At 46.1% G+C, this 55,703-nt stretch carries 61 protein-coding genes and 1 pseudogene (1 of these 62 running past the window's edge); 21 read left to right on the top strand and 41 right to left on the bottom strand.

All coding sequences use genetic code 11. The features are described from left to right. Both L1D23_RS08225 and L1D23_RS08230 read left to right on the top strand, forming a co-directional pair. A partial coding sequence (locus tag L1D23_RS08225) for an AI-2E family transporter (RefSeq protein ID WP_239865443.1) occupies window positions 1-188 on the top strand: 188 nt, incomplete at its 5' end. A gap of 61 nt (window positions 189-249) precedes the next feature. After that, on the top strand, window positions 250-831 hold the full coding sequence (locus L1D23_RS08230; protein ID WP_239865444.1) for a VTT domain-containing protein: 582 nt from the start codon (window positions 250-252) through the stop codon (window positions 829-831). 302 nt (window positions 832-1,133) lie between these two features. Here L1D23_RS08230 and L1D23_RS08235 read toward each other — a convergent pair whose 3' ends face one another. From L1D23_RS08235 to L1D23_RS08270, 8 genes and pseudogenes are all read right to left on the bottom strand, one after another. Beyond that, window positions 1,134-1,796 (bottom strand): recombinase family protein, encoded by a 663-nt coding sequence (locus tag L1D23_RS08235; RefSeq protein ID WP_239865445.1) that lies wholly within the window; start codon window positions 1,794-1,796, stop codon window positions 1,134-1,136. 39 nt (window positions 1,797-1,835) lie between these two features. After that, a complete protein-coding gene (gene bcp / locus L1D23_RS08240; RefSeq protein WP_239865447.1) occupies window positions 1,836-2,300 on the bottom strand; it encodes a thioredoxin-dependent thiol peroxidase in 465 nt (154 codons plus the stop codon). Window positions 2,301-2,466: 166 nt separating this feature from the next. Beyond that, window positions 2,467-2,970: a bacterioferritin comigratory protein gene (locus L1D23_RS08245; protein ID WP_239865449.1), complete on the bottom strand. Its 504-nt coding sequence runs from the start codon at window positions 2,968-2,970 to the stop codon at window positions 2,467-2,469. Further along, window positions 2,970-5,165, bottom strand: coding sequence for a site-specific integrase (locus L1D23_RS08250; RefSeq protein WP_239865450.1), 2,196 nt, complete (start codon window positions 5,163-5,165; stop codon window positions 2,970-2,972). The genes L1D23_RS08245 and L1D23_RS08250 overlap by 1 nt, the downstream gene beginning before the upstream one ends. Before the next feature lie 14 nt (window positions 5,166-5,179). Further along, on the bottom strand, window positions 5,180-7,525 hold the full coding sequence (locus L1D23_RS08255) for a hypothetical protein (RefSeq protein ID WP_239865451.1): 2,346 nt from the start codon (window positions 7,523-7,525) through the stop codon (window positions 5,180-5,182). Further along, window positions 7,525-8,928, bottom strand: a complete 1,404-nt coding sequence (locus tag L1D23_RS08260) for a site-specific integrase (protein ID WP_239865452.1) — start codon at window positions 8,926-8,928, stop codon at window positions 7,525-7,527. Before L1D23_RS08260 ends, L1D23_RS08255 begins: the two co-directional genes overlap by 1 nt. Before the next feature lie 90 nt (window positions 8,929-9,018). Then, window positions 9,019-9,351: pseudogene (gene bcp, locus L1D23_RS08265) on the bottom strand (thioredoxin-dependent thiol peroxidase); the annotation flags it as partial. A 12-nt stretch (window positions 9,352-9,363) separates the two neighbouring features. After that, on the bottom strand, window positions 9,364-9,906 hold the full coding sequence (locus L1D23_RS08270; protein WP_239865453.1) for a glycine cleavage system protein R: 543 nt from the start codon (window positions 9,904-9,906) through the stop codon (window positions 9,364-9,366). A gap of 300 nt (window positions 9,907-10,206) precedes the next feature. On the opposite strand from L1D23_RS08270, the gene dapA reads away from it, so the two are divergent. Next, complete coding sequence (gene dapA, locus L1D23_RS08275) at window positions 10,207-11,085, top strand: 4-hydroxy-tetrahydrodipicolinate synthase (protein ID WP_239865454.1); 879 nt, start codon at window positions 10,207-10,209, stop codon at window positions 11,083-11,085. Between the two features lie 55 nt (window positions 11,086-11,140). Further along, entirely contained in the window at window positions 11,141-12,166 is a 1,026-nt protein-coding gene (gene bamC, locus L1D23_RS08280; RefSeq protein ID WP_239865455.1) for an outer membrane protein assembly factor BamC, read from the top strand. Between the two features lie 79 nt (window positions 12,167-12,245). Here bamC and L1D23_RS08285 read toward each other — a convergent pair whose 3' ends face one another. Both L1D23_RS08285 and rnt read right to left on the bottom strand, forming a co-directional pair. Beyond that, window positions 12,246-13,571, bottom strand: a complete 1,326-nt coding sequence (locus tag L1D23_RS08285; RefSeq protein ID WP_239865456.1) for a Na+/H+ antiporter family protein — start codon at window positions 13,569-13,571, stop codon at window positions 12,246-12,248. Window positions 13,572-13,599: 28 nt separating this feature from the next. Then, window positions 13,600-14,259, bottom strand: a complete 660-nt coding sequence (rnt, locus tag L1D23_RS08290) for a ribonuclease T (protein WP_239865457.1) — start codon at window positions 14,257-14,259, stop codon at window positions 13,600-13,602. Window positions 14,260-14,464: 205 nt separating this feature from the next. Here rnt and L1D23_RS08295 point away from each other — a divergent pair, with 205 nt between their 5' ends. Continuing rightward, window positions 14,465-15,346, top strand: coding sequence for an OmpA family protein (locus tag L1D23_RS08295; RefSeq protein ID WP_239865459.1), 882 nt, complete (start codon window positions 14,465-14,467; stop codon window positions 15,344-15,346). Here L1D23_RS08295 and L1D23_RS08300 read toward each other — a convergent pair. From L1D23_RS08300 to flgA, 13 genes are all read right to left on the bottom strand, one after another. Continuing rightward, window positions 15,343-15,780 carry a DUF2753 domain-containing protein gene (locus tag L1D23_RS08300; RefSeq protein WP_239865461.1) on the bottom strand — a complete coding sequence of 146 codons (438 nt, stop codon included), beginning with the start codon at window positions 15,778-15,780 and terminating at the stop codon, window positions 15,343-15,345. The two genes, L1D23_RS08295 and L1D23_RS08300, sit on opposite strands and share 4 nt — an antisense overlap. Window positions 15,781-15,897: 117 nt before the next feature. After that, entirely contained in the window at window positions 15,898-16,314 is a 417-nt protein-coding gene (gene gloA, locus L1D23_RS08305; RefSeq protein ID WP_239838114.1) for a lactoylglutathione lyase, read from the bottom strand. A gap of 12 nt (window positions 16,315-16,326) precedes the next feature. After that, window positions 16,327-16,968: an endonuclease III gene (gene nth, locus L1D23_RS08310; protein ID WP_239865463.1), complete on the bottom strand. Its 642-nt coding sequence runs from the start codon at window positions 16,966-16,968 to the stop codon at window positions 16,327-16,329. A 33-nt stretch (window positions 16,969-17,001) separates the two neighbouring features. Then, window positions 17,002-17,694 (bottom strand): electron transport complex subunit E, encoded by a 693-nt coding sequence (locus L1D23_RS08315; protein WP_239838116.1) that lies wholly within the window; start codon window positions 17,692-17,694, stop codon window positions 17,002-17,004. Then, window positions 17,687-18,322, bottom strand: coding sequence for an electron transport complex subunit RsxG (rsxG, locus tag L1D23_RS08320; RefSeq protein WP_239865465.1), 636 nt, complete (start codon window positions 18,320-18,322; stop codon window positions 17,687-17,689). Before rsxG ends, L1D23_RS08315 begins: the two co-directional genes overlap by 8 nt. An 8-nt stretch (window positions 18,323-18,330) precedes the next feature. Further along, on the bottom strand, window positions 18,331-19,377 hold the full coding sequence (gene rsxD, locus L1D23_RS08325; RefSeq protein WP_239865469.1) for an electron transport complex subunit RsxD: 1,047 nt from the start codon (window positions 19,375-19,377) through the stop codon (window positions 18,331-18,333). Continuing rightward, window positions 19,377-22,049, bottom strand: coding sequence for an electron transport complex subunit RsxC (gene rsxC / locus L1D23_RS08330; protein ID WP_239865470.1), 2,673 nt, complete (start codon window positions 22,047-22,049; stop codon window positions 19,377-19,379). Before rsxC ends, rsxD begins: the two co-directional genes overlap by 1 nt. A gap of 8 nt (window positions 22,050-22,057) precedes the next feature. After that, the gene (gene rsxB / locus L1D23_RS08335) at window positions 22,058-22,642 is read right to left on the bottom strand and encodes an electron transport complex subunit RsxB (protein WP_239865472.1); all 585 of its coding nucleotides are present in this window, start codon (window positions 22,640-22,642) and stop codon (window positions 22,058-22,060) included. After that, the gene (gene rsxA, locus L1D23_RS08340) at window positions 22,642-23,223 is read right to left on the bottom strand and encodes an electron transport complex subunit RsxA (protein ID WP_006963066.1); all 582 of its coding nucleotides are present in this window, start codon (window positions 23,221-23,223) and stop codon (window positions 22,642-22,644) included. Before rsxA ends, rsxB begins: the two co-directional genes overlap by 1 nt. Window positions 23,224-23,491: 268 nt before the next feature. Continuing rightward, on the bottom strand, window positions 23,492-24,184 hold the full coding sequence (locus L1D23_RS08345) for a lytic transglycosylase domain-containing protein (RefSeq protein WP_239865474.1): 693 nt from the start codon (window positions 24,182-24,184) through the stop codon (window positions 23,492-23,494). Then, window positions 24,181-24,624 (bottom strand): flagellar protein FlgN, encoded by a 444-nt coding sequence (locus L1D23_RS08350; RefSeq protein ID WP_239865476.1) that lies wholly within the window; start codon window positions 24,622-24,624, stop codon window positions 24,181-24,183. Before L1D23_RS08350 ends, L1D23_RS08345 begins: the two co-directional genes overlap by 4 nt. A gap of 18 nt (window positions 24,625-24,642) precedes the next feature. After that, entirely contained in the window at window positions 24,643-24,924 is a 282-nt protein-coding gene (gene flgM / locus L1D23_RS08355; RefSeq protein ID WP_239865489.1) for a flagellar biosynthesis anti-sigma factor FlgM, read from the bottom strand. Window positions 24,925-25,074: 150 nt separating this feature from the next. Beyond that, window positions 25,075-25,872: a flagellar basal body P-ring formation chaperone FlgA gene (gene flgA, locus L1D23_RS08360; protein WP_239865490.1), complete on the bottom strand. Its 798-nt coding sequence runs from the start codon at window positions 25,870-25,872 to the stop codon at window positions 25,075-25,077. A gap of 78 nt (window positions 25,873-25,950) precedes the next feature. On the opposite strand from flgA, the gene flgB reads away from it, so the two are divergent. The 12 genes from flgB (at window position 25,951) to L1D23_RS08420 (ending at window position 36,004) form a co-directional block, all read left to right on the top strand. Beyond that, window positions 25,951-26,313 (top strand): flagellar basal body rod protein FlgB, encoded by a 363-nt coding sequence (flgB, locus tag L1D23_RS08365; protein WP_239865492.1) that lies wholly within the window; start codon window positions 25,951-25,953, stop codon window positions 26,311-26,313. Between the two features lie 2 nt (window positions 26,314-26,315). Further along, window positions 26,316-26,750 carry a flagellar basal body rod protein FlgC gene (gene flgC / locus L1D23_RS08370; protein WP_239838126.1) on the top strand — a complete coding sequence of 145 codons (435 nt, stop codon included), beginning with the start codon at window positions 26,316-26,318 and terminating at the stop codon, window positions 26,748-26,750. Next, complete coding sequence (flgD, locus tag L1D23_RS08375; protein ID WP_239865494.1) at window positions 26,750-27,430, top strand: flagellar hook assembly protein FlgD; 681 nt, start codon at window positions 26,750-26,752, stop codon at window positions 27,428-27,430. The genes flgC and flgD overlap by 1 nt, the downstream gene beginning before the upstream one ends. Before the next feature lie 26 nt (window positions 27,431-27,456). Continuing rightward, complete coding sequence (gene flgE, locus L1D23_RS08380; protein ID WP_239865496.1) at window positions 27,457-28,653, top strand: flagellar hook protein FlgE; 1,197 nt, start codon at window positions 27,457-27,459, stop codon at window positions 28,651-28,653. A gap of 11 nt (window positions 28,654-28,664) precedes the next feature. Continuing rightward, a complete protein-coding gene (locus tag L1D23_RS08385) occupies window positions 28,665-29,396 on the top strand; it encodes a flagellar basal body rod protein FlgF (protein WP_239865498.1) in 732 nt (243 codons plus the stop codon). 21 nt (window positions 29,397-29,417) lie between these two features. Next, window positions 29,418-30,203 (top strand): flagellar basal-body rod protein FlgG, encoded by a 786-nt coding sequence (gene flgG / locus L1D23_RS08390; RefSeq protein ID WP_239838130.1) that lies wholly within the window; start codon window positions 29,418-29,420, stop codon window positions 30,201-30,203. Between the two features lie 25 nt (window positions 30,204-30,228). Beyond that, window positions 30,229-30,900 (top strand): flagellar basal body L-ring protein FlgH, encoded by a 672-nt coding sequence (gene flgH, locus L1D23_RS08395; protein WP_239838131.1) that lies wholly within the window; start codon window positions 30,229-30,231, stop codon window positions 30,898-30,900. 104 nt (window positions 30,901-31,004) lie between these two features. Further along, the gene (locus L1D23_RS08400) at window positions 31,005-32,102 is read left to right on the top strand and encodes a flagellar basal body P-ring protein FlgI (RefSeq protein ID WP_275666164.1); all 1,098 of its coding nucleotides are present in this window, start codon (window positions 31,005-31,007) and stop codon (window positions 32,100-32,102) included. A 9-nt stretch (window positions 32,103-32,111) separates the two neighbouring features. Further along, window positions 32,112-32,657, top strand: coding sequence for a rod-binding protein (locus L1D23_RS08405; RefSeq protein WP_239865500.1), 546 nt, complete (start codon window positions 32,112-32,114; stop codon window positions 32,655-32,657). Then, the gene (flgK, locus tag L1D23_RS08410; protein ID WP_239865508.1) at window positions 32,658-34,031 is read left to right on the top strand and encodes a flagellar hook-associated protein FlgK; all 1,374 of its coding nucleotides are present in this window, start codon (window positions 32,658-32,660) and stop codon (window positions 34,029-34,031) included. It abuts the gene before it with no gap. Window positions 34,032-34,046: 15 nt separating this feature from the next. Then, window positions 34,047-34,943, top strand: a complete 897-nt coding sequence (gene flgL / locus L1D23_RS08415) for a flagellar hook-associated protein FlgL (RefSeq protein ID WP_239865509.1) — start codon at window positions 34,047-34,049, stop codon at window positions 34,941-34,943. Window positions 34,944-34,960: 17 nt separating this feature from the next. Next, window positions 34,961-36,004 carry a flagellin gene (locus L1D23_RS08420; protein WP_239865510.1) on the top strand — a complete coding sequence of 348 codons (1,044 nt, stop codon included), beginning with the start codon at window positions 34,961-34,963 and terminating at the stop codon, window positions 36,002-36,004. 94 nt (window positions 36,005-36,098) lie between these two features. Here the strand turns inward: L1D23_RS08420 and L1D23_RS08425 are convergent, their stop codons facing one another. The 18 genes from L1D23_RS08425 to L1D23_RS08510 all read right to left on the bottom strand — a co-directional run bounded on the left by L1D23_RS08425 (window position 36,099) and on the right by L1D23_RS08510 (window position 51,013). After that, complete coding sequence (locus L1D23_RS08425; protein ID WP_239838136.1) at window positions 36,099-36,386, bottom strand: hypothetical protein; 288 nt, start codon at window positions 36,384-36,386, stop codon at window positions 36,099-36,101. A 48-nt stretch (window positions 36,387-36,434) separates the two neighbouring features. Then, window positions 36,435-37,427 carry a flagellar motor protein MotB gene (locus L1D23_RS08430; RefSeq protein ID WP_239838137.1) on the bottom strand — a complete coding sequence of 331 codons (993 nt, stop codon included), beginning with the start codon at window positions 37,425-37,427 and terminating at the stop codon, window positions 36,435-36,437. Beyond that, on the bottom strand, window positions 37,427-38,284 hold the full coding sequence (motA, locus tag L1D23_RS08435; protein ID WP_239865511.1) for a flagellar motor stator protein MotA: 858 nt from the start codon (window positions 38,282-38,284) through the stop codon (window positions 37,427-37,429). Before motA ends, L1D23_RS08430 begins: the two co-directional genes overlap by 1 nt. Window positions 38,285-38,293: 9 nt before the next feature. After that, on the bottom strand, window positions 38,294-39,022 hold the full coding sequence (locus L1D23_RS08440) for a FliA/WhiG family RNA polymerase sigma factor (RefSeq protein WP_239865512.1): 729 nt from the start codon (window positions 39,020-39,022) through the stop codon (window positions 38,294-38,296). 12 nt (window positions 39,023-39,034) lie between these two features. Next, window positions 39,035-39,532, bottom strand: a complete 498-nt coding sequence (locus L1D23_RS08445) for a flagellar basal body-associated FliL family protein (RefSeq protein ID WP_239865518.1) — start codon at window positions 39,530-39,532, stop codon at window positions 39,035-39,037. Window positions 39,533-39,546: 14 nt separating this feature from the next. Beyond that, on the bottom strand, window positions 39,547-40,545 hold the full coding sequence (locus L1D23_RS08450) for a flagellar hook-length control protein FliK (RefSeq protein WP_239865523.1): 999 nt from the start codon (window positions 40,543-40,545) through the stop codon (window positions 39,547-39,549). 2 nt (window positions 40,546-40,547) lie between these two features. Then, window positions 40,548-40,862, bottom strand: a complete 315-nt coding sequence (locus L1D23_RS08455; protein WP_239838142.1) for a LafD — start codon at window positions 40,860-40,862, stop codon at window positions 40,548-40,550. Further along, window positions 40,846-41,232 (bottom strand): flagellar export chaperone FliS, encoded by a 387-nt coding sequence (gene fliS / locus L1D23_RS08460; protein WP_239838143.1) that lies wholly within the window; start codon window positions 41,230-41,232, stop codon window positions 40,846-40,848. The genes L1D23_RS08455 and fliS overlap by 17 nt, the downstream gene beginning before the upstream one ends. A 21-nt stretch (window positions 41,233-41,253) precedes the next feature. After that, on the bottom strand, window positions 41,254-42,591 hold the full coding sequence (fliD, locus tag L1D23_RS08465; RefSeq protein WP_239865526.1) for a flagellar filament capping protein FliD: 1,338 nt from the start codon (window positions 42,589-42,591) through the stop codon (window positions 41,254-41,256). A 343-nt stretch (window positions 42,592-42,934) separates the two neighbouring features. Next, window positions 42,935-43,762, bottom strand: a complete 828-nt coding sequence (gene lafA, locus L1D23_RS08470) for a lateral flagellin LafA (RefSeq protein ID WP_239838145.1) — start codon at window positions 43,760-43,762, stop codon at window positions 42,935-42,937. Window positions 43,763-43,954: 192 nt separating this feature from the next. Further along, window positions 43,955-44,761, bottom strand: coding sequence for a diguanylate phosphodiesterase (locus L1D23_RS08475; RefSeq protein WP_239865530.1), 807 nt, complete (start codon window positions 44,759-44,761; stop codon window positions 43,955-43,957). After that, on the bottom strand, window positions 44,754-46,844 hold the full coding sequence (gene flhA / locus L1D23_RS08480; protein ID WP_239865531.1) for a flagellar biosynthesis protein FlhA: 2,091 nt from the start codon (window positions 46,842-46,844) through the stop codon (window positions 44,754-44,756). Before flhA ends, L1D23_RS08475 begins: the two co-directional genes overlap by 8 nt. A 30-nt stretch (window positions 46,845-46,874) precedes the next feature. Then, window positions 46,875-48,002 carry a flagellar biosynthesis protein FlhB gene (flhB, locus tag L1D23_RS08485; RefSeq protein ID WP_239865533.1) on the bottom strand — a complete coding sequence of 376 codons (1,128 nt, stop codon included), beginning with the start codon at window positions 48,000-48,002 and terminating at the stop codon, window positions 46,875-46,877. Then, window positions 47,999-48,775 (bottom strand): flagellar biosynthetic protein FliR, encoded by a 777-nt coding sequence (gene fliR, locus L1D23_RS08490; RefSeq protein ID WP_239865535.1) that lies wholly within the window; start codon window positions 48,773-48,775, stop codon window positions 47,999-48,001. The genes flhB and fliR overlap by 4 nt, the downstream gene beginning before the upstream one ends. Further along, window positions 48,775-49,044, bottom strand: coding sequence for a flagellar biosynthesis protein FliQ (fliQ, locus tag L1D23_RS08495; protein ID WP_006963035.1), 270 nt, complete (start codon window positions 49,042-49,044; stop codon window positions 48,775-48,777). The genes fliR and fliQ overlap by 1 nt, the downstream gene beginning before the upstream one ends. A gap of 12 nt (window positions 49,045-49,056) precedes the next feature. Beyond that, entirely contained in the window at window positions 49,057-49,815 is a 759-nt protein-coding gene (fliP, locus tag L1D23_RS08500; protein ID WP_239838150.1) for a flagellar type III secretion system pore protein FliP, read from the bottom strand. Window positions 49,816-49,829: 14 nt separating this feature from the next. Then, complete coding sequence (fliN, locus tag L1D23_RS08505; RefSeq protein ID WP_239865537.1) at window positions 49,830-50,198, bottom strand: flagellar motor switch protein FliN; 369 nt, start codon at window positions 50,196-50,198, stop codon at window positions 49,830-49,832. Then, window positions 50,198-51,013, bottom strand: coding sequence for a FliM/FliN family flagellar motor C-terminal domain-containing protein (locus tag L1D23_RS08510; RefSeq protein ID WP_239865539.1), 816 nt, complete (start codon window positions 51,011-51,013; stop codon window positions 50,198-50,200). Before L1D23_RS08510 ends, fliN begins: the two co-directional genes overlap by 1 nt. Before the next feature lie 413 nt (window positions 51,014-51,426). Here L1D23_RS08510 and L1D23_RS08515 point away from each other — a divergent pair, with 413 nt between their 5' ends. The 4 genes in view from L1D23_RS08515 to fliF are tightly spaced (at most 12 nt apart) and all read left to right on the top strand, a layout consistent with a single transcriptional unit that may run on beyond the window. Next, window positions 51,427-52,335 (top strand): OmpA family protein, encoded by a 909-nt coding sequence (locus L1D23_RS08515; protein ID WP_239865541.1) that lies wholly within the window; start codon window positions 51,427-51,429, stop codon window positions 52,333-52,335. A gap of 2 nt (window positions 52,336-52,337) precedes the next feature. Next, window positions 52,338-53,669 carry a sigma-54 dependent transcriptional regulator gene (locus tag L1D23_RS08520; protein ID WP_239865543.1) on the top strand — a complete coding sequence of 444 codons (1,332 nt, stop codon included), beginning with the start codon at window positions 52,338-52,340 and terminating at the stop codon, window positions 53,667-53,669. A 12-nt stretch (window positions 53,670-53,681) separates the two neighbouring features. Continuing rightward, the gene (gene fliE / locus L1D23_RS08525) at window positions 53,682-54,038 is read left to right on the top strand and encodes a flagellar hook-basal body complex protein FliE (protein ID WP_239838155.1); all 357 of its coding nucleotides are present in this window, start codon (window positions 53,682-53,684) and stop codon (window positions 54,036-54,038) included. A 3-nt stretch (window positions 54,039-54,041) separates the two neighbouring features. Continuing rightward, on the top strand, window positions 54,042-55,703 hold the 5' portion of the coding sequence (fliF, locus tag L1D23_RS08530; RefSeq protein WP_239865545.1) for a flagellar basal-body MS-ring/collar protein FliF. 87 nt of this gene lie beyond the right edge of the window; the window shows 1,662 of its 1,749 coding nt (coding positions 1-1,662); the start codon lies at window positions 54,042-54,044; the stop codon falls past the right edge of the window.

Raw genomic sequence — 55,703 nt, forward strand, 5'->3', positions numbered from 1 at the left:
AGAGTCAATTGGCGACACCGACTCTACTTGGTAAAAGATTTAGTTTAAACCCCCTAATTTTGTTTGTGTGGTTAGTCTTTTGGGGATGGTTATGGGGAGCGATGGGAATGCTGATGGGAGGGCCGCTGCTGGTACTTATCAATGTTATTCTAAGTAAAGTGATTCGTCCTCAAATTACGATTTGTTGACAACGAAGTGGTCGTTAGTTTTTAAGTCTTAAACCGTACCGCTTTTAAGGATGAAGATTTCATGGTTAAAAACCTAAAACGAAAAACTAAAGATTTGATTGAGTCTAAAAATATTTTGGGCGGTGTTTTCACTGCCTCTTTTCTTGAATCTACGATTGTACCTATTCCATTAGAGGCATTGCTTATTCCGCTGTTGCAGAAACGACGCGATAAGCTCTGGCAAGTCGCACTTATGGCAACTATGGGTTGTATAACCGGCGCCTTGCTTGGATATGCGCTTGGTTACTACACTTTTGAACTACTACGTGATTGGATAGTTACTCATTGGATAACAGAAGAGAAATTAGATACTGTCATGCTACGGATGAAAACCGAGGGTTTCTGGTTTGTCATGACCTTGGGCGTCGCACCCATCCCATTCCAAATTGCTATGTTGGCAGCCGGAGCTACTCAATTTTCGCTCCTTTTATTTCTACTCGCTACAGGTCTCTCTCGTGCCATTAGGTACTTTGGTATCGCGTTGGTAGTATATATTGCTGGGGACAAAGCAGAAAAATTGATTAAAAAGTATAAACTTGCAACATTGGGCCTGATAACGTCGGTGTTGCTAGCTGCGTGGTATATTAGTACGAGTGCTGGATAGTTTACTCATCTTCATTGGAGGTGTGATTACTCACATAAATTTTCTTTTGTAAGCTTTTCGAGTATCTATCATTTTGATTAACTAGATCAATAGTTAGCAATATGGATGAAAAGCATTGCTTGTGTATGAACACTAGTAACGTGCCTCAAAAACCCAAACTTCAGACACTCTAACAATTGGAACGCAAGTTTATCGGCTCAGTGAGAAAAATTTGATCACGTTGACATGTTATGAATGAGTAAAAGATCTAACAAACAAAGGGGCAAAAACGAGTTAACGAAAAGTGAGGGGCGTCAGGCAAACTAGGCTTGATATGGGAACATGTCCACCTGAAATTCAGCTTTTTTGTTATGAAGCCCACGGGCTTCCAACCAAGAGTAGAATCGACTTCGAGAAATCGATACACCACGTTCGTTTAGTTGTCTAAGAATTTTAGCTTTGGTGGTCTTGGTATCGAGGAGGTTGAATATGAACGCTGTATGCTCATCAAGTTTGGATTTAACCTTCTTTCCCTTCTGGCGGCCAGATGATAGCCCTTTGGCCTTGCGTTTGGCATGGCCTGCTTTAGCTCGCTCAGAGCGTTTCTGAGCCTCTACTGCGCTGGCAAAGGATTGCCCAATAACGGTAAAAATGATTTCAGCGTTATCAACGTTTTCTGAACTTATGATTGTGTCGTTGTATGCCAAATGTAGCTCACCATATGAGGCGATCTGACCTATGGCACCTACTAACTCCATAACCTTGTGGCGACCCAGACGAGTTATATCCGATACAATGATGCTTTGTTGAGAGGTGATGAGAGAAAATAACTTCCGCTCACTCAGTTCTGTCTTGGTGGCAGACACATGTTCTTCGATCCAATCTGATATTTGGATGCTATGTTTAGCGGCGTATGCCTTGATAGCTTCTCTTTGAGATTCGCCATCGGCTTTCTGTGAATCTGATACTCGAATATAACCAATCATGCCTGCCCCCAAGTTGAAGAGTTAATTGTTCATGGACTGTTATTTGTTGTTTAGGTAGTCCAATACAACTTCATGGTGATCTTTGGTCTTAAACTTGTTAAACACATGCTCAAGTTTGCCAGACTCATCAATCAGGAAGCTTGTTCTTACAACGCCCATATTTTCGCGGCCCATAAATTTCTTGAGTTGCCAAACATTGTACTTTTCACAAACTGTGTGATCTTCATCGGCTAGCAAAGTGAAGTTAAGCTCTTGCTTGTTGATAAAGTTAGTTAATTTTTGCGGTGTGTCTGGGCTGATACCAAGAACAATAACATTGTGGGCGTCTAACTCAGCTTTAGTATCTCGTAACCCTTTAGCCTGAACCGTGCAGCCTGGTGTTGAAGCGCGTGGGTAAAAATAGAGCAGTACCTTTTTTCCCTGAAACTCAGATAGCGTCACTGGGTTATTGTTTTGGTCATTTAGGGTAAAATCTGGTGCGATTTGTCCAACTTCGATTGCCATTGGTTTTGTCCTTACTTTCTCAATTAATGGTATTTGGCGTAGCGTTATTCGCTACGTCCTTTTTAGTGCATTTTTATTACGTTAGGGTGTACGTTTTTATCGTTAATCTAGTGTCCTGTCTAGTGATTACACTAAACAGGACTTTTTTTGGTTGCAGCGCTAAACGCTACTTTGGTTTTCTAAATTGGGGTGCAATAACATTGTCTAAACGAGACGATACGATTTTATCCATCGCTTTTTCTCGCTGACTTTCATGTAACATCTCCATTAGTTCTTGAACGACCTTAATATGAGAGGCTGCTTGAACAGCTAATGCCTCTTTATGGCTTTGAGCTTCGTCGTAATACTCTTTTTTCTTCTTATTTGCCTGTGCTCTTTCTCCTTTGAGTGCCTTTATTTCTTTTTGAAGCACTTCAATAGGGGAGTCAGCGGTTTCATCCTGAGCAACTTGTACTTCTAATGATTTACTTTTTATCATTAAAACGACGTCGTTATGCCTTCTGAGTGCGCCAGCGGAAAGGCCCGCTTCTTTTTCAACATTGCTATTGTTGATTTTGAGCTTGCCCTTTCGCGCTTTATTGCGCAGCTCTCTCGATGTCAACTTCGCTACATCACCATCCAGCAGCCTTTCCAATGCTTTGATTAGCTTATTTTTGGTTATCTGTGACATTATGAAATCACTCCGTATGGGATAAGTAAGTTCTTAACTTCATCAGGGAAAATGACAGGCTCATAGTCGATACCTAAATCACCCATAATGCGTTCAGCTGCTTGAACTTTTATGTAAGATTCAGAGGCGGTTTGAGGGGTGAGTTCGTTGTTTTCAATATCATAAAGCATGTGAATTTCGGCTTCTTTACGCTTTGCTTCAGCAAATACGGCATCAACGATGTAATCATTCTTGCAGTCTACACATTCTATTAGGTTAACGAGCGTTCTTAAACCACAGGTGGTCGAAGTACAGTATATCCCTGGCGCAACAGCATGAATGTGTCGGTTTTGAGTTCGAATTTGCTTTTTCCAATAGTTTAGAGATAACATCTCATTATCTACTTTATCCTTGAATAAATTTCGGTCTGTTTTCATCATGTTTTTAGCAAACTCTTTGCCTTTTCCTCCGGCAACTCGCTCCTTGTTCGCCAATTTCTGATAGATATTCAAGTAGATGCGGGCTTTCTGGTCGATTCTTTCCTCATCAATTTCGTGTGCTAGCGTCTTTTTCTTTTGTCTGATTTTTTGGAATTTACTGGCGTTTTTAGCGTAGTGCCGCGTCATTGCCATAGAGACATGACTAAACTGCTGTTTGAGTTGAGGAAAACTGCAAAGCTCGTATCCAATTAAGTAGTAAGCAAAAGAACGGCGAAGTTGATGCCCTGAAAATTCATATTTTTTACCCACTTCAAGCGATAAGTTGGGGTCTGATGTTTTTAGGTCAACAATGTCTTCATTGGTAAGTGCAAGCTCTTCACCCATCGCATCTTCAAACCAAGCTTGAGAATGTACTCCTAGTTGCACTTTGGTTACTTCACTGAAACCCTCTTTTATTTTATGGAAAAACGATTGTGAGCTAGGATGTCGCTTTCTGAGTGGCATGTGCAGTGCTTGAAGCGCCTCATACGCTTTCATGCCGATTTCGGTTGTGACAAACTCATCTTGTTTTGATTGAGAGCCTTTGGCTGTCTTTGATAGGTTGGCGTGGATAACGTGTATCTTCTGGCGGTCTATTGTTTCAGTTGTGCAGCCCTCAGCGGTGTTTAGGGCATACATCTCATCGGCTCTCATTCCTGTTCGAGCCATTAACCCCCATAGGCAGCCACCATTAAGCATTTTAAAAAGCGATTGAGCCTCTATTAGATTGGTGATTGTCCACTGTCCAATCGTTAGGTTACGTTCTTTGTGGAACTTATCAATGCGATCGCTCCTTATTTCTGGTTTATGATGGCGTATGAGAGCCAGTGTCTCTTCTTCACTTGGAGAGTGAAGGGCGGCAAAGGCTTCTTGAAAATCCAGGGTGCGCTTTTTGCTTTCTTTATTAGTCTTCCCTAAATACCATTGAATGTTACCGTTTTTAGTTCGGGCTTCATTACTGACCAGATACTTCGCATATCCTTCATACGCCTTATCAAAGTAGGTGGCGATGTATTCTGCCAGTTGCTCTAGTTCAGCACGAAGAGCATAAGCTTCACCAATCAGTTCTTCCGACTTTTGAAGACCCAGATAGTAGAGCCTTTGAGGGATGACGGTATGCTGCTGCGCTTCTTTAATTACTAAACCAAAATCAGAGGCGTTAAGCTTTTTGGTTAAGCTAACCTCAAACGGTAAACCTTTCGCCTCTTTGTAAAGGCGATTTAACCCGTTGTAAATACACCCTCTTTCAAAATCGATATCGGTAAAGCCGGTTAGAGCCCACGTTTCGAGTCGGTCAAAGTCCAAAGCAGACAGCGTATTAAACCCTTCATTTAACAGTGGGGCGATGACTTTTTTTAGGTCATTTAATGCATCCCAAAGAGTGCCAAACGAGTGGTTTTGAGGTGATAGCCACATCATTTTAAGTAAAAGGGTTTTAAGCTGATTTTTTAGGTTGCGCTCAATGACTTTACCATCGAGCGTAAAATCAATGGTAAAAGGTTTCTTTGCTCTCGGTTCAAAATAAGGCTGTAGCTTTTTCCAAGCGTCATCATCGCAAATTTTGCCTAATGATTCACCCGTAACACTAAAGCCTATGTCAAGGCTTTCGAGCTCATCCCAATCGCCACGCTCAATAGCTGGCTTTAATACCTCCATTAGGTAATTTGCATGAGCGCCGATATGTTCTTGTGCTTTAAGAAGCTTGTTTTGATGTTCTAGGTCAGAGAGTTTTATCATGTTAGCCTCCGTAACTATAGGGATAAAAGCGCGTGGTCGATGGAAACTCTTGGGTGACGACCTTGGGTATTAAACCGCTTCATAGCCTCATCGAATACATCATCACTCGCCCCATCTAGCGTATACTCATACTGTTCAATTTTTTCATGAATATCCCCTTTCGAATCAGGGTACATATCAAGGATTTCCTTAAGAACATCGATGTATGACATGAGCTTATAAATAGCCTCAATGTCATCTACCGCTTTGGCCGATTGGCACTTGTGACACATATCAAATTCGGCGCAAGGTAAGTTGATGCCTAGTGCATAGTTCGTTTCACGTTGTGTGTTCTTACCATCACTAATGACTTGCTGCCCATTACAAGTTAGCCCGTTGGGGTTAGTTTTAATATTGCCTTCTTCGCGCTTTTTATTTGCCTCATCGTGTGACAACATCGGAATACCACGCCTTTTCGCTACAATGTCTTTTGCTTGCTCTAAGCTCGTATCATCATCGAGGTTTTCAATGACCTCTACACTCTGAGAGATGATGACCTTATTCAGTGATGAAAGCCCGTTCAGATAACTTCTGTCTAACGTTTCCTTCGCGTTTTGGAGTAAGCTTTGAGCCGCTTGAATCCCACCCTCAGCATAGGCTTGGTTACTGGTCATTTCTCGCCAGCGACTCGATTGAAGAGAGAGGTAGTAATGGTTTGGTTCAACAGACCAAGTCCGCATTAGCTCTGCTGAAATAGGGCTGATGCCCTCCCAATCTTTAGGGACGAACTTGCTACTTCTAGTTAAAAGCAGTCGTTCATATTTCTTGGGCTGCTTGTCTGCGTTCTCAGTTGCATATTGCTCAATATTTTTGATTAAAGCCAAATCAGAGGCAGGTACTTTAAAGAAACCACTCATGCCACATCTATAGTTAAAAGAAACGGTAATATTGCCATCACTATTTTTTTCAGAGTAGGTGAGTGGAAGTAAAATACCTTTGAGTGGTAGGTCTGTGTAGCAAGATAAAATACAATAAGCACTATTGGTCACCCCTTGTACTGCCTTACTCTTGCTGGTTGCCCGTACTTCTTTATAAGCAACGCGGCGACCCAGATGATTAACGACTTTCTTTAACGTGATGGTTTGTTGGTTTCGATGGGCGTAAAACAGCTCTTTAAACCAAGGTAGGCTGCCAGCCCGATACGGAGATATCAGGTGTAGTTGGTTAACCAGCTGTTTATTTAGGTTTTTCAAATTAAAGGAATCATTCACGGCGGCATGATTATCGAGGGCAAAAATTAATACAGAGCCATCTTCACTGTTGCCGTACAGCTTAGACAGTCGCTCTAGTAACTTAATAAACTTCACCCCACCACGCTTATCAACGTCAAATTGCTCACCCACCAATAGGGCATCGACTGCTTTGTTCGCTCTAGGCTTATGGCTTGAGACTTTTACCACTTGTAGGCTCTTATCTCGATCTTCTGTATGAACCTTAATTGGGTGAGCAATATCTCGAATGTTGGAGTCATTGAGTGAAGTGAAAAAGCACAACAGATGATAGGCAGCACCCATTGTGAGATTAAAGGCTGCGCCACTATTAACAGCGGAGCCACTGTTACTTATATGTGTATTTCGCGCTTCCAATGATGTCGGGATTTGAATCACTTCCTCATGCTCACCAAGGGCAAGAATAAGAGGAAGCGTTTCTGGTAAGGGTATATTGTTTTCTTTGGCAGCAATAAGCTGTGGCGCAAGAGTGAAGAATAACGCCTCTAACCGTGTCACAAGAAGCTTTTCTTCCTCATCTGAGTACCCCTTATATGGCGTATTTTCTCCTGTAAACCCCCTATGAAGTACAGCCCACTCGGAAATAGGCAAGCCACACCAATCGAGCGCATTACGAAGTAATGTAAGTATTGTTGAAACCGTCGATTCTTTAATGCCTAACTCATCACCATGGGTGTACTCCCAAAGGCGTTTTGAAGGATGATACATCTTGATACGATGCCTTAACTCGCCATCGTTGCCTGCATACTTTAAGTACCCACTTTCCGTAAATGGGTCAACATTTACCGCATCACAAAAAGCAAGATAGGCGCTTAAATTTTCGTAGCATTTGGGGACAGTTTTTGCTGCGTTACCATTACTGACATATTGGTTGGCTTTCTCGCAAAAGCGTCTGATAAATACGGTTCGGCTGTCTACTTTTTCATTTTCTTTGTTACACCCTAAGTGCAATAAATGAGAAACATCGAACTGCTTTGGTTGACTTAATCTCGAATCTTTATAAGGAATCGTCAGATTTAAAGGAATGACATTTTTACTGTTGCGCACATGCTTAATGGCTTCGGACTGTCTTGCGATTTTACTTTTCGCCATTACGACCAACCTCCGTTTATTTTGCGGTTTTTGGCCTTGGCCATGCTGATCTGGTCGTCCAGCTTATTCATGTACTTAATGTATTTTTCAGTGGTTGACGTGCTTTCATGCCCCATTAATAGAGCCAATTCATCCATAAGATAGTCATAGCCAACATCACGCTCTTTTGACTCCTTCCAAAGCCAATGAGTGGCGAAGGTAGAACGTAAATCATGAATACGGTAATACCAAGAAGAATCCACTTCGCGTATCTGCTTTCGAAGGTTTGAAAAGTGCGTTTCTAACGTATTGACCGAGTAAGGCGTCCCTTTATTTGAAATAAATAGGTAATCTATGGCATCTAAAATCACACCTGACTGAACAAGCTCATTGCGTTTGTTTCGGTTTTTTAGTCGTGCGTGACTTTCTTTATATATCTCTAGCTCTTCGTACAGCTCGATGGGAATTTCTACGGTTCGTTCCTTACTGCCTTTTGTGCGAGTAATTTTGATTGGTACTACATCTAAACCACTGTAGTCAGCCTTTCCTATGTCGTGAGCGGGGAAGTGAATGGCTTCGTCAATTCTAAGCCCCGCATCGGCGCATAGCCGAAAGATTAATGTTGTTGACTTTGGGAGTGACGTTACATGTTCATTAAATAAAGCTTTGTGCTCAGGGTGCATGGGCTTGAGCTTTTTATGGGCGGGTGTGTTTTCTTTTTTAGGAAACATCCTCATGATATTGGAGGTTTCATAAGTACGTTCAGAGCCTGATTTTGTGTGAGCCAACATATCGTGTTGGTTTAACTCATGATGCACAGTTCCAGTTGTGTAGTGAGTAACAACATTCTGATCGTTATTTTTGATGTAGCCGTATTTTTGCATCCATTTATAGAATCCAATCACGGCACTCATGTAACTTCTAGCGGTAGATAAACTAAAAGCTTCATCGCCATTAGCACCTTCAATATTATTGCAGTTTGCAAGCAGAAACTCAGCAAACCGCCAAGGTGCCCCTTCTTCTTCATACTTGGACAACGTTTTATAGGTTAGGTATTCAGGTGGTATTTCATGACCATCCTCATCAACTTGAGAGTAGTGAGTGGAACCTAGATAACGAGTGAAAGCTAGCAAACCTTTCGCGATTGAGCCAGTGTCTTTGACTGCCTCTTCACCACGCAATTTAGACACTAGGTATAACGATTGTGGATAAACAATAGTCCCATCAGGAGCAATGATGATATCGGTTTTCTTTAGGCGTGATTCCAGATTGGAAGGGGAAAGGTAGGGAGAGCTAGTCACCTCCCCAGATTCAGTATTGATGCTCTCTGAAATTTTTAGCTTTGCTAATGTATCTACCTCTATGGGAAGCAATAGATAGTCATCATAAATACCGGAACATTTTTCTTCATGCGTTTCTATCACAGAACAATCCTCGATATGTTACCCACATATCAAGATAGATTTGTCATAAAAAAACATCAAGGTTTTCTGTCATAAAAAATTTGTAAGGGTAAACTTTTTCTCGCCCCAAACACCGAACTGTTCTGCTACTGCATGATCTTCGTCAGAGAGCAGAGTGAAGTTGAGGTTATCACGTTCAATAAATTTACCCAGACGTTTTACTGGGTCGATACTGACACCTAATACAACCACATTGTGTGCATCCAGCTCAGCTTTAGTGTCACGCAGTCCCTGAGCCTGAACAGTACATCCTGGTGTCATGGCTTTGGGGTAGAAGTAGAAAAGAACTTTTTTGCCGGCAAAATCACCGAGTGAAACTGTGTTGCCGTCTTGATCCAGCAGGGAAAATGCCGGAGCTGGAGTGCCAGCTGTTAGCGTGTTCATTGATTTTCCTTTTTATTGACTGTTCTTTATGAAATTTAATGAGCCTTGCACGTCAAGGCTTGAGCATAGTGCTTCGAAATCTTCTTGGAGTTGCATCAAGTTACATTCTGCATCCACTGTCGCTGTTAGTGCGATGTGGAATTGGTTGTTCTCTGAATGAACTTTTGCTTTATCTATGGTTTGTGCGCTGAGTGACGCAAGGCCAATATTTTTATCTGCGAAGAACTGAGTGAATTTTTCGGTTAAACCCAACTTATCATCAGACTCCACAAACACTTCAAGGCTGTAAGAATTGTCAGCGTATGCGTGCTGTGATGTACGTTTCATCATAGTGATGAGATCAAGTTCTTGGCCTAACAATGGTAAAGTGGTCTCGACACGTGTGATGGCGGCGTTATTGCCAGACAACAGCATAATCAAGGTGAACTCATTGCCGAAAAGCGCAATGCGACTGTCGACAATATTGCATCTAGACTGTGTGACCAAGTGAACCACTTGGTTGCAGACGCCTGGGCGGTCTGTCCCTACCGCTGTAATCACCAAATGTTGAGTCATAGTATCACTTTGAGCATTGTTATGATTATTAATGAGATAGCTTAGCACAGTTGTCGAAGAGAAAAATGTTCGCAATGGATAAAACGGGCGCAATTTTCGTCGCTTGCTTTTCTGCTCGTCGGAGAGCTTGATATTTCTAACTTCAGGCTGACAACAGGCCTTTAAAAAGGCGTAAGTTGCCAAAGTTCTAACATCTGATAAATATTCATTCAAATAGGTGATTTAAGCGGGTTTAATCGCTTGTCTTTTTCAATCGCCTTACAGTACCATGCAGAAAGTATCTAAATTAGGGAGAAAGACATGTTTTCAGGAAGTATCGTAGCGTTAATTACACCGTTTAATGATGATGGCGAAGTAGATTACGTAAGCCTGAAAAAACTTGTGGATTTTCACGTTGAGTCTGGCTCAGATGGAATTGTGGCCGTTGGCACTACTGGTGAGTCTGCAACGTTAACTGTGGAAGAGCATGTCAAAGTTGTAACCAAAACTGTAGAGTTTGCCGATGGCCGTATTCCTGTCATTGCTGGTACAGGGGCAAATGCGACACATGAATCCGTGACTTTCAGCCGATTACTCAACAACTCAGGCATCTCTGGTTGTCTGAGTGTGACGCCGTATTACAACAAACCGACCCAAGAAGGTTTGTACCAGCATTACAAAGCGATAGCGGAAGAGAGTGATGTTCCACAAATCCTATATAACGTGCCAGGTCGCACTGCAGTGGATTTATTACCGGAAACCGTTGCTCGTCTTGCTGAAATCGATAATATCGTGGCGCTGAAAGACGCAACGGGCGATTTAAGCAGAATTGCAATTCATCGTGAACTTTGTGGCAAAGATTTTATCTTACTAAGTGGTGATGATTCGAGTGGCCTTGATTTTGTTAAGCAAGGTGGCCAAGGTGTGATTTCTGTAACGAATAACATTGCGGCAGCCGATATGGCGAAAATGATGAAACTTGCTCTTGAAGGCAAGTACGAAGAAGCCGAAATTATCAACCAACGCTTGATGCCGCTTCATAAGAATCTGTTTGTTGAGTCCAGCCCAATCCCAGTTAAGTGGGCGGCGCATAAGATGGGCTTGATTGCTCATGGTGACTTAAGATTACCGCTGACAGAACTGTCTGAAAATGCTCGCCCTATTGTGGCGCAGGCGATGACAGAAGCTTGTATTTACTAATTCAGAATGAATTGCCGAAGCACTGAGCTTCGGCATTTAATTATCAGGAGTTTCAATGAAATTGTCTCATCAGCTAGTTGTCAGTTCGCTAGCTGTTTTTGTTTTAAGTGCCTGCTCTGGTGACGCAACGCAACGTCGTCAAGCTAAGGACGATTTTGACTATCTCAATACCCCACCACTATCGGAATGGAAGAATATCGAAGGTGTTCAGCCACGTGTTTACACCAACTACCAAATCCCTCAGGGTGAGTTTGCTGGTGGAACTGGCCGTGACGTTGATATCCGCCCACCACAGCAAGTGCTTGAGCTGATTCCTGGCGCACGAGCTGAGCGTCAAAACGGTGAAGTGACTTTATGGCTGTTGCGTAAAGATGAGTTGGATAAAGTATGGCAGACAGCTCTGACTATGCTGAAAGAGCAGAATATTTCAATTCGTGAGCAGACAGATAACCGCATCGAAACCGATTGGGTTAGCTGGGTATCGGAAGATGAAGATGCCGAAATTGGCTCTCGCTACGAAATTACTAGCCTAGAAGCCAATAACCGTTATGGATTTAAGATTTCCTTAATTGACTGGCGTGAAGCGGGCAAACAAATACCAGTGTCAGCTACGAATAAAGAGCGTTATAACGCATTAATGACTAACTTAGTCACTGCGCGTTATGATCTCGATATTCGCCAAGAAGCCGCTCGTCGTGCAGAAGAATTGGTTAAACAGATCCCAATTTCAATGGGGACAGACAGAAGTGGCTTCCCGGTGATCATCGCCCGCACGCCTTACAATGTATTGTGGCCTCGTTTGCCTAAGCTTCTGCCAGAAATGGGGTTCACTATTGAAGAACGTAGTCAGTCGCAAGGTACAGTAAAAGCGAAATATGCGGCTCCAGATGATGAGTTTTGGACAGAAATTGGCGTTAAACCTATTGGTCTGTCTTCAGGGACTTATACTTTCCTATTTGGTGATTTAGGGAACCGCACTTCAATCAACGTTACCGACTCTTCTGGCAAGCCTGTAGAAGAAGAGTTGCTAAAAGATATGGTACCTGTTCTATCAGCAGTAGTGGATAAACACGCGAAGTGAAGTTACGCTAAATAAGCAATAAAAAAGCTGACTTTTAAAGTCAGCTTTTTTTATGTTTGTTGTTTTGCTTTGGGCTCGATTAGAGAACCATTGCCGCAATCCAACCAAACACAATCAATGGGATGTTGTAGTGCACGAAAGTCGGGACTACAGTTTCCCAAATGTGTTCATGTTGACCATCGGCATTGAGACCAGAAGTAGGGCCAAGTGTTGAATCAGAAGCTGGAGAACCCGCATCACCCAAGGCGGCAGCAGTACCAACTAGAGCGATCGTTGCCATTGGCGAGAAACCGAATGCGGCTGCCAGTGGAACATAAATAGTCGCTATGATTGGGATGGTCGAGAACGAAGAACCGATACCCATTGTGACTAACAGGCCAACGATGAGCATCAATAATGCCGCAAGCGGTTTGTTATCGCCAATGCTGGTAGACAAAGCTTCAACCAAAGATTCGACACCACCAGTCTGCTTCATTACGGCAGCGAAGCCTGCTGCAGCGATCATGATGAAACCAATCATCGCCATCATATGCACACCTTTGGTAAACACATCATGGGTTTCTTTCCATGCGATCACACCGCCAAAAGTGAAGACCATAAAGCCTGCGAGCGCACCAATGATCATTGACCCTGTTGTTAACTGAACAGAAAGAGCAGCCAAGATACCTGCACCTGCGATTAGGATGTTCTTTTTGTTAATAGAAGGCGTGTTTTCTTCAACATGCGTCAGCTCCGTTTCTTTATACTCACGAGGTAGACGGTAGCTAAAGAAAATAGCGGTCAGAAGGCCAAATATCATGCCGGCGGCCGGCAGTAGCATAGCCACTGGAACTTGGCTGGCGACAACGGATTCTAACCCGTTATCGTGGAGGTTTTTTAGCAGGATGTTGTTAAGGAAGATACCGCCAAAACCGACAGGAAGCACCATATAAGGGGTAACGAGGCCGAATGTCAGCACACAGGCAATCATACGACGGTCAAGCTTCAATTTTGCAAAAACGCCTAACAGAGGTGGGATAAGAATAGGGATGAAGGCGATATGTACAGGTACGACGTTTTGCGATGACATGGTCACTAAGATCAGTGCGATTAACACTGCGTACTTAAGACCTGTCGAAGCAGAGCCGTTTTCTTTACCGTGGATACGTTTGATGACGCTATTGGCTAGCAAATCGGTGATACCAGATTTGGAGATAGCAACAGCAAAGGTGCCCAGCATTGCGTAGCTGAGTGCAATCGTTGCGCCTCCACCAAGGCCGCTTTCAAATGCCGCAACTGCATCATTGAGGCTCATGCCTGCAACGAGGCCCCCAACAATTGCACTGAATGTCAGAGCGACGACGACATTCACACGCATCAGGGCGAGAAGCAGCATGATGCATACTGAAATTACAACAGGATTCATAGTTTACTCGTTTGTTGTGTTTGCTTTTTTAGTTATTGTCTTCAATGCTTTCACCAGCAAGTGGCCAGCCACCCAGAGCTTTCCATTTGTTGACGATGCCGCAGAAGAGTTCTGCCGTTTTTTGTGTGTCATAAAGGGCAGAGTGGGCTTCTTTATTGTCAAATTCCATCCCAGCAGCTTTGCACGCTTTAGCTAACACAGTTTGGCCATAAGCCAGTCCGCTTAGTGTAGCAGTGTCAAAGGTAGCAAAGGGGTGGAAAGGGACTCGTTTTAGCTTGCTACGCTCACTGGCGGCCATCACAAAGTTATGATCGAAAGTTGCGTTATGAGCGACGATAATTGCACGGCTGCAATCGGCCGCTTTTTGTTCTTTGCGCACAAGCTTATAAATTTCTTTTAGGGCTTCGGATTCAGGTATTGCACCACGTAGTGGACTGAAAGGATCGCGAATGCCATTAAAATCCAGAGCTTCCTTCTCAAGGTTTGCTCCTTCAAAAGGCTCAACATGAAAATGTATGGTAGAAGCGGGCTGAAGATCGCCATTTTCGTCCATTTTCAGAGTGACGGCACAGATTTCTAACAGTGCATCCGTTTTAGCGTTAAAGCCTGCTGTTTCTACATCAATAACGACAGGGAAATAGCCACGAAATCGTTTTTTGAGCGTCAATGCTTCGTTTTCTACAGTCATGTTGGCCTAGTATTATGTGACAAGGGCAGCATTATTGCAGATTCTCAAGGTAAGACAAACCGGATTGGCGAATTAATAATGCTCAATGCTTATTGATAGGTGTGAAAATATGCTTAGACTTTTTGGCGAGGTTTTTGCATTCCTAAGTGTTGTAGAAGTATTAGCGGCAACTTTGCGCCGTATTGAGTAAGAGAATCCGTACCCCATGAAGAGACTGTTAGCCACTAGCTTAACGTTACTATTTACCTCTATTGCCAGTTCAGTATCGGCAATGGATGTTCGTTATGTTGCTAAGCCTCAGCAATCGCAGTGGCAGATGATTGCAAACACGCCACTGGAGTGTCGAATGGTACATCCGATTCCAAATTATGGTGACGCAGTATTTTCTTCTCATGCCAGCAAAAAAATCAATCTTGATTTCGAATTGAAGATGAAACGTCCAATGGGTAAAACCCGTGATGTTTCGTTGGTATCTATGCCTCCAGTCTGGCGCCCTGGTGACAGCTCGGAGCGTATCACCAATATTCGCTTTTTTCAGCAATTTGATGGTTATGTCGGTGGACAAACAGCGTGGAGTATTCTGACTGAATTGGAGAAAGGGCGCTATCCCACTTTCAGTTATCAGGAATGGCAAAGCCGTGATCAGCGCATAGAAGTGGCATTATCTTCCGTGTTATTTCAGCGTTCCTACAATGCATTTAGCGATTGTATCGCCAACTTATTGCCGTATAGCTTTGAAGACATTGCTTTTACTATTTTGCATTATGACCGTTCAAGTGTGCAGCTGAACAAAGCGTCACAAAAACGTTTGGCGCAGATTGCCGAATACATTCGTCATAACCAAGATATCGATTTAGTTTTGGTGTCGACTTACACTGCCAATGATGAAAGTAAAAGTGCTAGCCAAAACTTATCAGAGCAGCGTGCTGAAGTATTACGTGACTACTTTAAATCTTTAGGTTTACCAGAAGACCGAATTCAGGTTCAAGGCTATGGCCGTCGTCGCCCTGTCGATGACAATTCTTCACCAATAGGCAAAGATAAAAACCGTCGAGTTGTGATATCACTGGGGCGGACGCAGGTTTAATTTAGACGAAACCTTGCAATGAGATTACAGTTAGTGGCGGTGTCTATGTCCTGAACAAGTTTGGCTATTTTGGGGTTTGGGTGTCTTTTCATGAACTCAATCAATGCTTTTTTACAGCAACCCATAGAGTCGACAAAGGCATCACAATGGTGGTTTGGACATTGCGGTACTAGTGTCAGCACCTTTTCGGAAGCAAGTTGAAGATATTTCAGTTCATACTTGGTATCGCCCATCGTGCGCCAAAACGAAGCCATATTATGGCAGGAAATCACTGAAATCATCAGGCGCTCTTCAACGTCGATCTCACTTGAGTCACTAATTCGTTCGCTTAATGTTAACGCTTGTTGGTAGTGAAGAATGCTACGCAGATGATCAGCATCATTCATTGCGATATCAGCCAGTAACGTGTGTTTTTCCCACTCGGCGACGCCCATTGTTTTCTCACTCTCCAAGTTCACAATATCTGGAGATTAAATGATAACCATTATCATGTAAAGTGAAAAATAATAGGGTAACAGAGTGTCACCCTATCGAGTCAGTACTGGAGGTGATCACCCTTCAAGGCCAGCAGATGCTTGTTTGTTTTGGATTAGCTCGAGCATATAGCCGTCAGGGTCTTTGACGAAAGCAATGTGAGTCGTGCCTCCCTTGACAGGGCCCGGTTCGCGAGTCACATTGCCGCCAGCTGCTTTGATCGCATCACAAGTTTGGTAGATGTCTTCGACACCAATCGCGATATGGCCAAACGCACTGCCCAGATCGTACTCTGTGGTACCCCAGTTGTAAGTCAGTTCAATGACTGCCCCTTGAGATTCATCACCGTAACCCAAGAAAGCGAGAGTGTATTCATACTCTTTATTTTCATTGGTACGCAGCAACTGCATTCCCATTACTTCTGTGTAAAACTTGATCGACTTTTCTAAATCACCCACTCGTAGCATGGTGTGTAAAATACGCCCGTTTGACATTGCTTTGCTCTCCTAGTTTTCTGGGTAAACTTTCTCTTTAAACTCACACAAATCTTCAATGATACAGCTACCGCAGCGCGGCTTGCGTGCAACACAGGTGTAGCGCCCATGAAGAATCAACCAATGATGTACATCGAGTTTGAATTCTTTGGGTACGACTTTGAGTAACTTCTCCTCCACCTGATCGACATTCTTGCCCATCGCGAACTTAGTGCGATTAGAGACACGGAAGATATGCGTGTCTACAGCAATAGTTGGCCAGCCGAAAGCGGTATTCAGTACCACATTGGCAGTCTTGCGACCGACGCCAGGTAGAGCTTCCAATGCGGCTCGATCTTCAGGGACTTCGCCATTGTGTTTATCCAGCAGAATACGGCAAGTCTTGATGACGTTTTCCGCTTTTGAGTTAAACAGACCAATGGTCTTTATGTATTCTTTGACGCCATCAACGCCCAAATCGAATATTCCTTGTGGCGTATTCGCAACCGGATAAAGCTTGTCGGTTGCTTTGTTGACACTCACATCTGTTGCCTGAGCGGATAAGAGCACGGCAATTAAGAGTTCGAAAGGGGTACTCCAGTTGAGCTCAGTCTGAGGGTTAGGGTTATTTGCCCTTAGACGTTCCAGTATTTGTACTCGTTTTTCTTTATTCATTTTGAAGCGGCTTTCCAGTGTGTAGACCAGACATTACTGATTCGTGACGCGAGCGCGTTCAATGGTCGGTTTTTCTTGTTTTGGCTGACGAGCTTCTAGCTGTTTATCTATGATGTTTTTCAGTGCGATGAGTAACCCAACGCCAATAAAAGCTCCGGGTGGAAGAAGTGCCAGCAGAAAACTATTATCAAACTGGAATATTTCAATGCGCAGGGCACTTGCCCAGCTGCCAAGCAACAGGTCAGCGCCATCAAATAAGGTACCATTGCCGATCACTTCACGCATCGCACCTAAAACGACCAGAACACTAGTCATTCCGAGGCCCATCCAGAAACCATCCTGAGCCGAGGGTAATAAGGCATTTTTAGAGGCAAAAGCTTCAGCACGACCGATGATAATACAGTTGGTCACGATAAGAGGAATGAAAATGCCCAAAGAGAGATAGAGGCCGTAAGCGTATGCGTTCATCAGCAGTTGAACACAGGTCACCAGAGCGGCAATGATCATCACGAAGACGGGGATACGCACTTCTTTTGGCACATAGTCACGCACTAAAGATACAGTGACGTTGGACCCTACTAATACCAGCAAAGTGGCGATACCCAAACCTAAAGCATTGGTTACGGTTGAAGAGACTGCCAACAATGGACAGAGGCCTAGTAGCTGAACCAGGGCGGGGTTGTTGTCCCACATACCATTTTTAATCAGTGTTTTGTGTTCACTCATTGTTGCCTCCACAATTAAGTGGTTGGTTCTGGATTTGTGCGCGATTGTCGTTTACAAATTGTACGGTATTTTTGACCGCTTTGACGACTGCTCTTGGGGTAATTGTCGCACCAGTAAATTGATCGAATTGGCCACCATCTTTGCGCACCTTCCAGTCAGCTTCATTTTCAGGTGTGAGTTTTTTACCAGCAAAACTCAGAATCCAATCAGTGACACGCAAGTCGATTTTATCGCCTAACCCCGGCGTTTCCTGATGAGCCAGTACCCGTGAACCTAGCACTGTACCGTCTTGTTTAATACCGACGATAATTTTGATCGCTCCGTTATAACCGTCCGGCGCAATGGCCTCGATTGCCAATGCGGTGGGTTCGTCATTCTTACTCGCCATATAAACAGGCATTGGAGCATCCGTACCAAGTGCAGGATCTGTGACCATGGTGCAGGACTTATACAAGCTGTTGTCATGCATTTGTTGTGGAATCACTTGATTGAGCACAGACAACAACTGGGCTTGCTCTTGTTGACTGATCTGCTCTTTAGTTAAGTAGTGAGTGAGTGCGACGACACCTGTTGAAGCACAGGCGAAAATCGCGAGTATTACACCGTTCTTGCGAATCGCGTTTAACATATTGCTCCTTAGTGCCCGTACGTTCTAGGTTTGGTGTAGTAATCGATCAAAGGCACACACATGTTACCAAGCAGCACAGCGAAAGCGACGCCATCAGGGAAACCGCCCCAACTACGGATGATGAAAACCATTGCGCCAATAAAAGCTCCGAAAATCAGCCTACCTTTCACCGTGGTGGATGCAGAGACAGGATCGGTGGCAATAAAAAAGGCACCCAGCATGGTAGCACCTGATAGCAAGTGGAGCAGTGGGGATGCTGTCTCTGCTGGAGTTACGATAGCAAATAGGCCGCTCATTACTGTCAAACCGACAAGGAAGCTAACAGGGATGTGCCAGTTAATGACTTTCAATTTTATCAGTACCAGTCCACCTGCGAGATAAGCCAGATTAACCCATTCCCAACCAATACCAGCTAAACCACTGAACTGAGGCTGGCGGAGAACTTCCGCAGCAGTGTTACCTGTACGTAATGCCGTTTTGAACGCGTCTAGTGGTGTGGCCATGGTGACGCCATCAACACCTGTTCGAATCTGCTGGAGTGATAGGCCATCAAGGTTAAATCCTGCAAAAATCAGCGAAAAAGCATCACCGAAAGATACGGCTGTCGGTTGAAGTTCCATCGGTGAAATCCAACTGGTCATCTGTACTGGGAAAGAGGTCAAGAGTACAACGTAAGCGACCATTGCTGGGTTAAACAGGTTCTGCCCAATACCGCCATAGAGGTGTTTAGCAATCAAAATAGCGAAAATTAAGCCAATAGTAATTAGCCACCAAGGGGATAGAGGAGGGATAGCCACAGCAAGCAGCCAAGCCGTAACAATTGCGCTATTATCCCGTAAAGCGGACATAGGATGACGCTTGCGAGCCAACATGACACCAGCTTCAAGCAAAAGCCCAAGAATGATGGCAAAGCCAAGTTGAATTAACGTTCCCCAACCAAAAAAGTAAGTTTGAGCAAATAATCCGGGTAAAGCACATAGTGCCACCCATTTCATTAAGTTGGGTGTGCTCCTGCGACTATGAGCGTGGGGTGAGCTGGCAATGAAAAAGGCCACTACTCGTTCTCCTCAAATTTATTGTTCTGTTCGCGTTCAGCCTTGCGTGCTTTGGCGCGTGCGATAGCGGCCGCGACGGCGGCTTTCTTTGGATCCTCTTCGGAAGCTTGAGTGTTTTCCGGTTCAGCGGTGACGGGGTCCGGCTTACCTTCCTGCTGCGCTTTGCGTGCTTTGGCGCGTGCGATAGCGGCCGCGACGGCGGCTTTCTTTGGATCCTCTTCGGAAGCTTGAATGTTTTCCGGTTCAGCGGTGACGGGTTCCGGCTTACCTTCCTGCTGCGCTTTGCGTGCTTTAGCTCGAGCAATAGCAGCAGCCACCGCAGCTTTCTTCGGGTCTTCTGCGGCTGCTTCGGTGTTTTCAGGCTCTGCCGTGACGGGTTCCGGTTTGCCTTCTTGCTGCGCTTTGCGTGCTTTAGCTCGAGCAATAGCGGCTGCCACCGCAGCTTTCTTTGGATCCTCTGCAGCTAATTCTGAGCTTTCTGGCTCGGCAGTGACGGATTCTGACTGACCTTCTTGCTGTGCTTTACGAGCTTTAGCTCGAGCAATAGCAGCAGCCACCGCAGCCTTCTTTGGATCCTCTGCAGCTAATTCTGAGCTTTCTGGCTCGGCAGTGACGGATTCTGACTGACCTTCTTGCTGCGCTTTACGAGCTTTGGCACGAGCAATAGCAGCAGCCACCGCAGCTTTCTTCGGGTCTTCTGCGGCTGCTTGGGTGTTTTCAGGCTCTGCCGTGACGAGTTCCGGTTTGCCTTCTTGCTGCGCTTTGCGTGCTTTAGCTCGAGCAATAGCAGCAGCCACCGCAGCTTTCTTCGGGTCTTCTGCGGCTACTTCGGTGTTTTCAGGCTCTGCGGTGACGGGTTCAGATTTGCCTTCTTGCTGCGCTTTACGTGCTTTGGCACGAGCAATAGCAGCTGCAACCGCATCTTTCTTATCATCGGATGAAGTGGCTGGCGTAGCATCTTGAGTCTTCTGAGCTTTTTTCTCTCTTGCCTGACGTTTGCGTTCTTCACGCAGTTTTGCCATTTCAGAGTTGTCTGGCTCCGTATCACCTGCTTGCATCGCAGCCGCTTGCTTGGCTTTTGCTTTTGCGATGGCGGCAGCTACTACGGGTTTCACTGCAGGTTCATCCGACTTCGATTCAGATTTCTGCGCTTTTACACGCGCAATGGCAGCAGCAATAGCATCATCACCACCGGTTTTCTTCATATCTTTGCGACGATCATCCGCTGCTTTCTTAAATCGATTTTCGCGTTCTGCTTTATCACGCTCAAGTCGCGCTTTTTTCTCTTCAAAGCGGATTTTAGCGCGTTCAGCGGCTTCAGACTCTTCTTTGCGAGTACGTATTTCGGCTTTGGCTTGGCGGTAGTATTGCACCAGTGGGATTTCACTTGGGCAAACAAAGGCACAGGCACCACATTCGATACAATCTTTAAGGTTGAGCTCTTCGCATTTGTCGTATTCCTCAGCTTTCGCGTGCCATTGAAGCTGCTGAGGTAGTAGAGATGCCGGGCAGGCCTCAGCACATTGGCCACAGCGAATACACGCCATTTCGTACTGATCTGGTGAGATTTCTCTACGAGTTGGGGCGAGAATACAGTTAGCCGTTTTGGTTATAGGCACGTTGGCATGCGGAAGCGTAAAGCCCATCATAGGGCCGCCCATGATTAGGCGCGGCAGTTTTTTATCGGCTTTGTAGCCAAATTCATCAAGCAGCGATTGTACAGGGGTCCCGATCAATGCTTTGACATTACGTGGTTGCTTAAACGTGTTCCCCGTCAGGGTAACAATACGCTCTATCAGCGGTTCGCCGTCACACACAGCACGCTTGATGGCCTGCAGTGAACCGACATTTTGCACTAGTAGACCAATATCAGCCGGAATGTTATTCGCCGGTACTTCTTTGTTAGTCAGAATTTTTATCAGTTGCTTCTCACCACCTGATGGGTATTTAGTGGGAATGACGCGAATGATGATGTCTTTGTGCTGTGCGGCTTGTTCTAACGCTTTGATGGCTTGAGGTTTGTTATCCTCAATGCCGATAATAGTCAGCTTAGGCTTTAAGATATGTTCAACAATCTCGATGCCCTTGATGATTTCATCAGCATTTTCTTGCATCAACATGTCATCAGCGGTGATGTAAGGTTCACACTCGGCCGCATTAACAATCAGGATTTCTGTACGAGCGAGTCCTGCTTGGATCTTCTTTGCGGTTGGAAAGCCAGCACCGCCCATACCGGATACGCCAGCTTGACGAATAGTCTCAATCAATTCGTCCGGTGTGGATTGGGTAAAGTCGTTCTGGGTTTTACGTTCAATCCAGCGATCTTCGCCATCTGGAGAAATGACGATACAAGTTTCAGCTAGACCGGATGGATGCGCGGTGGTGCGAGGTTCAATCGCGGTGATTTTACCTGATGTTGGTGCATGAACCGGTAGCATGAAGCTAGTATCGTACTTGGTCAGCGGCTGACCTTTGAGTACCTGCTCGCCAACTTCTACGGTGATCGAGCCCGGTTTACCAATGTGCTGCTTTACGGGCAGAACGATTTCTTGTGGAATACTTGCCCTAGCAACCTGACTCTTGGTGGATTGTTTTTTGTTTTCCGCTGGGTGGACGCCCCCAGGAAAATCCCAAAGTGCGCCTGACTTAATTTGTTCGATGAGTGACAGCATACCAGTCCTTAATTCACGCCATTCTGCGGCTTGGCAGAATCGGTAATATCAACAACAGGAATGGCGTCCAGTTGCCACTTCCAGCTCGCTGTAGTGGTTTCTACAGGAATCATTTCAATACAGTCCGTTGGGCAAGGTGCGACACACAGGTCACAACCGGTGCATTCGTCTTTGATCACCGTATGAAGGGCTTTTGTACCGCCAACTATCGCATCAACCGGACAAGCCTGAATACACTTAGTGCAGCCAATGCACATGTCCTCATGAATAAATGCGACGGTTTTGACGTTATTGTCCAGATCGTGAGCCGAATCTGTTGCTTCAACGCCCATAAGGTCAGCCAGCTTTTCGATGGTGGCCTGACCGCCCGGGGGACATTTGTTGATCTCGTCGCCATTGGCAATTGCTTCTGCATAAGGGCGACACCCAGGGTAGCCACACTGGCCACACTGAGTCTGAGGTAAAATGTTATCAATCTGGTCAACAATCGGATCCGCTTCCACTTTAAAGCGGATCGAGGCAAAGCCTAATATGGCGCCAAATAGGGCAGCGAGTGCTGCTAGGGCCAATACAGCAATAAGAATCGCGCTCATTACAATTTCACCAGTCCAGTAAAGCCCATGAAGGCTAGCGACATCAGGCCGGCGGTGATCATTGCGATCGATGCCCCTTTGAATGGCGCAGGCACATCTGCCGCTGCGATACGCTCACGCATGGATGCAAAGAGGATTAGCACCAGTGAGAAACCGACCGCTGCACCAAATCCATAAATAATGGATTCGATGAAATTGTGGTTTTCGTTGATATTAAGTAGGGCGACCCCTAGTACTGCACAGTTGGTTGTGATCAGCGGTAGGAAAATCCCTAGCAGACGGTAGAGTGTTGGGCTGGTTTTATGCACCACCATTTCGGTGAACTGAACCACCACGGCGATTACCAAAATAAAGCTCATGGTACGCAAATATTCTAGCCCCAAAGGCTCTAGGATATAGCTTTCAACAAGATATGAGCACACTGAAGCTAAGGTCAGGACAAACGTAGTTGCCAACCCCATTCCGATTGCGGTTTCCAGTTTCTTGGAAACACCCATAAATGGACATAAGCCCAAAAACTTTACCAGTACAAAGTTGTTGACCAGCACTGTGCCGACCAGCAACAAAAGATATTCGGTCATAATTATATATTTAAGAGAATCCGATCCCGATATTATCCTGCTTTGCTGAGTCAATAACAACCAAGTAAAGCTAGGGTTTTGTATTGTTGAATGAAAATTATACGGGATATTCTCGATCTCGGAGTAAATTCGTGCTTAAACCTGTAAAAACCGTCATAAAGTAGGGGGATTTTTAGAGCTCTTGGGTATTAAGGTTAGCCTGTTAATAGCTTGAGAGAATAAAAAAAGCAGACGGATTTAATAAACTGTCAGATGAAGCTCTGAGTATTTACAAAGTGATGAGTGGTGGCAGAGGAGAAAGATCGATAAGCGGTGATTGGCTTAACTCTCCAAATAAAAACAGTGAATTAGGCTGCTGGCCTAATAGTTTTTCTAGCGGAATCAAGCTGCGCAGGGCATAAAATCGATGTACATATTGCGTTGTTTCCAAAGGAAGAGCGAGTGTTGAGAATTGTCTGCTGCCAGCTTGTTTTATAGCCCTGGATACTCGGCCTTCGCCCGCATTGTAGGCCGCAAGGGTGAGTGCCAAATCATCAAACTTATTGTGCAAAAACGCCAAATATTCAATAGCTGCCTTCGTACTGGTTTGAATGTCAAATCGTTGATCTTGGCTGGCATCAACTTTAAGGCCGAAGCGTTGTGCCGTGGCTGGCATAAGTTGCCATAACCCTGCTGCATTGGCATGAGAGACAGCTTTAGGATCATAGGAGGACTCAAGCATGGGCAGCAATATGAGTTGTAGTGGCAAAGAGTGTGATGACAACTGCTGAGCGATATCCTGTATTAGAGGTCGATTAACCGTTAAACGTCGCTCGATGTGTTTTTTATAGGGAGTCAGAATTGCCAATTCTTGCTCAAATTCAGTAGGTAAAGGTGAGGCCTTGAGAGGGTATACAGTACAAAGATAAACCGACAAGAGCTTGCCCAATGCCCCTTTCCAACCACTGCGAACATTGATCATCTCAACGATGGCTGCTCTTCATAGGTATCTTGGCTTGGCTGAGTGATATGGGACATCAGCTCATGGAAGCTGGCAGAGCTTTGACCATTCTCTTGATTGAGAGCATGACAGTGTTTCACCAGAGATTCTAGCTCACGCCATTGTGCATGAACTTTATTTGATAACGACGGCGGTAATACAGAAAAAAGTTTGCTAATACCGGCTTGATCGCTAGTCAGCCGTAAAGCTTTCATGGCCTGGCTACGTTCACTGGCATGTTGATCAAGCTTTTTAAGCAATGGTTTTTGCTCGGCAAGATTTTGATTGAGCTTCGCTGCATCAAAAGACAGATACAGCGATTTTTGCTCTTGCAACAGTGTCGCTAATTGGCGATACGACTTGATGTCATCGCCTATTGAGGTGAGAAAACGCTGAATCACGCGAGAGGTTTCAGATGCCATATTGAACTCCAGCCTGCGTTACTCGTGACCAGTATGGAATTGAAGCACTGCTTGAGATAGCGCTTTGGTATCCAGTGCTAACTCGCCTTTTACCAGTGCATTACGGACTGATTCCACCTTTTCCATATCTACGTTAGGCAGTGATTGCATTTCTGCCTGTGCTTTGTCGATTGCAGCAGTATTGGTGTTGACCATAGCTTCTGAAATCGGTTGAGCAGTCGAAGATTGTGCGGGTTTCTTAGAAGCTTGGTTTAGGCTGGTTTGAGGTACGTGGCCGCCTGCAACTTTGTCGATTTTCATCAATGGGTTCCTTAGTCATCGTGGTTACAGGTTAAGTGCGACCATGATGCGCGAAACATTAAGTCAAAGTAATCACTTTTTTATATCTACCTGAAATGATTATCTCTTTACGAGTCATAAACAGCGAAAATGATAACCGGAGTCCAAAAATCAGAATTGGGTCTGTACCTGATTCAGTCCAGTAACCACAGCCTTAATGACTTTTCCTGAAGAACTGTTCTGTACATCAATTTGTTCACCACGCGTTCCTTGCTCAAGGGCGACACCTTTGGTGGATGCAGTAAATCCGTCTTTGGAGGCGGTTATCACCACTTGATTACCTTTCGCGACCAAAGGCGTGGACGCTAATTTTCTTGGATCTAATATCTGGCCTGAGCGTATGCGCCTAGAGGCAACCATGCCGGAGACTTGAGAGAGCTGGGTAAAGAAATCTTGCTCCCGACTCAGGGTTCTCTTTTCAAGCTTAAGGTTCATGGGTGAAATCGCTTGGTCTCGATTGATGCCTGTTTTGGTCACGACCATCTTGAGAGTCAGTGCTGATTTGATGGTGACATTGATTCGCCATTCCACGGAAGGTACATCGCAGCTAACAGACCGTTTTAGGTTACCGACAGGGAGTGTTTTGTTATCGATACCAGCAATACTTAGTGGTTTTGGGCACATAGGCAGGTGCTTGGCAGCATCAGGGACGCGAAGATCATAATCGAGTTGATAGTCTCCCCAGTTTCTGCTGTTGGCTTGAGCTTGGACCTGCTGTTTAAAGTTAGTTTCAACGGCCTGAATAATAGCCTGCTTGGCACTGGTATTTTCACGGCTTAATACGCCTTGGCTGGATATCATGGCACTGATCAATGCTGCCCAATATAGAGGGGAAAGAATTCGGTTCCTCTGGCTTTTTAATACTTCCGTAATGCGGAAATGACATTTCCTTTCTTTTTTGTAAATCATTGATTTTGTTTTGTTATTTTTGTGGCATGCATCTTGTCTTATTCATCCTTATTCGAGTCGACTTTAAAGGAAAGAGACATGGCAATTTCATTTGAAAGTGCGTTAGGTATTCACCCTGATGCGCTGAATTTTCGGGTTCAGCGTACCAAAGTCCTTGCCAGTAACCTAGCAAATGTTGATACCCCGGGTTACTTGGCGAAGGACCTGAGTTTTACCACGGTAATGAATCAGTTATCTCCTCATGGAGTGAACAACTCCGTGCCGAAACTGCAGGTCTCTTCTATGTACTCGATCCCTTATCAAAACAGCAAAGACGGCAATACGGTCGAGCTGGGGGTTGAACAAGGCAAATTCACACAAAACAACATGGACTTTCAGACCAGCCTGACCTTCTTGAATATGAAGTTTCAAGGACTGGCGAAAGTGATAGAGGGACGATAATCATGTCATTTACCGATATTTACTCGATTGCTGGCTCAGCAATGAATGCTCAGACAGTACGTTTAAACACGGTGGCGAGTAACCTTGCTAACGCAGATGCCGTCTCTGCCAATCCAGATGACGCCTACAAGGCGCTAAAACCTGTGTTCGCCACGGTGTACAGCAAAACTCAGTTGTCAGCGAGTAAAGAAAGTTACCCAAATGCTGAGGTGAGAATTGTTGATGTTGTCCAAAGTGCAGCTCAGGCGGAAAAACGCTTTGAGCCGAGTAACCCGCTGGCTAACGATGAGGGGTATGTTTACTACCCAGATATTGATGTGGTGTCTGAGATGGCAGATATGATGTCAGCCACCCGTAGCTTCGAGACCAATGTTGAAGTGCTGAGCAATGTAAAAAGTATGCAGCAAGGCCTGCTTAGACTAGGGCAGGGCAGCTAATGAGCATCGCTTCTTACAACGCTTTATCTTCTGATACACCAGTTGCTTCAGGGACAAATGCATCATCGGTGACAGGCAATCCACAGGATGCCAATAGTGCCACGTCGCTGGAAAACGAATTCATCAGCTTGATGGTCGCGCAGATCCAAAACCAGGATCCTCTCAACCCACTTGATGGCACTGAGTATGTCAGTCAATTGGCACAGTTCTCTCAGGTACAAAGTACAGAGAACATGGCTTCAATGATGCAAAACAGCATGGTTTTGCTCGATAACATGCAAGTTCTGTCTACGGCAGGGCTGGTAGGTCAGACGGTTTATGTGTCTGGCAATGAATTCGAAATGGGTGACGCGGTTCAAGGCGGAAAAATTGAACTTCAACATCCTTCAAGCCAAGTCAATTTGGTTGTCACAGATGAGTTTGGTCAATCGCGTAAAGTGCCTTTAGGCGCTCATCCCGCGGGAGATGTTGAATTCAGTATCAATCCTGAAGAGCTTGAGCTTAAACCTGGCAAGTACAAGGTATCGGTTCAGGTGCAGGAGGGGCAATCAGCTCCAAACATTCTTTTAGCCGGTCAGGTTGAGCAAGTTCGTATTCCAAGCTCAGGCGGCGCAGCGTTCGTCAATATCGCAGGTGTTGGCAGCGTACCTTTCTATCAAATCACTCAGTTTGGTGCTTAACCAATAAGGAATAAAGAGGTTTAGTTATGAGTTTTAATATTGCCCTAAGTGGCCTTGATGCGACTAACCAAGAGCTGAATACCATCAGCCACAATATTGCCAACGCATCGACTTACGGATTCAAGGGGGCACGTACTGAGTTTGCAGCTGTTTACAACGGTATGCAGCCAGGTGGCGTGGAAGTCGCTTCTATCTCCCAAAACTTTGATAAAAATGGTTCGGTGAGTGGAACGGGCCGAGCAATGGATCTTGCCATCAATGGTAACGGCTTCTTTGTGACCAAAGATAGTGCAGGACAATTGCTTTACACCCGCTCAGGGGTATTTGGTACAGATAAAGACAATTACGTTATTGGCAACACGGGCGCTAAATTGCAAGGCTACAGCGTTGATGGAAACAACAACCTGCTTACGGGAGCCTCGGGCGATATTAAGATCTCGACGTCTTCATTGGCGGCTAAAGCGACTGACAAGATGGCGTTCATCGCCAACCTAGATGCAACCAATTCGATTGTTGACCAGACGGTGAACCCGTTTGACCCTAACAACACTGATTCATTCAACTCCTCTTACACGACAAAAGTTTACGACTCTCAAGGTAAGCCGCATACCGTTACCCAGTATTTCACCAAAACGGCGGATAACGCGTGGGAAGTGAATGTGCAGGTTGATAGCGGGGCAACGGCAGTGTCAACCGTTGCAATGACGTTCAACCCAGATGGCTCTATTGCGACACCATCAGGCGCTTATAACGTTTCGTTCCCAGCGGCGGGTGCGAACCCAATGAGTATCGATATTGACCTGTCAGGCAGCACTCAATTTGGCACAGGCTTTGGTGTCAGTACTAACAACCCGAATGGTTACACATCGGGTGAACTCGCGGGTGTTCGCGTAGAAGACAACGGCATGGTTTACGCCACATACACTAACGGTCAGTCCCAATTACAGGGTCAAGTTGTGCTGGCGGATTTTGCTAACCCTCAAGGCCTCTCAAAAGTCAGCGGGACAGCCTGGACTCAAAGTTTCAGCTCAGGCGCGCCAGTAATGGGTGTTCCAGGTTCTGGCACTTTGGGTGATCTAACACCGGGAGCGCTAGAAGGTTCAAACGTCGATCTGACAAGCGAGTTGGTCAATCTGATGACAGCACAGCGCAACTATCAGGCGAATGCAAAAACCATTTCGACCAATGACAAACTGACTCAGGCGTTGTTTAACGCAATCTAACGGAGCCTGATATGGACAGTTTGCTATTCACTGCAACATCTGGCGCGAGTCGAGTACTCAAGGCTCAGCATGTTCGTTCAAACAACTTATCCAATGCGGATACCGCTGGTTTTCGTGCTGATATGGAGCGTGTCTCGAGTGTTCAGCTTCAGGGATCAGGTTTTGATGGCCGTACTATGGTGGTGACCAACTCTGCGTCTACTCGTTTTGATGAAGGAGACATCGTTAAAACGGGGCGTGCATTGGATGTTGCCGTTATGGGAGAAGGCTATCTGACCGTTCAGAGGGCTGATGGTCAAGAAGCCTATACCCGCGCAGGTAACATCAAAGTCGACCCGTTCGGCGCTTTATCTATCAATGGTTTCGCGGTTGTCGGTGAAGGTGGCCCTTTGGTTCTTCCAGACTATCAGAAAGTTGAAATCAGCGAACGTGGCCGTATTTCTGTCGTGCCGCCGGGTGGCGGTGCTGAGCTTGAAGTTGGCACGTTGAAACTAGTTAAACCGGAAACCAATCAACTGCAGAAAGAGAGCGATAGCTTGCTTCATAGCGTTGATGGCAACCCATTTGAGGTTGACCAAACTGTGCAGCTGGCGCCAGAGCATATCGAAGGCAGCAACGTATCAGCGATTGATGAGCTGCTGAATGTGATGTCGCTAACACGTAACTTTGAAATGCAGGTGCGGATGATGAAAACCGCAGAGACTTTGGCGCAAGCCGGTAACAAATTAATGTCGTCGCGCTAAGCGTGGCGCAAGGAGTAGAAAATGCACTCAGCATTATGGGTAAGTAAAACGGGCATGGCGGCTCAAGACACTAAAATGACGGCCATCTCTAACAACCTAGCAAACGTTAACACTGTTGGTTTTAAACGCGACCGAGTGGTGTTTGAAGACCTATTTTACAGCATTCAACGCCAGCCGGGAGCGCTGGTGGATCAGGTCAATGAGTTGCCATCAGGCGTTCAGTTGGGTAGCGGTGTGCGAGTGGTAGGCACACAAAAGGTGTTCACTCAAGGCAATACGCAAAACACCAGTCAAGAATTGGATCTTGCTGTGATGGGGCAGGGTTTTTTCCAAATCGAAAACTCCGATGGCCAGATCATGTACACCCGTAATGGCCAGTTTCACGTCAATTCGGAAGGCCTAATGGTCAATAGCCAAGGTCTGCCTTTGGAACCGCAAATCCAGATACCCGAGAACGCATTATCGGTTTCCATTGGTGTGGATGGTACGGTGTCGGCTACCTCAGCTGACAGCACTGCACCGCAAGAACTCGGTCAAATCACCTTAGCGAAATTCATCAACCCAGCCGGCCTTGAAGCAGTGGGCGGAAACTTATTCCGTGAAACGGAAGCCAGTGGTCAGGCGGATGAGCTGATCGCCGGAGAAGACGGTGTGGGCAGTATTAAACAAGGCTCTTTAGAAGGTTCAAACGTTCAAGTCGTGGAGGAAATGGTTGACATGATCACGACTCAGCGTGCTTACGAGATGAACGCCAAAGTCGTTTCGGCTGCGGATGACATGCTGAAGTTTGTCGCTCAGTCGGTGTAACGGTCAAGTAATAAAGGAACAGGGAATGAAGGCATTATTGAGAGTTTGGCCTCTGGTTGTCATTTTGCTTGCTGGGTGTGCGGGTCGACAGGAGTTTACCCCTCCTGAACCTGATGAAGAAAAATACGCACCGCCTACGCTGGACTATTCACTTCCAGCCGCGCAAAACGGCAGTCTTTATCGTCACCAATATTCCATGACCCTGTTTCAGGACAGGCGAGCGTATCGTGTCGGCGATATGCTCACAGTCGTCCTTTCCGAAGAAACGGAATCGAGCAAAAAAGCCGATACCAAGTATGGTAAAAACTCGAGCGTTGGCTTTGCTACGCCGAGTTTGGGTGGCAAAACTATCGATGAACTCGCCGCTAGTGTCGATGCTCAACGCGCTTTTGATGGTAGTGCATCCAGCTCACAGGGCAACAAATTAGAAGGGGCTATTACTGTGACGGTGCACGAAGTGTTACCTAATGGGGTATTGCGCATCAGTGGTGAAAAATGGATTCGCCTCAATCAGGGCGATGAGTTTATTCGCCTAACGGGTATTGTTCGTGTTGATGATATCAGTCGTAATAATCAGGTCTCTTCTGCACGCATCGGTGATGCGCGAATTACTTATTCAGGTCGAGGTACGCTGGCTGACAGTAATGCTGCTGGCTGGTTAAGCCAATTCTTCAACAGTCCTTGGATGCCGTTTTAATGAAACAGAAAATGACTATGTTTACCGCCGTTCTTAGCTCTCTTTCTCACCGATTTAGCTCGGCGCATGAGAGGAGGGTTGCTAAGCAAAGAGATTCATTCTTGATGGGGATGCTGCTGGTGTTGTCACTAGGGACAGCGTTACCTGCTCAAGCTGAAGTTGAAATCCCTATCATGGACTTAGTTGATGTGCAGGGTATTCGTGAAAACCAATTGGTTGGTTACGGTCTAGTGGTTGGCCTAGACGGGCAGGGCGACCGCAATCAGGTCAAATTTACCGCGCAATCCATCACCAATATGTTGCGACAATTCGGTGTACAAATCGATGACAGCACTAACCCAAAATTGCGCAATGTTGCTTCAGTGAGTGTGACTGCTACGGTTGAGCCGATGGCAGGTGCAGGGCAAACGCTGAATGTGGTGGTGTCTTCCATCGGTGATGCCAAGAGTTTGCGCGGCGGTACCCTGCTGTTGACACCACTGCGCGGTATCGATGGTGAGGTGTATGCCGTTGCTCAGGGCAACGTCGTCGTGGGCGGCGTGTCTGCTGAAGGAAAAAGTGGCTCTAAAATCGTCATTAATACCCCGACTTCTGGTCGGATTCCCGGTGGTGCCACGCTGGAACGAGAAGTCCCCAATGACTTTTCAGAGCAAGATAACGTGGTACTGAACCTGAGAAAACCAAGCTTTACGACCGCTAAGAATATTGCACGTGAGATCAATAACATCTTTGGGCCTAAAGTCGCGGTTGCCAAAAACAATGTGCGCATTAGCGTCAAAGCGCCAAAAGACAGCCAGCAGCGTGTGGTCATGATGTCGATGTTAGAAGACATCAGTGTGGTAGAAGGACGCAAACCAGCGCGCATCGTTTTCAACTCTCGTACCGGTACCGTTGTGATAGGTAAGAGTGTCAAGGTCAGTGAAGCGGCGGTAAGCCATGGCAACTTAACGGTCACCATTGCTGAATCGCAACAGGTGAGCCAGCCAAACGCGTTTGCTGACGGTGAAACCAAAGTTGTCGACCAGTCGCTATTGGACGTCAGCGAAGAGCAAGCGCAAATGGTGATCTGGCCTCCGGGTACGGAGCTCAACACAATCGTTAGTGCGGTCAACAGCTTAGGGGCGACACCAACGGATTTGATGTCGATTCTACAAGCCTTGCATGAAGCAGGGGCATTGAATGCAGAGCTGGTAGTGATTTAAGGAGTCTTTATGAAACTTGACGGACTAAACGAACAGTCTTCTATGAACTCGGTGCTTTATCACGATAACAGTGCTCTGATGAACATAAAGAATAGTAACGAACAGGGAGCCGCTCTGGAGACAGTGGCGGGTCAGTTTGAAGCGATGTTTTTACAGTTGGTACTGCGGCAGATGCGCAGTAGTAGTGATGTATTGGCCGACGATGACAGCCCATTCTCCAGCCAGCAACAGGGTGTTTTTCGCGATATGTACGATGGCCAGCTGGCGATTGAAATGTCTAAGAAACAGCATTCTGGTATTTCAGAAATGTTGATTAAACAGCTCAGCCCTTCAATTTCAGAAGTGGCATTTTCAGCCAGTGAGTCAACCTTGCCAGCGAATGACATTCTTAGTGAGGTGGAAGCAAGCTCACACGCTGAAACTTCCGTTGCGCCTAATTCTGCTCCTGCACTTCATTCGAGCCAGGAGTCGGTCGCCTCAGTTAGACAAATGTTGGGCGAAGCAGGTGTGACAACGGCTTTCGCCCAACCATTGATTCGAAAAATGGAGCTGTAAATGAATCTCGTCAATATTGCCCTTTCTGGGCTTAACGCGAATCGCGTGGCCCTAGACGTCACAGCGCAAAACGTCTCCAACATTAATACACCGGGATACAGCCGGCAACAAGCTTTGATGGCATCGGTTGGTGGAACGAAACACGACAAGTTACACCCTGGGCTAGGGGTCGAAGTGACCAGTATTCGCCGAGTCACCGATGAGTATCTGGTGAAGCAAACTTGGGCGACAAACAGTCTTTCCGCTTACGCGACTCGCTACAGCAGCACGATGAGTCAACTGGAAAATACGCTCGGCGCTGACGGTTTTAGCCTTTCAGCTGGTTTGGATACGTTATTTTCAGCTCTGAATGATGCAACAGTAAAACCTGAATCGGTGCCTTATCGTCAGCAAATCATTAATGAATCCGAAGCCCTTGCGCGACGTTTTAACACCCTCACTGAGTCGCTCTCGCACCAACATAAAGATGTTAACGACCAACGTAATGCGGCCATTGCTCATGCTAACAGTTTGATGACTAATATCGCGGACGTGAACAAACAGATCGTTGAGATGCAAGGTACAGGGGGAAACCCAGCTCAACTAATGGACACCCGCGACACATTAATTGGAGAGTTGTCCCAAGTGGTAGAAGTGAAAACGACATCACAGGCTGATGGTAGTTTGCAGGTGACGCTTTCTTCTGGGCAACCACTGGTTATGGGTGGAGATGCTGCTGTGCTTAAAGCCGTTCCTGACCCAAGTGATCCATACCTTGCTGCTTTGCATGTTGAGTTTGGTACTCAGAGCTTTGCGGTGACGGATACGCCAGGCGGGCAGGTTGGCGCACTGACGGATTATCAGACGGAGGTGTTAAAGCCATACCGTACCGCGATTGACGATATGGCTCAGGCATTAGCCGATGAATTCAATTCTGTACTGGTTACTGGTCAAGATCTCAATGGTAATACGGGTAAGCCTTTGTTCAGTTACGACCCTGCTAATCCTGCTGCAAGCCTGACGATTACTGATTTGAAACCAGAGGAGCTTGCTTTGTCTGGTGACGGTAATCCTGGCAATGCGGATGTACTGGACAGCTTAATTGCTGTCAGTAACAAAGCCGTGTCAATTAGTGGTTTTGGCTCAGTAACATTGAACGATGCATTTGCTGCAATGGTAGGTGAAACAGCAATCAAAGCACGTCAGGCTGATGCGGATTATCAGGCTAAGTTGGCAATGAGTGAACAGGCCGTTGCCGCTCGTGACAACGTCAGTGCCGTAAACAGTGATGAGGAAGCGGCCAATTTAATGACGTTTGCCAACGTTCACAACGCCAATATGAAAGTGATCAGTACAGCGAATCAGCTGTTCGATTCAGTACTTCAGTTATTCTAAATATAGGAAAGACAGATGAGAATTAGTGATACTCAATTCAGTCAGATGATGCTGCAAAGTTTGCAAATTAATAACGCTGGGCTTGGGCAAGTGATGCAGCAAATGTCTACCGGTGAACGTCTGACCAAACTGTCCGACGACCCAATGGCGTCTGTTCAATTACTAAATTTAGAGCGTGAAGGCTCGGCGATCACTCAGTACAAGACTAATATTTCCAATGTGAAGACCGCATTATCCAATCAGGAAGTGCAGCTCGACTCCGTGAATGAAAGTCTAAAGATGATGAATGAGCGTGTGCTATGGGGAGCGAACGGGACGTTAACAAGCAGTGAACGTATTGGCATCATCAGCGAATTGGAAAGTCTACGTTCTTCTGTCGTTTCCGCGTTCAATGCTCAGGATGAAGAAGGCCGTTACTTGTTCTCCGGAACTAAAACAGATACGGCGGCTTTGTCCAACGCGAGTGGTAGCTACGTAATCCAAGGCAACAGTGATAAGCGGGTTGTGACAGTAGCGAAAGGCGTGACGATGGAATCCAATATGACCGCACAGGAAATTCTGGATCTAGGTGGCAATAACGTTCTTAACGATCTTGATGCTTTGATTGCAGAGTTCCAATCGCCCACTCCAGCTTTTAGAACTACGGTTGAATCGACGCTCAGCTCTATCGAAGCAACATCCAGCAACGTGTTAGCTGCGATGACTGAAATGGGTGGTCGTCACAACAACCTAGATTTGATGGATAGTGCTCACGGTGAAAATAAATTGTTTGTTGATAAGGTCAGCAGCGACCTCTCCGCGCTAGATTATGGTGAAGCTTCAGTTCGTTTGAGTAACTACATGGCCGCATTACAAGCGACTCAAGCTAGCTACGTTAAGATTAACGATCTCAACTTATTCGACCGCATTTGATAAGCAGGAATTGAAATATGGTAATGAGCACAGTTGAGGTTCGCCCACACAATGTCAGATTGACTGGGCACGATAGAGCTTCTATTTCTCCTCCTCGTTCTTCAGAGTCTCATGGTGATAACGGGCAGCGTAAACTAGCTGCCCAAAACCAAACACCAGCATCGTATTCGGTGTCTGGTGTTTTGCTTACTCAGGGGCAACAAAATGCCACCTCAGTTCAGATTGCGACACGCTCTTTACAAGCCATAGGCGGTGAGTTGGCCAAGATTAAGCAGGGCCTTACTCGAGCAATGAATCTTGGCGCGAGCAATGTGGCCGGTTTAAAAGAAGGCTTAACAGGAGCCAAAGCAAACATAGAGCGCATTCTAGACAACGCACGTTTTGACGGTAACAAGGTGATCGACAACGAGCTGACGCTCAAGCTCGACAAAGCGGATATGCGTCGTTTCTCAATTCCCGGGCTAAACATCCATCGTTTGAGTGATAAAGCGGAACAAATTCGCCTCGACTTCCCACAAGGAAACTCAGTGATGGTTGAGTTTGATGGCCTGTCAGAGGGCAAGCAAACCGTCAAGATGCTAGACCGAAGCCTGATTCCTCTTGGGCTCAGAGCCTCGTTGTCTGAGGATGGAACGATACTATTTGAATCCTCAGAGAAGGCTTATCAGCAGATGCAACAGAAGGTGATGGTCACGGGGCAGGGGCATCGTTTCCCTGCTGGGCAATCTAATGTGATGACGCTTAAAGCGGAACCAGAAGGTATTGCCGAGCTAAGCTTTGACTTGAGCTCACGCGACGGAATCAAACAGACCATCGCCAAGGTGAACCAGCACTTCCGTCAAGTACAGGTTGGGTTAGAGCAGGCGAGCGCAGTGGGTTCTGAATTGACGATGCAAATGCAAACGCTTCATAAGCAGTCTTCGGTGATTTCTGCTCACCAAGTCAAAGACAAACTTAAACTCTTCGATGAGAATTCAGGTCAGTTTTCCACAGCCTTTATGGCTCTCAATGCTCAGGCGAACGTAAAGCGTCATTCTGTGGTGGCGTTGATGAGAAGCTAAGACGGAAGCCCAGCTAAAACAATTGACCGATTTCTATTGCTCGTTTGGCTCTTCATTAATTGAAGAGCATTTTTTTGCCTAAAGAAAAGTCGCGTCAGACCAGAAAGAAGAAGTACAGGAAGCAGACGAAAGCCAGTAGCGTTGCTGATAACGTTGGGTAAATAATGTAAGAATCGCGCTTGTCAGTACGTTGAAAGCAGAGAAAAGTGAGTAGGACATTGTAGATAAGCAGTAGAGTGCTAATGGCCGTGCCTCCATTTAAAGTCAGGTTGTACAACTGGCTAAGGAATAGAGAAAGCAACACGTAGTCGATGACAATCAGCCACATAAAGGCTTTTTGTAATCCATCTTTTTTGGCGTGTCGGACCGTATATTGAGGCATGTGCTTTTACGCTTGAGTTAGTAGGCGCTGCAAGAGCGCCTGAGAGAGTTAAAGTTGTTGAAGCGCTGGCTTCGAAGGAGCTTGGGTGCCGGAAAAGTTAATCACTTCCTGGCGAATTACTGGCTGATTAAACTCTGCTTTCTGTTTTGCTTTTTGCAGTTCGCTGTCAGCTTGATTACCAAAGAAGGTTTCCAATACTTTGGCGGCTGGTGTGGTCAGTATAAACAGCTCGATACGTCGGTTCTCACTGGATTCCGGCTCATCTCCATTGAGTAAAGCGCGATCCGACATACCGGTTACTTGCAATACTCGCTCGTCGGGCATCCCACCTGAAACGAGAGTCTGTCTGGCGATATTCGCGCGTGATGCTGATAACTCCCAATTCGAACGGCGTTCAACATGACCTTTGAACCGGGTAGAATCCGTATGACCGCTAATGATCAGTGGGTTCTCTACCCGCTTAAAGACAGGCGCCAACGCAAGGAGAAGATCTTCAAAGAATGGTGTGAGTTCTGACCCGCCACGACTGAACATATGCTGCTTATAATCGTCTTGCAGAACAATCCGTAAACCCTGTGGCGTCACTGTGACATTGACATTCCCCTGAGCGCTGATTTGGCGAACCGCTTCTTTTATTACCTTCGCCAATGCTGCCAGTCGCTCTTGAGTGTCGAATGTGCCCGGGATCAGAGAATCGGTTTCCGGACCATCACCATCGCCTTGAAAGAATGAACTGACAATATGTGTCGAATCATGCCGGCTCGGTACGGAAGAGTCGGCAGCCAAGTCAATAGGAGAGATACTTTGTGAGGTATCAAACGGGTTACCGTAACTCTTGTCAAAGACGCTTGCACTTTGAAGGTGAGCCACAATCGCCTTGCGCTCTTCCTTATCGACAATCTGCATCACCCATAAAACTAAAAATAGAGCCATTAGGGCGATCATGAAATCAGCGAAAGCGACTTTCCAAGCGCCTCCGTGGAAGTCATCATCAGCGACGGTCTTGGTTCGTTTGAACACCACCTGTTCTTGTCTTTGCATTACGCCTCCTGCTCAGAGAGCCACTTCTCCATCTGATTGAATGTCGGTTTAATGTCTAACTGGATGTGCTTACGGCCGGCATCGATGGCAAGTAACGTGGGTTTTTTCGCCACATAGGCCACCAGTGTTGCTCTAACACACTCGAATGCGGTCATGTTGCGCTTTACACGTTGCGCCATAGCATTGCTGAGCGGATCAAGGCAGCAGTAACAGCCAAAGATACCAACAAATGTTCCAACCAGAGCTGCAGCGACGTGGTAGCCCACTAGGGCGATTGAGCCATCAATAGCCTGCATCGTAATGATGATGCCACCCACAGCCGCCAAGATACCAAAGCCCGGCAGTGCTTCAGCTGTTCTCTGCATTGAGCGAGAAGGCAGCAGCATTTCGGTTTGAATGGCTTCGATTTCCTGTTCCAGTAAACCTTCTAACTCGTGAGGCGACATTTGACCCATGGCCATTAAACGCAAGTTGTCAGTAATGAAAGAAATCAGCCGATAATCTGAACCGACTTTCGGGTAGGCGAGAAAGATCGAACTCTGATCAGGGGCTTCAATATGAGAGTCGAGAAACTTAAAGCCTCGGCTACGTGCTGTTTCAAGCAGGTTATTAAGTAGAGCCATCAGCTCCATGTAGTACTCATACTCTTCGCGTGGGGCGGAAATGGTAGCACGGACTTGCTGACGCATTTCTTTTAGAACTTGTGGTGGGTTACCTATGATCAAAGAACCTGCAGCGGCACCAATGATGATCAGAAATTCAGCCGGTTGCCAGATAGCGCCAAGCTTACCGCCTGCCCACATATATCCGCCAAAGACACACAGTAAGACGGTGATGGCTCCAAAAAACTTTTGCATTTGTGACTCCTAGGAGGATAAGTAGTGGTTGAGTTGTTTGAGTGCTTGTTTGTGTAGCTGACAAATCCTTGGAGGCGTCAGATCAAGCACTAAAGCGATTTCGTGAAGGTTAAGTTCGTGTTGATAAAACAGCGTCAGAAGCAGTTGATCTCTTTTCGGCAATTTATCCAGAGCGACTTCGAGACTGCGACGAGTTTGCTCATGGGACATTCCATCATAAACAGCGTCAGATTGTGCTTCGATACCGTTCTCAATCAATTGATCAAGACTCTGCATTTCTCCGGCCAGCGCCGCATTTTGTCGAGTAAGATAATCTTGTTCGTCTGTTCCCAATGCCTTGATGATTTCAGCATCGGTCGGTTGCCGGCCAAGAGAACGCATCAAATCGCGGGTTACATCATTAAGTTCATGAGCCTGCTGACGCGTTTTTCTTGACCGCCAATCCAGCCGCCGTAACTCGTCTAATATTGCTCCGCGGATGCGACACACGGCAAAAGCAGGGAAGTTGGGATCTTCGACATTTCCGTATCGACGGCCCGCTTCCAGTAAACCAATAAGGCCAATTTGCTGCATATCTTCGATGCTACAGTGCGGTGTCGCGTGAGCTCTGAGCTGATTGACGATACGGTTGACCAACACCTGATGTTTTTTGAGTAATTTGTTCTCATCAATAGGGATGGAAGGTGAACTGATTTCACCTTCTACGCCGTATTCTTCCTGAAAATTCATATCCAACATGGGCCGTGCTCCTTATTGCACGACGTATTTCGTCAGCAAGACATCATCGATGTCGCGAAGAATGTCGGTTTTTTCAAAGGCCAGCAGTACCGTTTGTTTGACCTGATTCTGCAGCAGGTTAACGGCGCCATCTTGATGAAGGTCTTCGTAGGTTTTGTCACTGAAAAGCTTAAGTAACGAATTCCGTACAACCGGCATGTAGTCATCGATATTCTGAATTCGTTCTGGACGGCGTGTTTCAATCGCGACTTCTAACATAACAAAGTGAGTCTGACGCTTACCTTTGACACTCAGAACAATTTTATCCAGTGAGTGGAAGCTAGGTGTCTGAGCTGGTTGACGTTCTTCGATGAGAAAAGCGAGAGGAGAATCTGAGAAAAATGATTCTGACTGGGGAGTGTCTCCCGACTGCTTTATGAGCCAAATTCCGCCGATGACGGTTGCTGCTGAAACCAGAGCACTGGTGAGAATCATCGCTGCAAAGAGCGCGATCATTTGTTGTTTTGTCATAACCCTATTCCTAATTATGCGTGTGTGCTGAGCCAATGCTCTGATGGATCATTGGTATTGTCTGAATTGGCAAACTCGCGACTGTCGAATATATGTGTTTGATGTTCACCTTGATGAGGTGACGGGTCGCGCTCGCTTTCTCCTGAGCCTACGTTGACGTCGACATGGACAAAGTTTTGGTCTTGCAACTCAGCACGTAGCCTGTCAGAAACCTGAAGCAAGGCTTCCCTAGTTGCGGCCGCATTGGCGTTGATTTGCACGTTGAGGCGATCGCCATCAACACGAACCAGCAAGTCCAGTTTCCCAAGCTCTGGCGGGTCAAGACGGATTTTGGCTTCTTGCATACTTTGTTGTGCTTGAAGCGAGACTCTATCATGCAGCACCTGGATCATTTGCTCGCCCCACTTAGCCGCACTCGTATCGACCTTAACTGCTGCCCACTCTGCCGTTTGTACAGATGTTGTTGTAGGTTGTTGATGAGAGACTTGAAGTTGTGTTTGTGTTGAGGCTAACGTTTGCAGAGCACTCTGTACTGATGGGCTTTGGTTGATAGGCGTGTCGATACTCAAAGGCCCGCCTGCTTGCTTGACCAATTGACTGCTGATTGTTTGTGACGTCATTTTGTCTGACGAATTTGTTGCTGAAACGGGGGCGGCATTGAACGCTTGAGAACCGTCCACTGCTCGTTTTTGTTTCAGTTGCAGCGATGTCAAAGTATTCATGGTCGCAGAGTGTTCTTTTAGTAGATGAGGGCTTTCAATCGATAGCGTAGTCGTATGATCTGAGCTATTTTCCTGCCCTAGCATTTCCTCGCTATCATCCGTGAAGGTTACGGCAGTTTGTTTAGCATTTGGCTGACTGCCAGTAAGCGTCGATGCTGGTTGCCCCATGAGAGTAAAGCCAGTGTTTTGTTCGGCAGGCTGACCGAATCCACGGGCTTTTTGGATCGTACCATCAGCGGATAACTGCTCTGGTCTTTGACTTGTCATGGTGTGCAGTGAAGGTGTATTCATTGCTAGTACTCCATGGTCATGGCAAGTTGGTAAGCTTTTGCTCGCTCATGTTGAGCGTCGACAACATTAATCTCGGCTTCCAGCTCGTTGATGGCTTTATCCAGTGCGTCAAAAGCCTGTTTGTGTACCGATTTAACTTCAGTAATGACAGGCGCAAGTCGGGGATCTTTGAGATAGGGCTGATGGCTTTCTAGCAGCTCTCTTAATTGAAGATCGTAGCGTTTTAGCCCTTGCCAATCTTGGGTTTTTGTTGCGATCTGAATCAGTTTGGCGAGATGGCGAAACCGTTCAGGGGACACTTTATGCTTGCTGACCAAAACTCATCCACCCTTCTCGTATATTGTTCATGACGTGTTCCACGCTCGTGAGTTTGTCTAGGTTGTTTTGTACGCTTGCTTGATAAAGCTCGACCTGACAGAAGTCGTAGAGTTGGTGGAGGTTTTCAGCGATTTCGCCGCCGTTTTCTGCATCAAGTGCGCTGTCTAAACCAACCAAAATGTTCATACATTTGTTGATGCCAGCCCCTTTCTCTGCAAGGCGGCCTGCGGCCATGTGACCGCGGACTCGTTCGATTTCGTTGAGTAACCCATCGATCAACATCACCACCAGTTGATGTGGGTTTGCCGAGGCTGCCTGAGCATCAAGATCGACCTGTTGATAAGAGTTGTAGCCTGAATCCATTAACATAAAATCGTCTCCTGGTGGCCGTTAACCAAACATCGACATGGTTTGGTTCATTTGGCGCATAATGGTGTTCATTTGAGTAAATTGCTTGAGGTAGCGGTCGTAAGCCATATCGTATTTACGGTCCAGCACGACCTGCTTGTCGCTGATGCGATCAATGTTCTGCTTTAGTGCGTCTTTACGAGATTTAAATAGGCCGGAGGAGAATTGCAGGTAAGGCTCAATGATGGTGTCGATGCTATCCAAGAGATTGCCGTCGCCATTAAACATCGCTTCAAGATCTGCACTATTATCGATTTGAGCCTGTTCAAACTTTTCAGAATCGATCTTCATTTTGCCGTTACGATCAATCTCAATACCGACTTGACTTAGGCGCAGGCCACCGAAATCTCCACGCACAACAGACTTCACCTGGCTTTCAATCGCTCGTAGGGTAGGATCACTGGCTAGAACAGCCCGAGTGTTGTTTTCCGTATCTACCTTGGTGTATTCGTCAACGGTCGACATCAGCTTGTTATAGGCGTCAACGAACTGAGTAACTTGCTCTTTAGTGGCGTCGTTGTCACCGCTGACACTGAGCGTTAACGGCGATTCGCCAGTTTCTTGGGCCTTGCTGACAGTGATGTCGAGGCCATCTATAGCATCACTAAAGGTATTGCTGCTGCCTTCGAGTTTAAGGCCTGAATCTTTGGCACCTAACCAGATAATGGCGTCTTTTACTTCGCTAATCTGATTTAGGTTTGTGAAGGCATCTTCAAACCAACTTTGACCGGTTCCAGTTGCTGAGACTTCAATCTTGTTAGCGACCCCCGTTTCTTCACTGGAGAGCATAAAGTGGGTTTGTCCACCGGAGCGAACCAAGGTAGCGTTAACGCCCGGATTATCGGAGTCATTGTTGATCGCTGAAGTTAAGTCGGCCATAGTTGCTTTGCCGTCTCCATCACTATCTAGAGTGGAAAGATCCAGCGTCATTGTCTCGCCGTTGATTTTAAATTCGAGCGTGCCCGTCAGCGGTATTTCAGTTGTCGGTTCTAGGTTTGCAGGCATACCCGTTGAGACTTGATGTGCTGTTGCGATCTGCTCAACAAAGATCTGGTAACTGCCTGTCAGTGCTTTGGAGTCTGCACTGGCAGCGAAGAACCCCTCACTCGACACGGTTGCGCTATTTTTGATGATCCCTGATGTGCTGTTGTTCATGTCATTCACAGCGGTACGGAATTCACGCAATGCAGATTCGACTTTGCCAAGCGCATCCAGTTGAGATTGGTACTGGGAGGCCTGATTGGTGTAGCGCTGTCTAAATGACTGGACGTCGAAGGTGGCGAGTTGCTGTGCCATCGTAGCTGGATCGATTGAACTCATCAGAGTACTCCCTTGTCTTTTGTGTATGACCGTTGTGGTTCATATCGCTATCATCATTCTGATTTGATTAGAAAAATAGCAAGATGAGTGCCATTCACTTAGCTTTTAAATATCAATAAGTTATGTTTTTTTTCTTGGTTTTGCGGAAGTGTGACTTCCCATGGCTGAGTTCCGCTGTTTCCTTGAATGAAGATCAGCTTTGCTCAATGTTTTAAGGCGACCAAATGGCAGGGGTTGTTAAATGAAAAAAGCGTTTGACGAGAGACTTTAAAACCAAAAAAAGCCTCCGCAAGGGAGGCTAAAATCACTGGAGTAAAATAAATAGAAGAGTGTCTATCGCTTATTAGCGAAGTAGAGACATTGCCATGCTTGGCATTTGGTTCGTTTGAGCAAGAACCGTAGTGCCTGCTTGCATTAGCATTTGGTTCTTCGTCATGTTTGAAGATTCAACCGCGAAATCAGCATCTGTGATTCGGCCTTTCGCAGCCGCCGTGTTTTCAGACACGTTTGCTAGGTTATTGATGGTGTGCTCGAGACGGTTAATGTTTGCACCTAGTGATGAACGAACAGTGTTGATTTTATCAAATAAGCCATCAACAACAGCGATTTGAGCGTTAGAGTTAGCATTAGTATCAAGGTCACCTGTTGTAGTGAAGTCTACGTCGCCTAGTGCAGTAGACACGTCAACAGTGAGCTTCTCTGCACCTGATGCGCCGATTTGAAAATCTACTGCTGCAGCTAGTTTACCGCCAGTCAGTAGCTTTTGACCTGCACCGTATGTGGTTTCACCCATAATACGTACCGCTTCTTTCTCAAGCTCTTGATATTCTGAGTTTAGCGCTGAAAGCTCAGTGGTACCGTTTGTGCCGTTCGCACCTTGAGTAGCAAGGTCTTTCATGCGGTAAGCAATGTTAGTTAGCTCTTCTAGTGCGCCGTCTGCTGTTTGCAGCATTGAGATTGCATCTTGAGAGTTACGCATCGCAACTGACATGCCACGAGTTTGCGCTTCTAATTTGTTAGCGATAGTCAGACCTGCGGCATCATCCGCTGCAGAGTTGATACGCATACCAGTACTTAGGCGCTCCATAGCGGTTGTCAGTAGATCGTTTGTGCTGCTTAGTGTGTTCTGTGTAACGAGTGATGCGTAGTTAGTGTGCATTGATAAAGCCATTATGGTCTCCTTCGGTTTTCACAATACTCAGATTTTGGCTTCAGGGTTTCCCTGGTCACTAACAGGAGGCGGACGATAAATATCGAAGATTAATTAAAAAGTGTAAATAACGGGAATATTTAGGAATTTGGTGCTGATTTAGTGAAGCTGATTCCACTAATTGGCTCTTTTCGGTGCCAATTAGTGGATTGACTAGATGTCGTATTCGCTGGTAAACGTTTTAAAAGAGAGCGGGGTTGGGATGTCACTGAAGTAGCCAAAATAGTAACTGGCGCCGAGCAATTTATACTGGTTCAATTCTTTTTGACTTGCGACCCGGCTGGCGACCCACTTCAATTTGTGTTTTTTCAAAAAACGAACGATGGGCAACAAAGCCATTCGATCTTGTTTTTCTTCCAGTGACACTGAGAGTTTCAGCATCGCAGGTTCATAGCAAGCCAGTTGTTCAAGTAAAGGGTAGGGCGGAGTGACTTCAAACCACAATGCGTAAGCGTATTCTTCCACGCACTCGATCAGGCTTTCTACCGACGAGTCAAACCCTAAAGAATGGCTGAGTTGCAGTGAAGGAATAACATGCGTGAGTGCTTTCTTATGGCAGAGGATAACTTGCTCTAAAAAATATTCACCCGGTGGCCAGATGAGTGCCTCGACTTGAAGAGGTACCACAACATTGCTGATCAAATCTGGATGAAACGTTTCTAGCTGAAAGTGAGTTTGGCGCAGTGCTAGGTACAGGCTGAACAAGTCAAGACAGTATTTTACCTGTTGAGAAAGGTTGAATTGATACACACTTTGTTCGCCATCACCGCCAAACCTAAGGGTCAGGTGTTGAAATTCTACTTCACCAGAGTCCGCTGCGCGGATCGCTTGACATGCATGTCGGATGTCATTGTGAATCAGCGCTTGATGGATGAGTTGATCGTCTTCGGTTTCAAGGTGTTCTTCCATGAGTTTGGCGATGTAGCTATACATCGCCTGATGTGAGTTGAGGTTATCCAAGGTTACCTACCACGTTGATTTGTTTTGTTTCTGGTATTTCGTTATATGACAATACCGCCAATCCCTGAGAAAACGTACGAGCATAGCGGGCAATCAGCGGTCTAAGCTGCGGCATAACCAGAAGTATCGGTGCCAAGCCTTGTTGTTTTAGCTGTTGTTTTATCAAAGGTAAATTTTGTTGGAATTGAGCCAGAATATTGGGCTCAACAGGGAAACTGTCTAGATTGACACTGCCACTTGCTTGCGCCTGCTGAAGAGAGGTTATCAGCATTTGTTCCAGTTCATCGGAGAGTGCATACACCTTCAGTTCCACCTTCTGCCCAGCGATCAAGCTCACGAGGGTTCGGCGCAACGCACAACGCACGTCAGCCGCGAGAAGTATCGGGTCTTTGGTGTTTTCAGACGACTCAAGCATGGTGTTGGCAATGGTACGGATATCTTGTAGAGGTACCTGATCCAGTAGCAGTTGACGATACACTTTCAGCTGCTGTGCTGGGTTGAGTGCTGCGCCGAGCGCTTCCGCTAATTTCGGCGCTTGTTGGGTTAGCCTTTGCATCATGGCATCGACATCGTCGTGATTAAACAGTTCTGAAAGGTGGGTTTTGATCACTTTGCTGATATGGGTTGCGATGACAGTCGCATCATCTACCACCTGATAACCCATATTTAACGCTTTGGCTTTATCTGTATGCTCAATCCAGACCGCTGGCAACTGGTAGGCGGGATCACTGCCGAGGATACCATCGACTTCGCCATACGTTTCGCCAACCGCAATCGCCATCAATCGCTCTGGCTCAATAAAGCCTTGCTCTATCGTTTCGCCATTGAGTGAAATGGTGTACTGGTTGGGTTTTAGGCTCAGGTTGTCACGAATACGCACTTCTGGTAGCAAGAAGCCGACTTGCTCAGACAGGTTACGTCTTACACCACGAATGCGTTGGGTGAGTGGCGCGCCCTGTTCCTTATTGACCAGGTGAACCAGTCGGTAACCAAGAGCCAGCGACAGCGTGTGCACATGTGGAATGTCTTCCCAACTGAGTGGGGTTTCTTCCTGCTGCATGGCTTGAGTGAGTACTTCGACGTCTTCAATTTGAGCATCATGAGCCGGGTTCTTGCGCTGTCGCCAAGCTGCAAATCCGAGCACCGCGGCAAAAGTAAAGAAGGCGAGGTGAGGCATACCAGGCACCATGCCGATAATTAACATCACCGCAGCCACCGTAAACAGGGTCGCGGGTGAAGCCAATAACTGCTTTTGCATAGTTTCTGACATATCATTATCGCTGTCGTTGATACGAGTAACGATAATGGCCGCTGCGGTTGCCAAAAGTAGTGATGGTATTTGGGCGACTAAGCCGTCACCAATAGTGAGTAATGCGTAAGTTTTAAACGCTTCAGAAGTGGTGAGTCCGTGTTCAAACACACCGATGCTGATACCGCCAGTGATGTTAATAAACAGGATCAGTAATCCGGCGATAGCATCCCCTCTAACAAACTTTGACGCACCGTCCATAGAACCGTGGAAATCGGCTTCATTAGCCACTTCACGCCTACGCTGACGGGCGGCTTCCTGATCGATCAAACCTGCATTGAGGTCGGCATCGATTGCCATTTGTTTGCCAGGTAAAGCGTCAAGTGTGAAACGCGCTGATACTTCTGAAATACGTTCGCCACCTTTGGTGATTACTACGAAGTTGATGATCATCAGGATGACGAAAATCACCATACCGACCACATAGTTGCCGCCAATGACTACTTCACCAAAGGCCTGAATGACTTTACCTGCAGCATCGCCTCCGTTGTGACCTTCGAGCAGGACAACTCGAGTTGAGGCAACGTTGAGCGTCAGGCGTAATAGGGTTGCCACTAGCAAAATGGTGGGGAAAATGGAAAAGTCGAGGGGGCGCTTAGCGGTAGTACTGACCAACAGCACCAAAATGGCGAGCACGATATTAAAAGTGAACAAGGCATCCAGTAGCAGGGGTGGCAGCGGCAGGATGACCATTGCCAGCACCATAAGTAAGACTAGCGGAATACCGACAAAGCCTTTTGTAGAATCTTGTATCTGTTTTAACCGATTGAGCATAGGTGGGTGTCCTTGGGTAAATACGGATGATCAGTGTTGCAAATGCTTTGGAATAGCAAAATGGGGCAAAGGCATCGGCTTATCGCCATTGCCGGTCCGGAATGCTTTGAGTTGCATGACATACGTCAGAATATGCGCCACCGCGATGTAGAGCTGGCTTGGTACAGCCTGTTCGATCGCCGTGGTGTAGTAAATAGAACGGGTCAGCGGTGGCGAGTTGATGATTTCAACCTGATTTTCACGGGCGATACGTTGAATATGCATCGCTGTTTCATCCACGCCTTTGGCGACCACAAATGGAGCGTCTGATAAATCAGGGTCATATTTCATCGCGACGGCGTAGTGGGTCGGGTTGGTGATGACCACATCGGCAGTCGGTACCATTTTATCGATTTTACGCCGAGCAAATTGTTGCTGAATCTGACGAATACGCTGTTTGACCTCAGGTCGCCCTTCATTATTTTTGTACTCTTCTTTGAGCTCCTGCTTGGTCATTTTGAGCTCTTTCATGTGCTCCCAACGTTGATAGGGGATGTCAATAACGCCGAACAGCAGTAAGGCAAACCCCATCATTAGCAGACCATCGAACAGGATTTGCATTATGGAAATGACACCTTGCTCCAGCGACAGTCGCTGCATACCGAGTAAGGGTTGCAGGTGATTATCAAGATAGCCATATAGCACGCCAAAAATGACCAGCACTTTGAGGGTCGATTTGAGGAGTTCAACCAGAGAGCGGGTTGAGAATATCCGTTTGATACCGCTGAGTGGATTAAGCTTACTCAGTTTAGGAAAAGCGTTCGCTAAACGAAACATCCAGCCACCCAGTACCATAGTGCTAGTAAGCGTTACCGCAATAATCACGATAAACATAGGCAGAAGCAGCGTAATGATCATGCCGAGGCTATGTCCGAGCTGCTCCACCATTTGTTTCGGGTTCGCTAAGTCTTGCTTCGTCAATGTCATGTTAAAACGAAAAATACCTGCAATACTGTCCCAAATCACTGGGAGCTGACTGGAGAAGTACACGGTGACCGCGAGAAAAATTGCGGCGGTCGTGAATTCTTTCGCTCTGGGTATCTGACCTTCCTGACGCGCTTTCTTGAGCTTCTGCGGTGAGGCTTTTTCTGTTTTGTCCTGAGAAGATTGCTCGCTCATCCGCCCCCCGCCATGAATTGGTTGAGAAAACGTAGTGTGTCGTTGACCAGTACCGTATATCGGCTCGGCACACCTGACACCGAAATGAGCACGCTGAACAGGCCAAGCAGCATGGTCATTGGAAAGCCTAACGCATAGACATTGAGTGAAGGGGCTGCACGGTTCATCACGCCAAAACTGATGTTCGCCAATAGCATAGAAACAATTGCCGGGAGGGCGAGTGCCAGTGCAGAAGCGAACATCCAGCCAAATAAATTAACAATGCCTTGCAAAGAAGCTGAAGTCAGACCGGAGCCGACTGGCCAAACAACAAAGCTTTGGATAAGGACATCAAGCACCACCAAATGACCTTCGAGAGATAAAAACAATAAGGTGCAGAAAATCAGAAAAATACGACCAAGAATTGCTACGGACATGCCGTTGACAGGGTCGTTCATCATTGCCATGCCTAAGCCCATCTGCATGGAGACAATCTGGCCCAGCGTCGTAAAAATGGTAAACAGCATATGCAAAATCAGGCCAAAGAACAGTCCCCAAATGGCTTGTTCAAAAGCGAGAAACAGAGAAGTCATCGAGAAAAACTCGACCGCTGGCATTGGCGGCATCAAAGGAGCGGAGATCATCACAATCGAGAGTGCCAGTAAGCTACGCACCCAGACGGGTATCAATGAGTCACCAAAGAAAGGCATGGAGATAAATACCGCACCAATGCGGAAAAAAGGCCACCATAGCTGCCCAAGGAGGCGAGAGATTTCTGCGAAGGTAACCTCCATCAGCCAATCATTCCTGGAATATTGTGGAACAGGTAGTCGAACAGCTCCATGATTTTACGTAGCATCCAGTGCCCCGCAAAAATTACCATAAGTAACGTGACCAGAAGCCTTGGTAGAAAGCTCAGTGTTTGCTCATTGATTTGCGTGGCGGCCTGAAAAATTGCAATGCCAAGGCCGACAATCAGGCCTGGCACAACCAGTACTGCGACCATGGTGATGATCAGCCATACCGCATTGGAAAACAGGGTGACGGTCATTTCTGGTGTCATGCGAACTCCTGTTTACCCAAAGCTGGCGGATAATGTGCCGACCGTCATCGCCCAGCCATCGACTAGAACAAACACCACCAGTTTGAATGGAAGTGAGATGATCAGCGGTGATAGCATCATCATACCCATTGCCATCAGGACACTGGCGACGACAAGGTCAATGATTAGAAACGGAATAAACAGCATGAAGCCGATTTGAAAAGCGGTTTTGAGCTCACTGATGACAAAAGCGGGCAGTACCACTGCAAACGAGATGTCCTCCAACGCGGTATCGAGCGGCTCATTAGCAATGCGCAACATTTGTTCCAAGGATGTTTGCTGAGTTTGTGCCAACATGAAGTTTCGTACGGGCTTTTCTGCGACTGAAAACGCCTGCATTAAGGTAATTTCCCCTTTGTCGTATGGCTGGAAAGCATTTTGGTAAATATCTGTCCAGACAGGGCGCATGATCAGTAGGGAAAGCGCGAGTGCAATACCCACCAATACTCGGTTTGGTGGGCTTTGTTGGAGCCCTAAAGCCTGACGAAGGATTGCAAGAACCACAATAATGCGAGTAAAGCTGGTGGCCATCAGAATAAAAGCAGGGAGAAAACTCAACGCGGTCATCAATAACAGAATCTGCAGTTTTACACTGTATTCTTGCTGAGTAGCTCCGTCACTGACAGACAAAATGGTTAAGCCTGACTCATTCGCAACAGAAGGGAAAGCGAAGAGCAGGCTAACCAAGCCGATTAGGATCCCCCATCCTTGCAAGGAAGGTGACTTAGTCATGTTTCAGTGAACCCTTATTCAACTGCGGAGGTCAGAGCCGAATCGACAATATCAATCAATCTCAGGCCATATTTTTCGTTCACAACCACCACTTCAGCATGGCCCATCAACGATCCGTTGACTTTAACATCGAGGGGCTCGCCATTGAGTTTATCAAGCTCAATAACACTGCCTTCGCCAGCTTTCATTAGATCGCCCAAAGCAATATCTTTACTGGCGACTTCCAGAGTGACGGTAACCGGAATATTTTTGAAAAAGCTCAGATCACGTTCTGGTGTTGGTACCACGGCATCGAGAATATCAGTGTGTGAATCTTCCAGTTGAAAATCATCAAAGTTCAGCTCTTCGCCATTAAATGTGGCAGTTTCTGTTGTCTCGCTCATTAAAAAGAGTCCTTATCGTGATTAAGAATTAAAACTAGTTGCCCATCATTCTCTGCAACTCGACCAGAAAAAAGCTGTTCTTGACCAATGCTCACGGGAGCGGAAGACAATAACTCGATGGGTAATATATCGTTAGGTTGCAGTGAAATGACTTCACTGAGCGGCATGGTTTTTTTACTAAGTAAGACATTGAGTTTGACAGGCGTTGCTGCCAGAGATTGGCAGAATGGCTCGTACATGGACTCTTTGGGTTGCAAATCCAATTGTTCGGTTAAGGTGGCGACAAGCTGTTCATCTAGCTTAAGGTGGATGGTACCTTGGTGATTGTTCAGGTTGACGTCAATGGTGGCGTGAAGGCCTGTCCCTTGTGCTGGCTCAAATTCACAGTCAGACCACATTTCTTCGGGCGCCAACCAGTTAATAATCAGTCTGCCAATTTTTTCCTGAAGTCGTAAATCACTGTTATTGAGTGAACTATGGCTTCTTTCCATCCTTGCGTTGTAAAAGCTATCAGCTAATTTAATCAGTATCTGACTATCGGTATAGATAAATACTCGCCCACCCTCGTCATGCTTAAAAGTACTGATAAAAGACTTATCCATTTCACTTGGTGTAAAAGTATGCAGTGAAACTTGATTTATATTGACATCTGCGTGATGTGTTTTTAACCAGTTTTGCAGCTCATAAGTCAGGCCGTTACACGAGGTGGATATTAAATCATCCAACCTGTCTCGAATTACGTGAATAGGTTTCCCTAGAGATTCTATGCTTAGAGTCTGATAGTCTGGAATAGATATCTTGCTGCTACTTTCCATTTATATTTTACCATGTCTTGACAAAGCGATTTTTAAATTTTCTAACTCAATTGGCGCAAGTCTACATAGAAAAATTTGTTATAAATAACCCCGTTTTATAAAATTTGTGACTTTACTCCATATGTTGATTTTAAGTCGTAATATATATCTTCTCATAAAAAATAAAACAGGTTAGTTTTCGATGTATACAAATGACGAATGATGATTTTTAGTTGTTATCAGTTTGTTGTTCTGTTTTATCTTTTTGGTTTTTAATGATTTTATTGATTTGTTACATGTTAATTACATTGTGCCAGTGCCTGAGGGTGGTGGTTGAAATATAGACAATTATAAATTCACGAATTCAATGATATCTCTTATTTAATTCTAATTAGATGATTCTTCTTTTTATTTAATGGCACTCATATAACATCATGAATACTAAAGCTCAGAAAATATATTTATTAGCTTTACTCTTTCATTGTTCTTCTTTTGCTGACACTGAAGTGGAAGTTCCTATGGATGAAGTAGATTGGGTTTATAAAGGGAGTAGCTTAGCGTGTAATTTGGAGTATGAAGACTCTTCCTATGGGAAGTTTTATTTCCGCTCTGAAGAAGTGGGAAACATATATTTCCATGCACAAGTAGAGAAGAATAATAAAAACTGGAATAGTGGGAAGTTATATAGTTATCCAGCGCCATGGAGTAATGAAAATGAACTTCTACTCATCAGTCAGAATACGACTATTAATAATCAGTATTCTACTTTTAAGCATAATATGGCTGAATTGTTGAATAACATGGAAGCTGGACATTGGATAAAGTTTGCTTTTAGCGGAAGAAACGCTTCCGATTATAGAGCCTATATTCTCCCGACGATTCGAATTCAGACTGCTCTCACCCAATTTCGTCGCTGCCAATCCTCCTTACCAAGTATGTCCTATGCTCAAGCACGAAATATCACTCTCTCATTTGAGTTTGGCCAACGCCAACTAACCACCCAACAAACGAATACGCTTGATGCACTAAACACCTATCTTCGAGCCGATAACAATATCAGTAAAATTCTCATTGATGGTTATACCGACAACATTGGTTCCAAGGTGGCTAATTTAACCATCTCAAAGCAACGAGCCGAGTTGGTGGCTAAGGCACTTAAAAAATACGGTATAGAGGACGCAAGAATAGAAGTACGGTCTCATGGTCCTCGGTACCCCATCGCCAGTAATGCAACACCAGAAGGGCAAGCGAAGAATCGTCGTGTGACGTTAAGACTGGTACGCAATGATGAAGCAGTAATACCCACAAAAATTAAAAAAATTAACGAAATGGAAAAGGCTTAAAAATGACAGAGACAAATATCTTGTTAGTTGAGCCAAAGGATGAATTTGCTCAGCCAGTCATTAGAGTGTTAGAGGATTCAGGTTATCGAGTGACTCACGCTCGGACGGGGCGAAGTGCGCTGCTTGAAGGCGCGATGCCCATTACTTTGGTGAGTTCAAACCTGCCTGACATGTGTGTCAGAGAATTCGTCAGTTGTCATCAAAAGACATCGAGTAATGGAGTGGCTATAGCAATTGTTGAACAAGAGCAGGGAATCTTAGCCGCTGAAACCATGAAGGCTGGCGCGACGGATTATCTGCTTCGTCCTTTTGAAAATAGTCAGTTAGTCAACCTTTTACGCCGCGTTGAAGTGATTGGTAAACCAATGGCCAACATTGTTGCCGAGTCATGGCGGAGCAAACAGGTACTTCAGCTCGCTCACCGTGCAGCGTGTACGAATGCCAGTGTCTTGGTGACGGGAGAATCCGGCACCGGTAAAGAAGTGTTGGCGCGTTACGTCCACGAACATTCTCCACGCTCAAGTGGCCCATTCATCGCTGTAAACTGTGCCGCTATCCCCGAATCTATGCTTGAAGCTGTGTTGTTTGGTCATGTCAAAGGGGCTTTCACTGGGGCGACTCATTCTCAAAGCGGCAAGTTCGAAGAAGCGAATAATGGAACCATACTGCTGGATGAAATCGGTGAGATGACGCCTGCGGTTCAGGCCAAGCTTCTGCGTGTACTTCAAGAGCGCGAAGTAGAGCGAGTAGGTAGTCATAAGCCGATTCAACTTGATATTCGAGTGATTGCGGCGACAAACAAAGATCTGCGCGAAGAAGTGAAAAATGGCACGTTCCGCGAAGATCTTTACTATCGATTGGATGTATTACCCCTGCATTGGCCTCCTCTACGAGAGCGCAGTGAAGACATTTTACCTATCAGTCAGTTTTTTATTAACAAATATCAGGATGGCAGCCAATGTCATCTCTCCCAAGATGCCATGATGGCTCTTAGCCAGTATCACTGGCCTGGCAATATCCGAGAGCTGGAAAATGTTATCCAGCGTGCTTTGGTTATGCGACACGGTGACTACATTACCGCGCATGATCTGATGCTACCAGTTGAGCTCATCAGCCCAGTTGAAACAGCCACGCCTTCACAGAGCATGGGGCATGTTGAGGCTAAAAAACAGGCTGAATACCAGTACATTCTTGAACAACTTCGCCAGTATGGCGGCAATCGAACCAAGACGGCAAACGCACTTGGTGTCACAACGCGCGCTTTGCGCTACAAACTAGCGGCAATGCGCGAACAAGGTATTGATCTACAGTCGGCTCTAGGCTCGGCTGCTTAAGGAGGATAAGTTATGGCAAGTCAACCAATAAACAGTGCAATGACCGCAGAACAGCTAATGCTATCCAAAATGGATGCAATGCGTACTCAGATTCAACCCGAGTTCGCGGTTTCTGCCAATCCACTTGATGTGCAGCAGGTGAATCAGCCTCTCTCATTTTCCACCGCAATGACCAATGTGCTTGATACGGTTAATCAACACCAGTCGGCAGCCAGTCAAAAAATGACCGCAGTAGAGACAGGGAAAAGTGATGATTTAGTCGGAGCTATGATCGCTAGCCAGAAAGCCAGCCTGTCGTTCAATGCATTGATGCAGGTACGTAACAAGGTCGTGACCTCGTTTGAAGATATTATGAAGATGCCGGTGTAATCCATGTCAGACTTAACAACACAAGTTGCAGGTGGTGGAACATTTAGCGCTGCCAGTACGCAAACTTCCTCGACTCGGGGAATGGAAGATTTTACTCATAAATTAAAACAGTTGTGGTCAAACAGTCAGAGAAATCTGGTTCTGTCTGCTGTGCTAGCTGCCATTGTAGCGGCCATCATTGTGGTGGCCCTTTGGAGTTCAACGCAGAGCTACCGTCCGTTGTACAGTCAACAAGAAAGATTTGATACTGGTGAAATTGTCTCTGTTCTTGAATCCGAAGGTATCAATTACCGACTTCAAGAGCAAAATGGCCAAGTATTAGTGCCCGAAGGTGAAGTGGCTAAGATCAGAATGTTGTTGGCGGCAAAGGGTGTGAAAGCCAAGCTACCAACAGGTTTGGACTCACTCAAAGAAGACAGCTCGCTTGGCACCAGTCAGTTTATGGAAACTGCGCGCTATCGCCATGGTTTGGAAGGTGAATTGGTACGTACCATCATGTCTCTCAATGCAGTTTCCAATGCTCGTGTTCACCTAGCCATACCGAGACAAACGCTCTTTGTGAGACAAAACAGCGAAGCGCCTTCAGCATCAGTCATGCTTGAACTTAAACCGGGTGAAGATTTGAAGCCGGAGCAGGTCGAAGCGATCATTAATCTGGTTGTTGGCAGTGTGACAGGAATGAAGCCTGAGCTAGTCTCTGTGATTGATCAATATGGTCGCTTGCTCAGTGCCGATGTTGCCTCTGCGGAAGCCGGTAAGGTCAATGCCAAATATCTTGAGTATCAGAAGAACGTTGAGAAACAAATTATTCAGCGCGCGTCCGACATGCTAACTCCGATTGTTGGCCCGAGTAACTTTCGCGTGCAAGTGGCGGCGGATCTGGACTTCAGCCAGGTGGAAGAAACTCAAGAAATCCTGGATAACACGCCGATCGTCCGGAATGAGCACACCATCTCCAACAATTCGGTTGATCAGATTGCGTTAGGTGTGCCGGGAACATTGAGTAATCAGCCCCCTGTAACCGGTGAAGTCCCGACCCAAGATAGCCAAAACACCAATGCTCGCTCTGAAGTCAATCGTCAGTATGCAGTGGGAAGTAGCGTGCGACGCACACACTATCAGCAGGGCCAGATTGAAAAGCTTAGTGTTTCTGTCTTGCTCAATGAGGCCGCGGCGCCGAATGGTACCGCTTGGACTGCGGACGAAAAAGCTCAGATTTCCACTATGGTCACAGATGCCGTGGGTATTGCCGCTGAGCGTGGCGACAGCCTCAGCTTAATGAGTTTTAGCTTTACACCACTCGCGATTGAGGCGCCACCGACCATTCCTTGGTGGCAAGACCCAACGATTCAGCAGCCAATGCGCTATGTGATTGGTGGTATGTTAGGTATGGCGATGATTTTCTTCGTGCTGCGTCCACTTATCATGCATTTGACTGGTGCGGACCTACGCTCTCAAGAGCTGGAATTTGCCGATCCACAAGAAGAGCCTATCTTCGACAATCTGCAAACACGTGAAGAGCGTGAACGTGAAGAGGCACTGAATCGCAAGCTATCAGAAAAAGGTATTGCCGCTTCCTCTGGCTTAGATGTGGGTAATGATATGTTACCGCCAGCGGGTTCCCCACTAGAGATTCAGTTGAAACATCTACAGTTAATTGCCAAC

This window comes from Vibrio sp. Isolate24, from assembly GCF_022398215.1.
Lineage (GTDB): Bacteria > Pseudomonadota > Gammaproteobacteria > Enterobacterales > Vibrionaceae > Vibrio > Vibrio coralliilyticus_A.

What these genes read in the sequence shown, in the direction of transcription:
- L1D23_RS08230 (WP_239865444.1), top strand. Translation starts at nt 250, where the DNA reads ATGGTTAAAAACCTAAAACGAAAAACTAAAGATTTGATTGAGTCTAAA.
- L1D23_RS08235 (WP_239865445.1), bottom strand. Translation starts at nt 1,796, where the DNA reads ATGATTGGTTATATTCGAGTATCAGATTCACAGAAAGCCGATGGCGAA.
- bcp (WP_239865447.1), bottom strand. Translation starts at nt 2,300, where the DNA reads ATGGCAATCGAAGTTGGACAAATCGCACCAGATTTTACCCTAAATGAC.
- L1D23_RS08245 (WP_239865449.1), bottom strand. Translation starts at nt 2,970, where the DNA reads ATGTCACAGATAACCAAAAATAAGCTAATCAAAGCATTGGAAAGGCTG.
- L1D23_RS08250 (WP_239865450.1), bottom strand. Translation starts at nt 5,165, where the DNA reads ATGATAAAACTCTCTGACCTAGAACATCAAAACAAGCTTCTTAAAGCA.
- L1D23_RS08255 (WP_239865451.1), bottom strand. Translation starts at nt 7,525, where the DNA reads ATGGCGAAAAGTAAAATCGCAAGACAGTCCGAAGCCATTAAGCATGTG.
- L1D23_RS08270 (WP_239865453.1), bottom strand. Translation starts at nt 9,906, where the DNA reads ATGACTCAACATTTGGTGATTACAGCGGTAGGGACAGACCGCCCAGGC.
- dapA (WP_239865454.1), top strand. Translation starts at nt 10,207, where the DNA reads ATGTTTTCAGGAAGTATCGTAGCGTTAATTACACCGTTTAATGATGAT.
- bamC (WP_239865455.1), top strand. Translation starts at nt 11,141, where the DNA reads ATGAAATTGTCTCATCAGCTAGTTGTCAGTTCGCTAGCTGTTTTTGTT.
- L1D23_RS08285 (WP_239865456.1), bottom strand. Translation starts at nt 13,571, where the DNA reads ATGAATCCTGTTGTAATTTCAGTATGCATCATGCTGCTTCTCGCCCTG.
- rnt (WP_239865457.1), bottom strand. Translation starts at nt 14,259, where the DNA reads ATGACTGTAGAAAACGAAGCATTGACGCTCAAAAAACGATTTCGTGGC.
- L1D23_RS08295 (WP_239865459.1), top strand. Translation starts at nt 14,465, where the DNA reads ATGAAGAGACTGTTAGCCACTAGCTTAACGTTACTATTTACCTCTATT.
- L1D23_RS08300 (WP_239865461.1), bottom strand. Translation starts at nt 15,780, where the DNA reads ATGGGCGTCGCCGAGTGGGAAAAACACACGTTACTGGCTGATATCGCA.
- gloA (WP_239838114.1), bottom strand. Translation starts at nt 16,314, where the DNA reads ATGTCAAACGGGCGTATTTTACACACCATGCTACGAGTGGGTGATTTA.
- nth (WP_239865463.1), bottom strand. Translation starts at nt 16,968, where the DNA reads ATGAATAAAGAAAAACGAGTACAAATACTGGAACGTCTAAGGGCAAAT.
- L1D23_RS08315 (WP_239838116.1), bottom strand. Translation starts at nt 17,694, where the DNA reads ATGAGTGAACACAAAACACTGATTAAAAATGGTATGTGGGACAACAAC.
- rsxG (WP_239865465.1), bottom strand. Translation starts at nt 18,322, where the DNA reads ATGTTAAACGCGATTCGCAAGAACGGTGTAATACTCGCGATTTTCGCC.
- rsxC (WP_239865470.1), bottom strand. Translation starts at nt 22,049, where the DNA reads ATGCTGTCACTCATCGAACAAATTAAGTCAGGCGCACTTTGGGATTTT.
- rsxB (WP_239865472.1), bottom strand. Translation starts at nt 22,642, where the DNA reads ATGAGCGCGATTCTTATTGCTGTATTGGCCCTAGCAGCACTCGCTGCC.
- rsxA (WP_006963066.1), bottom strand. Translation starts at nt 23,223, where the DNA reads ATGACCGAATATCTTTTGTTGCTGGTCGGCACAGTGCTGGTCAACAAC.
- L1D23_RS08345 (WP_239865474.1), bottom strand. Translation starts at nt 24,184, where the DNA reads ATGATCAATGTTCGCAGTGGTTGGAAAGGGGCATTGGGCAAGCTCTTG.
- L1D23_RS08350 (WP_239865476.1), bottom strand. Translation starts at nt 24,624, where the DNA reads ATGGCATCTGAAACCTCTCGCGTGATTCAGCGTTTTCTCACCTCAATA.
- flgM (WP_239865489.1), bottom strand. Translation starts at nt 24,924, where the DNA reads ATGAAAATCGACAAAGTTGCAGGCGGCCACGTACCTCAAACCAGCCTA.
- flgA (WP_239865490.1), bottom strand. Translation starts at nt 25,872, where the DNA reads ATGATTTACAAAAAAGAAAGGAAATGTCATTTCCGCATTACGGAAGTA.
- flgB (WP_239865492.1), top strand. Translation starts at nt 25,951, where the DNA reads ATGGCAATTTCATTTGAAAGTGCGTTAGGTATTCACCCTGATGCGCTG.
- flgC (WP_239838126.1), top strand. Translation starts at nt 26,316, where the DNA reads ATGTCATTTACCGATATTTACTCGATTGCTGGCTCAGCAATGAATGCT.
- flgD (WP_239865494.1), top strand. Translation starts at nt 26,750, where the DNA reads ATGAGCATCGCTTCTTACAACGCTTTATCTTCTGATACACCAGTTGCT.
- flgE (WP_239865496.1), top strand. Translation starts at nt 27,457, where the DNA reads ATGAGTTTTAATATTGCCCTAAGTGGCCTTGATGCGACTAACCAAGAG.
- L1D23_RS08385 (WP_239865498.1), top strand. Translation starts at nt 28,665, where the DNA reads ATGGACAGTTTGCTATTCACTGCAACATCTGGCGCGAGTCGAGTACTC.
- flgG (WP_239838130.1), top strand. Translation starts at nt 29,418, where the DNA reads ATGCACTCAGCATTATGGGTAAGTAAAACGGGCATGGCGGCTCAAGAC.
- flgH (WP_239838131.1), top strand. Translation starts at nt 30,229, where the DNA reads ATGAAGGCATTATTGAGAGTTTGGCCTCTGGTTGTCATTTTGCTTGCT.
- L1D23_RS08400 (WP_275666164.1), top strand. Translation starts at nt 31,005, where the DNA reads ATGGGGATGCTGCTGGTGTTGTCACTAGGGACAGCGTTACCTGCTCAA.
- L1D23_RS08405 (WP_239865500.1), top strand. Translation starts at nt 32,112, where the DNA reads ATGAAACTTGACGGACTAAACGAACAGTCTTCTATGAACTCGGTGCTT.
- flgK (WP_239865508.1), top strand. Translation starts at nt 32,658, where the DNA reads ATGAATCTCGTCAATATTGCCCTTTCTGGGCTTAACGCGAATCGCGTG.
- flgL (WP_239865509.1), top strand. Translation starts at nt 34,047, where the DNA reads ATGAGAATTAGTGATACTCAATTCAGTCAGATGATGCTGCAAAGTTTG.
- L1D23_RS08420 (WP_239865510.1), top strand. Translation starts at nt 34,961, where the DNA reads ATGGTAATGAGCACAGTTGAGGTTCGCCCACACAATGTCAGATTGACT.
- L1D23_RS08425 (WP_239838136.1), bottom strand. Translation starts at nt 36,386, where the DNA reads ATGCCTCAATATACGGTCCGACACGCCAAAAAAGATGGATTACAAAAA.
- L1D23_RS08430 (WP_239838137.1), bottom strand. Translation starts at nt 37,427, where the DNA reads ATGCAAAGACAAGAACAGGTGGTGTTCAAACGAACCAAGACCGTCGCT.
- motA (WP_239865511.1), bottom strand. Translation starts at nt 38,284, where the DNA reads ATGCAAAAGTTTTTTGGAGCCATCACCGTCTTACTGTGTGTCTTTGGC.
- L1D23_RS08440 (WP_239865512.1), bottom strand. Translation starts at nt 39,022, where the DNA reads ATGTTGGATATGAATTTTCAGGAAGAATACGGCGTAGAAGGTGAAATC.
- L1D23_RS08445 (WP_239865518.1), bottom strand. Translation starts at nt 39,532, where the DNA reads ATGACAAAACAACAAATGATCGCGCTCTTTGCAGCGATGATTCTCACC.
- L1D23_RS08450 (WP_239865523.1), bottom strand. Translation starts at nt 40,545, where the DNA reads ATGAATACACCTTCACTGCACACCATGACAAGTCAAAGACCAGAGCAG.
- fliS (WP_239838143.1), bottom strand. Translation starts at nt 41,232, where the DNA reads ATGTTAATGGATTCAGGCTACAACTCTTATCAACAGGTCGATCTTGAT.
- fliD (WP_239865526.1), bottom strand. Translation starts at nt 42,591, where the DNA reads ATGAGTTCAATCGATCCAGCTACGATGGCACAGCAACTCGCCACCTTC.
- lafA (WP_239838145.1), bottom strand. Translation starts at nt 43,762, where the DNA reads ATGGCTTTATCAATGCACACTAACTACGCATCACTCGTTACACAGAAC.
- flhA (WP_239865531.1), bottom strand. Translation starts at nt 46,844, where the DNA reads ATGCTCAATCGGTTAAAACAGATACAAGATTCTACAAAAGGCTTTGTC.
- flhB (WP_239865533.1), bottom strand. Translation starts at nt 48,002, where the DNA reads ATGAGCGAGCAATCTTCTCAGGACAAAACAGAAAAAGCCTCACCGCAG.
- fliR (WP_239865535.1), bottom strand. Translation starts at nt 48,775, where the DNA reads ATGGAGGTTACCTTCGCAGAAATCTCTCGCCTCCTTGGGCAGCTATGG.
- fliQ (WP_006963035.1), bottom strand. Translation starts at nt 49,044, where the DNA reads ATGACACCAGAAATGACCGTCACCCTGTTTTCCAATGCGGTATGGCTG.
- fliP (WP_239838150.1), bottom strand. Translation starts at nt 49,815, where the DNA reads ATGACTAAGTCACCTTCCTTGCAAGGATGGGGGATCCTAATCGGCTTG.
- fliN (WP_239865537.1), bottom strand. Translation starts at nt 50,198, where the DNA reads ATGAGCGAGACAACAGAAACTGCCACATTTAATGGCGAAGAGCTGAAC.
- L1D23_RS08510 (WP_239865539.1), bottom strand. Translation starts at nt 51,013, where the DNA reads ATGGAAAGTAGCAGCAAGATATCTATTCCAGACTATCAGACTCTAAGC.
- L1D23_RS08515 (WP_239865541.1), top strand. Translation starts at nt 51,427, where the DNA reads ATGAATACTAAAGCTCAGAAAATATATTTATTAGCTTTACTCTTTCAT.
- L1D23_RS08520 (WP_239865543.1), top strand. Translation starts at nt 52,338, where the DNA reads ATGACAGAGACAAATATCTTGTTAGTTGAGCCAAAGGATGAATTTGCT.
- fliE (WP_239838155.1), top strand. Translation starts at nt 53,682, where the DNA reads ATGGCAAGTCAACCAATAAACAGTGCAATGACCGCAGAACAGCTAATG.